Genomic DNA, 53,453 nt, shown 5'->3' with positions numbered 1-53,453 from the left:
GCGTGGATTATTGAGCAGAGGCAGGTGAAACCATGAACGCGCTGAAACATCTCTTCGGCATTGCCGAGCTTGACCGGGAGCAGATTGAATATCTGGTCAACCTCGGCGACTCTTTTATCGATATCAACCGGCGACCGCTGAAAAAAGCCCCGACGCTGCGCGGCAAAACGGTGATCAACCTCTTCTTCGAGAATTCGACACGTACACGTACCAGTTTTGAGTTGGCCGGCAAACGGCTCTCGGCTGATGTGATCAATATCTCCGCCTCGACCAGCGCCACCAAGAAGGGGGAGAGCCTGCTCGATACAGGTATGACCCTGGCAGCCATGCAGCCGCATGTGCTGGTGATTCGCCACTCGCTGGCAGGCACCTGTCAGTTTCTTGCCGACTACCTGCCGAACACTGCCCTGGTGAATGCCGGCGACGGGGCGCATGAGCATCCGACACAGATTCTCACCGACCTGCTGACGCTGAAACAGGTGTGGGGTTCACCCGCCGGCAAGGTGATCACCATCGTCGGCGATATCGCGCACTCGCGCGTTGCCCGTTCACACCTTCTGGCTGCCAGAAAGCTCGGCTACACCATGCGGGTGGTGGCGCCGAAGACGCTGCTGCCTGCCCAGATCGAGCGCTACGGATGCGAGGTCTACCACGATTTCGATGCGGCACTGCCGGGTAGTGATGCGGTCTACATGCTGCGTGTGCAGACTGAGCGGCTGACCGATAACTGTGCATTTCCGTCAGTGCGCGAGTATCACGAGGCTTACGGACTGAACGCCAGACGCCTGAAGGCTGCAGGTTCCGACTGCATTGTCATGCATCCCGGGCCGATGAACCGAGGCGTGGAGATCGCTACCGACGTGGCCGATTCGGTGAAGAGCCATGTGCTGCAGCAGGTTGAGCACGGGGTGGCCGTGCGCATGGCTGTGCTGACAGCACTGTGCGGCGGGCAGACAGAGGAGAAGAAGGGCCCGGCAAGCAGTAAAAAACAGCTGGCGGATGAAGCGATGCAGGCACAGAGGACACTGTTATGAGCAGCACACTGTTGATAAAGAACGGACATATCATCGATCCGGCCAACGGCATTGATGAGGTCGCCAATCTCTGGGTCAAAGATGGCAAAGTGGCCGTCATCGGCGCTTACGACGGCCAGGCAGATGAAGAGATCGATGCCGACGGGAAGATCGTCTGTCCCGGCCTGATCGATATGCATGTGCATCTGCGCGAACCGGGGCAGGAGTGGAAAGAGGATATCGAGTCCGGCTCCCGTGCGGCGGTGGCCGGCGGCGTGACTTCAATCTGCTGCATGCCCAATACCGGTCCGCACATTGATCATGCCGGCATTGCCCGCCAGATCATCGAGCGCGCCAGACAGGTCAACCTCTGTAACGTGCATCCGATCGGTGCGGTGACCAAAAACCTCGACGGCAAGGAGCTGACCGAGATGCGTGAGCTTACCCGCGCAGGCTGTGTCGCGTTCTCAGATGATGGCATGCCGATCTGGCATGCGGGTGTGATGCGCAAGGCGCTCGAATATGCTTCAAGCTTCGGGTTCATGGTGATCCAGCACGCCGAAGAGAAAGAGCTGACGGCGGGGGGCGCAATCAACGAGGGGTGGATCTCCACCCAGCTGGGTGTCTCTGGTATGCCGGCTGCAGGCGAGGATTCAATGATCGCCCGCGACATCATGCTTGCGCGCCTATCCGACGCCCGCTATCACGTTGCCCATATCTCCACCAAGGGCGGCGTAGCGCTGATCCGGCAGGCGCAGAAAGAGGGGCTGAAGGTCTCCACCGAGGCGGCGCCGCACCACTTCGCACTCACCGAGGAGGAGGTGCTGGGATACAACTCCGATGCCAAGATGAGCCCGCCGCTGCGCACCGAAGCAGATCGTCAGGCGGTGATCGAGGGGTTGCGCGACGGTACCATCGCGGTGATCGCCACCGACCATGCCCCGCACCATGAGGATGACAAACGCTGTGGTCTCTCCTGTGCCGCATTCGGTATTGTCGGACTCGAGACGATGCTGCCGGTATCACTTGACCTGGTACGTGGCGGTGTACTTACGATGAGTGAGATGATTGCCAAGATGACCTGCAATCCGGCCCGTCTGCTGAACCTCGATGCCGGCACCCTTTCGGTGGGGGCAGAAGCCGACATCACCATCTTTGATGCCGACGCGAAGTGGACCGTGGATCGCGAGAAGATGGTCTCCAAGGGCAAGAATACACCGTGGCACGGCAAAGAGATGACTGGTCGCGTCACCCATACAGTGAAAGCGGGACGGCTTGTGTTCGCGGAAGGGGAAGTACGTGGCTAACGAACATCACGGAACCATTTTTGAAGAACAGGCCGAAGTGCTGGCGCATGTCGGCCATCCGGGCGATCAGTTTGTGCTCAGGGTTCTGGCGCCGAAAACGGCTGCCAAAGCGAAGCCTGGGCAGTTTGTGCACCTGCGCGTATCCGATGAGAGGCCACTGCGCCGCCCGATCTCGATCATGCTCACCGATCCCGAGCGTGGCACCGTCGATCTGCTGTACAAGGCGATCGGTGAGGGAACGCAGCTGCTCTCCGGGCGCAAGGTGGGCGACACCATTCCGATGCTCGGACCGATCGGCCGGCCATTCGATCTCTCGGACAGCTCAAGGCGTTATGTGCTGGTCGGCGGCGGAGTTGGTATTCCGCCGATGATTTTTGCCGCCATGAGTATTTACGGTGAAAGCGATTGTGTGGTCTTTGCCGGTTCAGAAGTTGAATTCCCGTTTGCGCTGAAGCCGTCGACGATGCTGCTCCCGGGCGTGAGCGGCAACGCGATTCTGGCAATCCGTTCGCTTGAGGAGCGAGGTATTCCGTCGCGTCTTGCCTCCAATGCAGGGCTCTACGGATGCTACGAGGGGCATGTGCCGAACCTTGCACGCGACTACCTGGCAGCCCTTGATGAGGCGGAGCGCAGCCGTTGCGTGCTGCTCTCGTGCGGTCCGCACCCGATGCTGCATGCGGTGGCGCGGGTCGGTCGCGAGTTTGATCTGCCGACCTATTTGAGCCTTGAGGAGCACATGGCCTGCGGCATCGGCGGTTGCGCCGGCTGTGTGGTCAAAACCATTGAGGCGGGCGAAGAGAAGTATCGCCGTGTCTGCGTTGACGGGCCGGTGTTCGAGGCAGGGCTGCTTCCCGAATTTGCATGAGTAGTGCAGGTGCGATTGATGTTCTCCAGTTCTGGTTTGCGGAGTTAGAGCCGCGCCAGTGGTGGGTGAAAGACGAGGCGCTTGACCGGGGAATCGAAGCGCGTTTCGGCGAACTGCACCGTGATGCCGCCGCCGCCAAGCTCTACGACTGGCGCGAAACCGCAGTGGGTCGATTGGCCGAGATCATTGTGCTCGATCAGTTCTCAAGGAACATCCATCGCGACACCCCGAATGCTTTTGCCTTTGACGGGATGGCGCTTGTTCTGGCACAGGAGTCGGTACGTATCGGCGCCGACCAGGAGGTGGATATCCCGGAGCGCAACTTCTTCTACATGCCCTATATGCACAGCGAATCAATGGCGATTCATATGCAGGCAGTGAAGCTCTTTGATCAGCCGGGCCTTGAGTTCAACCTTGAGTTTGAGATCAAACACAAGATGATCATCGACCGCTTCGGTCGTTATCCTCACCGCAACGCCATTCTCGGCCGCGAATCCACCCCCGAAGAGATCGAATTCCTCACCCAGCCCGGTTCATCCTTCTAGGTTCGGGCCCTGCCCGGTTCCCCGAGCAGGATTCGAACCAAGGAGTATGACACTTCCTCCGAAGTTGGCCTGAATCTCAGGGTTTAGCTGTTATCGATGATGGATTCGAGTCGGGTGAGTGCCAGCAACAGCTGCATGCGGCGGGATTCGGCACGGCGCTGTTCGCCCTGTTTTTCCGGCTTGCCCTCGCGATCTTCCCCATTCATGTAAGGCGCAACCGTTTCCCACAGGTGGTGATTGTGCCAAAGCCCCCTGCCGGTTGCTTCGAACTCAGGCTCATGCACATCGAGCAGGCGGCGGATTGCCCGCTCTTTCAGAATCACAAGCCGGTGCAGCCATTCGCGGCGCAGTTTGTGTGCATCGGGTTCACCCCAATCCCTTGAGCGCAGTTGCGCCTCCATCTGTCGGATCGGCAACAGCTGCAGGCAGATGCGGTTCGCCGAGAGGCAGCGGGCCAGCGTCTTGTTCAGGGAGGATGAGAGGTGCAGGGCGCAGGCGGCATGGCTCAGTTCCGGCATGGCTGCAAGTTGCACTGCCTTTTCGGGCTCAAGCCCGGAGGCGCTTGCTTCCGCCTCATCGCCGGCCAGAAGGTCGCGGAAGTGGGAGAAGCCCTTGCTGTGTTTTTCGACCCACGCCTGGTTGAGATGCTCGACCGGACAGAGGCGAAGCAGCTCTTCGGTAAAGTGGAGAAGGTACTCCTGCAGCTCAAGCTGAAGGCTCAATGCCAGCTCGGGAGTGCTGACCTGCTGCCAGATTGCATCGCGCAGTGGCTCTATATCGAGCAGCGACTCACTGATTAACAGCGCCTCGACAATCTCGCTGACCGAGTGGTCGACCATGGTCTCGAGATGGTGCACGGCACCGAGCCCGAAATGGTTGACGACATGATTGGTCGCCACGGTGTGAATAATCTCCGAGGCGAGCGGATGCAGCTCGAAATTGATGGCAAAACGTCTGTGCAGCGGTTCGGGGAAATAGCGTTTGAGCAGCTTCTTGTTAAAAGCACAGCTCTGGTGAAACGACTCCTCGCTGAGCTTGGCATGGATGCGGTTTTTCTCCTGTCCGAGCAGGATCGAGAGTTGAGGCCTGAGCGCCAGCAGCTCATCCTCGTCAATCCTTGGTGCAACCGACTCATCGAGCCACCCCTGGCTGCTGAGGTTGTTGCGCAGGCGGCGCAGGCGCAGCGGATGTGCGGTGGCGGCGCGTTCCGCCAGCGTGAGGCAGCGCGACTGCAGAAGGTTATCCAGCAGGCACTGTTCGGTGACCGCATCGGTAAGCTCTTTCAGCAGTTCATTACGCTCGTCAAAAGAGAGGTTCCGGCCTGACTGTCGGGAGAGCAGAATCTTGAGATTCACCTCATGGTCGGACATGTCCACGCCGGCCGAATTATCCATCGCGTCGGTGTTGATGATGCCGCCGGCCTCGGCATATTCAATACGTGCCCGCTGTGTGAGCCCCAGATTTCCCCCTTCACTGACAACCTTGCAGCGAAGTGCGGCCGCATCGATACGAACAGCATTGTTAACCGGATCGCGGACGTCGGCATGGCTCTCACGGCTTGCCTTGATATAGGTGCCGATGCCGCCGTTGTAGAGCAGGTCGACGGGGGCAGCAAGAATGGACCGGATCAGCGCCTCGCCTGAAAGGGCACTCTCTTCAGTGGCAAGCAGCTTGCGGAGTTTGGGGCTCAGCGGAATATGTTTGGCACTGCGCTCAAAGACACCGCCGCCTTCGCTGATCAGTTTGCGGTCATAGCTTTCCCAGCCACCCATTCCCTCAAACAGCCGTTTACGCTCTGCGAATGAACGCTTCGGATCCGGTTCCGGATCAAGGAAGATATGACGGTGATTGAAGGCTGCAATAAGGCGCAGCTCCGGATTGAGCAGCATGCCGTTGCCGAACACATCGCCGCCCATATCGCCGATGCCGACACAGCTGATCGGATCGGTGTAAGCATCGACTCCCAGCTTGGCAAAGTGGTGCGCGACGCAAACCCAGGCACCGCGCGCGGTAATGCCGACCTTTTTGTGATCGTAACCGTGGCGGCCGCCACTGGCGAAGGCATCGCCGAGCCAGAAGCCGGCATGTATGGCCCGTTCGTTGGCATCATCGGAGAAGCGTGCGGTGCCCTTGTCGGCGGCAACGACGAGATAGGGGTCGTTCGCATCGTGTTGGGCGATTCTGATACCGGCGGGCGGTGTGACGTGCCCCTCATCAAGGTTGTCGGTCAGCGCCAGCAGGGTGTCAATAAAGGCGCGGTACTGATCCAGTACAAATGAGGCTCCACTGCCGCCACGCACCACGAAGCCACCCTTCGAACCGGTCGGGACTATCTGCCCGTTTTTGACCACCTGTGTGCGCATCAGCTCCAGCACCTCGGTCCTGAAATCGGCAGGGCGATCGGAGAAGCGCAGTCCGCCGCGGGCGATCGGGCCGCCGCGCAGGTGTACGCCCTCGACATTCACGCCGTGCACGAATATTTCACGGTAGGGCCTGGGTTCGGGACTGTAGCTCAGCTTGCCCGGTTCGATCTTGATGCCGATAGCCTCCCTCTCTTTGCGCACAAAGGCATTGGTGCGCAGGCTCGCCTCCACCAGCTCGGCCAGTGCACGGAACCAGCGATCATCCGAGAGGTTGTCGATGATGCTCATCGCCTCGCTGAAGCTCTTCTGTGCTTCTGCAAGCTGTCCCTCATCGCTGTCGGGATGGTGACGGGCGGCAAAGAGGCCGTGTAGTTGCGCGGTTGCGGCGGGATTGCGCAGCATCATGTCGGAAAGTGGCAGCTTGGCCGCATCGGCGAGCAGCTGGATCAGGTGACTGCGCAGCGTGATAACAATGGCGATCGCTTCGATCTCAAGTCGGGCGGAGATCAGCAGGGCATTGACCGGATCGTGGTCTGCCCGGCCATTGAGAACCTGGGCAAGTCCTCGCCTGAGTCGCAACGCATCATCCCTGTCCAGGTGGCGGGGGGCTTTGCAGACCAGCGAGCTGATATGGATGCAGCCGCATTTGCCCTCATCATCATGCAGATGTTCCGGATTCCTGCCGAACGGAACCACCGACTCCTGAACAGGATCGAGGCCGAAGGCGCGGATGGTGTCGACCAGTGTTCCCAGCGATGGCTGCCTGAGCGAATAGATATGAAGCTCCACCTCATCACCCGTCGCCTTGGCGCGCGGGGTGACATAAACACGGGTCTGCCCGTTGTGCAGTACGCGCTTGCGCATCTGCAGGTCGCGTGTGAACTGTTCGGGCGGGAAGAGCTCCTGATAAAGCGGGGGAATCTGCTCCAGCTCATTCAGTGTATCCGGGATATCGAAGATATCGGCATGGCGCATCACTTCGGTGCGGGCGACATCCTTCCAGAAGGTGATGCAGCCGAGGATAAGTTCATCGAGCTTCTGCTGCCGGATGGCCGGGCTGTCGCGGTCGATGCCGATCAGGATAATGCGGTGCGGACCGATACCAAAGTCATCGTAGCCGTAGGTGATCTGGCCGGCCTCGTTCAGTGATTTGAGCAGGTGCTGCATGACATGCGGGCCGAAACGCTTGGAGGTAATGGTGATCATCAGCGTATCCATGTTGCCTTCGATGACAGGGATCAGTCGGGCAACCAGCTGCATCGGTCCTGCAAGGTCAATAATCGCCTTCAGCGGTTCCAGCCAATCGCCGGCCTTGCTGGCCAGCAGGATGCGTTTGGGCATGCGGTCGAACAGGGTTCGGATCTCGCGGCGGTAGAAAGCAGAGTGCTGCAGCAGCGGGTCGGAAGCAAGTTCCCGCCAGTGGCCAGCCAGTTTCGGCAGATAGCTTGCGTTGGCGTAGCGGGCGCTGCGCGAGAAGTGGCCGACAACAGTGGCCTCTTCAATGCCCCCCTCTTTGCCTCTCCAGCTGATGCGAACTGTTTCCACGCTGGCCGCACTGTAGAGGTAGCGGCTGCTGGCACTCAGGCTCAGCCATTGAATGCCGATCTCTGTTGCGGGCGCCAGTGTGGTGAGTTGCTCGGCGAGTTCCGGCGCGATGCGTTCGAATACGCGGCTGTTTTTGGCCACCCCCAGATGGTGACCGGTATGGAAGATGCCGAAATAGAGGAAGTGGTTGTCATTGATCCAGTCGAGCAGTGATGCCGCATCGCTGTTGTCAGTCATCAAAGCGGCAACCGAACCTGCCACGAATTTCCGCATAGGCTCGAAATCGTTCACGGAGAGGTCGACCGCCTTGAGGATCGCCATGATATCCTTTTTCAGCGGCTTGATGTCCGGCGTGACCGTGGCCGAGATGTGCAGGGCAATGAACATGAAGTTCTCTTCGGCATGCGTGTCAGGCTTGTGCAGCTCGAGCATGCAGCCATCCGGTCCGCAATCCATTTTGGCGACCATGGTCTGTTGACCGATCGGCTGGATATCGCGCTTGAGCAGGTAGCCTTTGATGGCGTCGAGATAGAAGGCCTGATCGGGGCAGCGGATGGTGAAGATATGGCGATGCAGGTTACCGTGGGTGAGCGTGCGCGAGTGCATCTCCACCCGTTTGGTTTTTCCTCTTGGCAGCAGGGCATAAAAGTCCTGCACAAGTGCGGCCAGAAGACGCATCGGCACGTGATCCATTCGATGTTGCTGGCGTGCCTGATCGAGCAGGTCGATGAGCTGTCGGCGAAGATGACGCATGCCACTAGTTTAGACACGCATGGGGGGCAATGTCGAATGGAGAAAAGGATGCATTGACGGGTCGGTAATTATTGTCTTTGATAGGATACAATGGACGAGAGTGTAAAGGGCCACCGCGAGAGACTTCGCAAGCGATTTGCCGGGCATGGACTCGACGGCTTCCATGATTACGAGGTGCTGGAGTTGCTGCTCACCTACATCATCCCGCGTGTCGATGTGAAACCGGTCGCCAAAAGACTTCTCGAAATCTTCGGAACGCTGGCCGGCGTCTTCGATGCAACCATGCCGGAGCTTGCACAGGTCAGGGGGATCGGCGAGCAGGGGGCACTGTTTCTGGCCCTGATCCGGCAGGCAGAACTACGTTATCTCGCATCCGATCTGCCTGGAAGGTCGGTGTATGACAGGCCGGATAAGGTAAAGGCACACCTGCGGATGGTGGTGCAGGGGCGCGGCATGGAGTGTTTCGGCGCCGTATTTACCGATCAGCAGCACCGTCATCGTGCCACCCAGATCATGTTCGAGGGAACCGTGGATCGGACCGCGGTCTATCCGCGCAATCTTATCAAGCGGGCGCTGGAGCTGGATGCCAAGGGTCTGATTCTGTTCCACAACCATCCCGGCGGCACGCCGCATGCAAGCAGCGAGGATATTGAGCTGACCCGGCGAATGGCCGAGGCGTGCAGCACGCTCGATATCAAAATCCTTGACCACTTCCTGATTGCCGGCAAAGAGGTGCTCTCCTTCAAGGAGAACGGCTGGTATTAATGCGGCTCTGGATTATTTTCCGGAGCCGAGAAGACTCCTCAGTGTCTGGCTAAGCAGGGGGTATGAGATTGGTTTTTGAAGCAACTCGATATCGCCGAGGTCATCCTGGATATCCGCTACCTGCCGTTCATCATAGCCGGTTATGAGAATGACAGGGATATCGTGAACACGCTCTTTCGCTCTGCGGGAAAATTCGGTGCCGCCCATTTTCGGCATCACAACATCACTGATAATGAGGTCGATTTCATGTTGGTATGCATCAAAGGTATCCAGCCCCTGCTGCCCGTCTGATGCTATCAACACCCTGTAACCCATGCTCTCAAGCACTTCACAGGTTGTACTGCGCACATCATCGTCATCATCAACAAGAAGGATGGTTTCCCCTTCGCCCGCAACCGGGGGGGTCTCAGGCTTGTCGGTTTGCTTCCCATCTTTCTGGCATAGTGGCAGGTATATATGGAATGTTGTGCCCTTGCCTTCGCTGCTCTCAACGTCAACCGCGCCACCATGCGTCTGAATTGAGCCATAGACCATGGCCAGACCAAGCCCGGTACCTTCACCGACTGCCTTGGTTGTATAAAACGGTTCAAAAATGTGTTCAAGGGTGGCTGCGGGTATGCCGCTGCCATTATCTCTTATGATCAGATGGGCAACTCCGTCCCCCTGGATTTCAGGGTGTTTCTGCTGAAAGCCTGTGTTGATACTGAACGGTTCAAGCGTGAAGCTGATCTTGGGCTGCTCTGTATTGCGTACGGCATCCCGCGCATTATTAAGCAGATTGACCAGTGCCTGCTGCAGCTGGGTGGAGTCTCCCAGTACGTTCAGCTCCTCGTCGCACAGTTCAATGCTGTAATCGATGTTCTCAGGAATGATGCTTCTGAAGAGAGAAAGCTCGGTTCTCAATAACGAGGTGAGGGAAAACGGCTGGTGGGTCACAATATCCTTGCGGGCAAATGTGAGCAGTTGTCTGACGATCTCCGCAGCGTGCTCGCTTAGTGATACGATGTTGTTCAACTTGGAGGCAAGCAGCTCTTTGTCATCCAGCTGTTTTTTCGCCAGGTAGAGGTTGCCCTGAATGGCGGCCAGTGTGTTGTTGAAGTCATGGGCGATCCCGCCAGCCAGAGTGCCGATCGCCTCCATCTTTTGCGACTGAAGCAGCCTCTCTTCAAGCTCCTTGCGTTCGGTGATGTCCTGCACTGTGCCGGTTGATCGGGTTGGGTTTCCTTCGGCGTCATAGAATGTCTGGCAGTGCTCGTGCACATATTTAACCCTGCCATCGCTGAAAAGGAGCCGGTGCTCCACATCATAAGGGATCCTGCTTTTCACTGAAGCAGTATACTTTGCATTGACAAGCTCCCGGTCGTCCGGGTGGATCGCTTCAATAAATGCTTCGTAGGAGGCGCCAAACCGTTCCTTGTCGATTTCAAAAATCCGGAAGATTTCATCCGACCAAGTGAGTGTGTTTGTTGCGAGGTTGAGCTCCCAGTTGCCAACACAGGCGATTCGCTGGGCCTCATTCAATCTTGCTTCACTCTCAAGAAGGTTCCGGGTCTGTTTTCTGACCTGTCGTTCGATCTCCTCACTGCGTTGCTTAAGCTCCCTGTCTCTCAACTCGAAACTGCGGGCTGCAAACAGCAGCAACAGGGTCAGGATCAGTCCGGCAACCAGAGCTGCAAGCGGGTATTGGTATTCAATGTCCTGCCAATAGATCTCTTTCTCGAAAACAAGTGTGGAGCTGACCGCCTCAAAATCGAGTGTGGATTCACTCTGCAGGGTTTTGAACAAGAGGTGGCGGCCCTGCTCCGGGGCGTTGCCTGCCCATAGGGAATTTTCATCAGGCTTGTCTGGATGAAAAATATCGACAATGCTCCATGACAGACGGAAACCGCGCGGCAGCGACACTTCGCCCAACATGGCTTTTGCACTCACCTGAACGGCAATCATGCCGCTGGTGTTTTCTCTCTCCGCGCCGCTGCCGGACGGGGCTTTGTCAGCGAAGAGTGGCTTGAAGAGCGAGAAGACGACATCGCCGTTCGCCAGCTTTTCAAAACAGGATGCGGTAACGGCTCCGGCATGGATAGCCTTGCTGATGTGAGGCCCGAAGCGGTCAACAGTTGCCATGTCCAGCCCCAGCAGCGTTGCATTCTGAGGCGTCAGTGGTTCGATAAACTTTACGGGAAAGGCGCTGCCATCCGAGGCAGGCGTTCTGCTGCGCACAGCATATGTCACAAAGCCGGCTGCCTGCATCTCTTTCTCGAACACCTCGATATCCGTGTTTGATACCTGAGGGTGAAATGAAACGGAGTGAATATAGGGGTAATGCTGTAACTGTTCTTCAGCGATAACCTGGAATTCGTCCGGCTCCACATAGTCGGAGGCGTGAAACAGGGCGCTTATATTATCGGCCAGCTCGTTGGCATGCAGGTTCAGCAGCAGCAGCTGCTCCCTGATCTGCGCAGACTCTTCGAGGAAGCGGTTCTCCGTATCGGCTACCAGCTTGTTGTATGCAAGCATGAGCAGCAGGCCGGTGACCAGCACGCCGGCAGTCAGTGCAAAATAGAGTGCCCTGTTGGTGGTGAAAGCCCTCATCTACAGGCTGATCCGAATCGCTTTGGTGATAATGGCCTGCGGCAGCCTGATATTGCTCTTCTCCATCAATGATGTGTTGATGAGTAGCCTCCAGCGCCTGTTCACAATGATGGGGATGGTGCTTATCTCAGTGCCTTCAAGGACAGCGATGGCTGTCCTGGCAGCCCAATCGCCCTGCTCTTCAGCAAGTTTGGTAACAGAAAGAAGTGCATAGCGGCTCATCCAGTCATAGTTGGTTACCGAAAGAAGCCCTCCCTCTTCAACTACAAGCTTTGTGGCTCTCTCATCATCCCAATCCTCAATGCCGGCATTGTTGCCGATGATGACAAAATCGGCCTGATCCTGTGCATTGCGATAGGCTGCGATCCACTCCTCCATGTTCTTGGCGAACACAGGCGTGAGCCGAATGCCACTGCTTTCGTAAACCTCCCGGTTAAGTTCAAACTCCTTGTATTGGGAGATCACATCTGCTGCCAGGAAAGTACCCTTCCCTAATCGCGGCAGGCTGTTTTTTACATACTTCAGCAGCGGGCGAACCGGCGATATCTCAATCATGCCGGTCGCATTGGAGTAGGGGTATCCATAGGGCTCGACCGAGTAGTTGATGCCGCAAAATACAACAGGTATTTCTGCATCTCTGAAGTAGGGCTCTATCAGGTAGCGTGAGGCGTTGTCATCGGCTGCAATCAGGATATCCGGATTGCTCTCTTCAATGTATGTTTTGGCCTTCAGCGCCATCGCCTTACCAAAGGCTTCACTCTTGTTGCGCTTGGTGTCCAGATAGAACCTGTCCAGTTCGCATCGCTCCTTCAGTGCCGCTTCGATGCCGCGCTCAATGCCGTCATTCCACTCATAACCTTGGTGATACGAGGAGATATAGAGGCATTTCGCCGCCATAGCAGGTGAAGAGAAGAGAATGGCCAGTGAAAAGGCCAATGCCGTTCTGGTGATCAATGCGTTGCCGCTCTGTTCAACATATCTCGGGTCGCCTTGGTTTCTGTCATGGCCAAGATAAGCATGGCCTTAAGCTGGGACGGCATCGGCCGCTACATCCTCCTGCAGGGTTGCCCTCTTCCAGCAGGATTCAATGTTATTCTTCACCATGCCGATCACATTGCGATCCAGTTTGCCGGCATCCGAATCGGCTTCCAGAATTTCAATGATCTGGGATGGTGTCATAGCGGGTCGATAAGGGCGATCCTGTGCCAGCGCCTGAAAAACATCGGCTACGGCAACAATGCGCGCCTCCAGGGAGAGGCTGCTCTCTTTGGCGTGGTAGGGGTAGCCGCCGCCATCCACCCGTTCATGATGCTGGCCGGCCCACTGTGCGATTTCGCCGAAGCCGCGAATCTTTTTCAGGATATTGAATGTATCGAAGCTGTGGCGCTGGATGGTTCTGAATTCGGAGTTGGAAAGTTTGCCCGGTTTCTCCAGCACATTGTCGGGCACCCTGAGTTTGCCGATGTCATGCAGTAACCCTGCCAGATCGAGCATGTCGCAATTGTGTTCCGGAATTTCAAACAGCTCGCCCAGATGTCGCGAGAGGCTGGCTACTCCTTGCGAGTGTTCGAATGTGAACGGGCTTTTTGCATCGACAATATGGGAGAATATTTTCACCAGGCTTTTTACATCCTCGAATTTGATCGGGCGTGTGGTTTCGTGTGAGAACCACTCGTAGACGTAACCGTCGACATGCTCCCTCTCAAGTGAAAGCCAGAATGACTCTGAGCGGGCAACCTCCAGAAAGGCATCGACGATATTGGGGTTAAACCAGCTCCCCCGTTTCTCGACAATTCTGGCGATAACATCATCCATGCCGAGCAGGATATTGGCGTTTTTGACCTGCGCCTGCAGGGAGAGGACATCAACACGGTCAACGAGGAATATCAGGTTGGCCATCAGGGCAATATCGTCCGGAAGGTCCAGTGTTTTCAGGGTGGACCAGTGTGTATGGTGATGCAGAATGACATCAGAAAGGTGGGCCAGCGGCGGAGTGATGGCCAGCAGGCCGGCACCAATTTCACAGTGGCCATGCACCTGTTCCCACTCGAACTGGGCGAGGCGTGCGTGTACTGAGGTATTGGATACACCGCAGTCATGCAGGATTGCCGCCTGAAACAGGCTGTCCAGGGTGGTTGAATCCAGCCCCATCTGCTTGCCACACTCGGCTGCCATAAACCCGACACGTTTGCCGTGGTGGATTTGCACGACGCCCACCAGATCCAGTGCATCCGAGAGGCTGTAAACAAGTTCATGCAGGTTGATGTTGAAGGTGCCCAATTTGTACCTCCTGGCAGATGTTCAAATGAGTGGGTAGTTTCTATTATCGCCAGTTTCCGGGGCTACATTAATTCAGATCGTATGCCATGCCGGATGACAGCGGCATGGTGCTTTTGCTTGCAATTGGACGAGGAGTTCCGAAGGGTTTGCCGATGAACAGTTTTGACGTATTTAATGGTGATGCCGATGGCATCTGCGCGCTGCATCAGCTCAGGCTGGCAGAGCCGCGTGAGGCCGAGCTGGTTACCGGTGTGAAGCGCGATATCTCCCTGCTGAAAAGGGTTGAGGCCGGAGGAGGGGATCGGGTCACGGTGCTCGATATCTCGCTGGATAAGAATCGTAGCGACCTTGTCCGTATGCTTGAAGCAGGCGCTGCACTGTTTTATTGCGATCACCACTTTGCCGGCGATGTGCCTGTTTCAGCAAATCTTGAGGCCGTTATCGATACATCCGCAGAGACCTGCACCAGCCTGCTGATCAATGACTATTTGAACGGCGCATATCTGCCGTGGGCAGTGACGGCCGCATTCGGCGACAACCTGTTCGATGCGGCGCGTAAGGCCGCTGTGCCGCTGAATCTGTCAGATGCGCAGCTCTCGCAGCTGGAGCATCTCGGCACCCTGATCAACTACAACGGTTACGGCGTGACGCCGGAAGATCTCCACTTCCACCCCGCTGAACTCTATCGCGCGATTTCCCACTACTCCGATCCCTTCGCATTTATTGCCGAGTCGGCCGATTACCGGAAGTTGTCCGACGGCTATGCGGAAGATATTGCGCAGGCGCGAAACCTTCCGGTTGCAGTCGAGGAGCAGGGTATCGCTGTCATTATGCTCGCCGATGCGCCCTGGACGCGGCGTGTCTCAGGCGTTTACGGCAACGAGCTGGCGCGCGAAAATCCGGATCGTGCCCATGCCCTGATGACCGAACTGCCCGATGGCGGCTACCGCATCAGCGTGCGAGCACCGTTGAACAATAAGACAGGGGCGGACGAACTCTGCATGCAGTTCCCGACCGGCGGAGGCCGCAAGGCTGCCGCAGGCGTCAATGCGCTGCCTGCAGAGATGTACGGTGCATTCGTCGATGCGTTCAGGGAGATGTATGAGCAGTAATGTGATCGCCGGCATCCATGCCGTAAAACATACGCTGGATGCGGGAGAGCCGATCGAAGAGCTGATGGTCGAGAAGGGCAAATCGCACCCGCGCCTCAATGAACTGGTGCATCTGGCGAAGAAGGGGCGGCTGCGTGTCAGTTTTGTGCCGCGCGAGAAACTGGCGAAGCTGGCCGGCAATGTGCCGCATCAGGGTGTTGTGGCCCGGCTGGCTTCAAGAAGCGGCAGGCCGGCACTCTCCTTTGAGCAGTGGCTTGATGGGCTCGACATGGGCTCTAAGCCGCTGGTGCTGCTGCTCGACCAGGTGACCGATCCGCACAACCTCGGCGCCTGCATCCGCACGGCCGAAGCGGCTGGATGTGTTGGTGTGATTGTGCCCAAGGATAATGCGGCGGATCTGCACTCGCCGGTGGTGGCAAAGAGCGCTTGCGGTGCGCTGGCCAGGGTTCCGCTGTTGCAGGTGACTAATCTGAAGCGCTCGATGGAGAAGCTGCAGCAGGCCGGGTTCTGGGTTACCGGGCTTGCCGGTGAGGCGGAGAGCTCGATCTATGATGCGAACCTGAACGGGGCGACTGCGGTGGTGATGGGTTCCGAGGGGAAAGGGATGCGCAGGTTGGTGCGTGAAGGCTGTGATCAGCTGATCAGCATTCCAATGCCGGGGCAGGTGGAGTCTTTGAATGTTTCGGTGGCGACCGGCATTGCGCTGTTTGAGATCAACAGACAGCGCAATAAATGATTATGCGGCGATTTTGTCCTGATTGCTGGCTTCAGCTTTCGTGATGCGGACGAATTTCTGGCCGCAATACTGACACTGGCCGCTGCCATCCTTAAGGCTGATGTAGATGAGAGGGTGCTGCCCGTTGTCCGAACATGAAACGATCTCTTCGATAGACTTGATAACGACACTACTCATTGGAACCCCTCTTCCTGCAACCAAAAAAGCGCGGCGAATTGTGGTGGTGAACGGTGAAATGTCAAGCTGGAATCATTGAAAAACATATATGGAGACTGTTATGAGCGCGAAAGACCTTGTGTTAATTGAGGGTTTGGAGATCCGGACCGTCATCGGGATTTATGACTGGGAACGGGAAATCAGGCAGACTGTTCGCCTTGACCTGGAGATGGCCTGGGACACCTCCGGAGCGGCCGAGTCGGACGATATTCATGATGCACTGGACTATAAATCGGTCTCCAAGCGGCTGATCTCATTTGTTGAATCCTCCAGCTTCGGGCTGATCGAGAAGCTGGCCGAAGAGTGCGCACGGATAGTCATCGGCGAGTTTGGTGTTCCGTGGTTGCGGTTGAAGATGTCAAAGCCGGGAGCTGTGCGCGGTACCGAGAATGTTGCCGTGGTGATCGAGCGGGGAAGCCGCGACTGATGGCTGAGGTATTAATCGGCATGGGCTCCAATATCGAGCCGGAAAAGCACCTGCTGGCGGCGGCAACGGCACTGCGCATTCAATTCGGGAGTGTTGCCTTCTCATCGGTCTATCGTTCTGCGGCCGTCGGCATGCAGGGGTCCGATTTCCTCAATGCCTGCTGTCGTCTGCAGAGCGAAATGCCGGCAGGCGAGATTAAGCTCTGCCTGAAAGGGTTGGAAGATGCGCAGGGGAGGGACCGCTCCGAGGGTTCATGGCGGCCGCGGACCCTGGACCTTGATGTGCTGATGTATGGCGGCGAGGTTCTGGACGATGAGCTCTACCGTTATGCGCACGCTTTTGTGCCTGCAGCGGAACTGGTTGAGATCGACCTGCCCTGCGATGATGAAAAAACAGTAACCTTAGTCGAATTGCGCTTGTAAATCGGGCCTGTGCTTCTAAACTTCCACATCCATTGAGCCGCCGCCAAGCCGATCGAGATACTGGTAGCTCTGTTACAGGGGAAATGAACAGATGTTGATCGCGGTTCCAGCCGAAACCCAGACCCATGAAAAACGCGTTGCTGCAACGCCTGAGACTGTTGGCAAGCTTGTTGCCGCAGGCTGTACGGTGGTGGTCGAGCGTGAAGCAGGGCATGCCGCCCGTTTTCCCGATGCGGCCTATGAGAAGGCTGGCGCCCGCCTGGTCGACGGCTTCAGGGCCTGTTGCGCTGATGCCGACCTTGTACTCAAGGTGCGCGCACCATCCACGGTGGAGCTGAAAGATATCAAGAGCGGTACCGCCGTTGCCGCGCTGCTCTCGCCATTCACCAATCCGCTGTTAAAAGATTATGCCGATGCCGGGCTCGCCTGTTTCTGCATGGAGATGATCCCGCGTATTTCGCGCGCCCAGAGCATGGATGTGCTCTCGTCGCAGGCCAATATTGCAGGTTATAAAGCGGTGCTGTTGGCGATGGAGCATTACGGCCGTTTTATGCCGATGCTGATGACTGCAGCAGGCACAGTGCAGCCGGCCAAGGTGCTGATTCTCGGAGCCGGCGTCGCAGGGCTCCAGGCGATTGCCACGGCGCGCCGCATGGGGGCAACGGTTGAGGTGTTCGATGTGCGTGCAGCTGCCAAGGAGCAGGTGCAGAGTCTTGGCGCCCGCTTTGTTGAGGTGGCGTCCGACCAGGATGCCGAAGATTCCGGTGGTTATGCCAAAGAGATGGATGACGATTACAAGCGCCGCCAGTCGGAGCTGGTTGCCGAGCATGTCGCCAAGTCCGATATTATCATCACCACGGCGCTGATTCCCGGCAAGCCGGCGCCGGTGCTGATCAGCGAAGAGATGGTCAAATCGATGAAGCCCGGCTCGGTGATAGTTGATCTGGCGGTTGAGATGGGCGGCAACTGCCCGCTCTCGGAGATGGATCAGGTGGTCGAGAAGTATGGCGTAATGCTTGTCGGCGTGGGCAATATCCCATCCCTGATGGCAACCGATGCCAGTCAGCTCTATGCCCGTAATATGCTCAATTTTATCCAGCCGATGCTCGATGCCGAGTCCGGCAGGTTGAATATTGATATGGAAGATGAGGTGGTTGCGGCCGCCCTGATCTGCCGTGATGGCGAATTTCTCAAGCCGCAGCTGCTTGGCGCGGAGGTGAAGTGATGGATATGGTGCAGCAGGCAACTCAGGCGGCAGCCGAAACCTCGCATGACCCATTTGTGTTCTCGTTTACCGTTTTCGTGCTGGCGGTTATTGTTGGTTACCATGTGGTGTGGAATGTCACACCGGCTCTGCATACGCCGCTGATGAGCGTAACCAATGCCATCTCCAGTATTGTTATTGTCGGCGCGCTGCTGGCCGCAGGTCCCGTTGAGATGAATCTGGCAACCGTACTCGGGCTGATCGCTGTCGGCCTGGCCTCGGTGAATATCTTCGGTGGTTTTATGGTGACCCAGCGCATGCTGGCGATGTTCAAGAAGCGCAGGTAGGGGATCGATATGCTCTCAGTCAATATGGTGGCATTTGCCTATCTGATCGCCTCGGTGCTGATCATCTTTGCGCTGAAGGGGTTGGCCAGCCCTGAAACTGCCCGTCGTGGTAACACCTTCGGCATGCTCGGTATGGGTATTGCAGCACTGGTAACGCTGCAGCTTGAGTCTGTGCAGAACTACGCCTGGATCGTGGCGGCGATTGGCGTCGGCGGCCTGCTTGGAGGCATTACCGCACGCAAGGTGCCGATGACCCATATGCCGCAGACAGTTGCCTTCATGCATTCGCTGGTGGGTCTGGCAGCCGTGTTGATTGCGGTTTCCGCCCTTTATGATCCGGTTGCTTATGGCATTGCAGATGCCAGTGGCGGCTTGCATCTGGCCAGTCGCATCGAACTGTTTCTCGGTACCTTTATTGGTGCCATCACCTTTACCGCCTCGCTGATCGCTTTCGGCAAGTTGCAGGGTCTGCTCTCCGGCAGGCCGCTGGTGTTCGGCGGACAGCATGTTGTTAACCTGGTTCTCGGTATCGGCATGATCGGGGCTGGTATTCTCTTCTGTGTGAACGGCGCGTGGCTGCCGTTTCTGGTGATGCTGGCCATTGCGCTTGTGCTCGGTGTGCTGCTGATTGTGCCGATCGGCGGTGCCGACATGCCGGTGATCGTATCGATGCTGAACTCATACTCGGGCTGGGCTGCGGCCGGTATCGGCTTCACGCTCGGGAACAATATGCTGATTATTGCCGGCGCACTGGTCGGCTCATCCGGTGCCATTCTCTCCTATATCATGTGCAAGGCGATGAATCGTTCGCTGTTCAATGTGTTGCTCGGCGGTTTCGGTGGTGATGCTCCGGCAGCTGGTGGTGCTGCCGCTGCAGGCGAGCGTCCGGTGCACTCAGGGGCAGCGGAGGATGCGGCATTCATGATCGGCAATGCGCGTTCCGTGGTCATTATTCCGGGATATGGTCTGGCGGTAGCGCGTGCCCAGCATGCCCTGAAAGAGATGGTTGATCTGCTGCTGAAGCAGGGCGTTGAGGTGAAGTTTGCCATTCATCCGGTTGCAGGTCGCATGCCAGGCCACATGAACGTTCTGCTGGCTGAGGCTGATGTGCCTTACGATATCGTGTTTGAGATGGATGAGATCAACTCTGAGTTTGCAGAGACCGATGTGGCGCTGGTGATTGGTGCCAATGATGTGGTGAATCCGGCGGCCAAAACCGATCCGGCGAGCCCGATCTACGGTATGCCGATTCTTGAGGCGGCCAAGGCACATCATGTGATTGTGGTTAAGCGTTCGCTGGCTGCAGGCTATGCCGGACTCGATAATGATCTGTTCTATATGGATCGCACCATGATGCTTTTTGATGATGCCAAGAAGGCGTGCGAAAAGATTATCCAGGCGCTTGATTAGGCGCTTGATCAGGCGCTGACGGGTGGAATCGCTTCGTCTCCCGGGGTGGAAGTCAGCAGGGCGGCGTTGAAAAGCAAGCTATATAATATAGTAGATGATTTGACGGCAGGCGCCTGGATTCGAGGCAACTGCCGATGCTGGCAGTGGCGAATTGCGACAATTGTATCGCTCCTGTTTTTTCAGTGCTGAAAGCGGTTGACAGTCAAGTTGGCCGACACTATGGTTCGCGACCCTTCGCTAGGGCTGTGTTTTTCGCGGTCTGACTGGGGAAGTGAAAGTTTGGAGAAGAGGTAACAATGCCAACGATTAATCAGTTGATTCGCAGCGAGCGAAAAGACAAACGAAAGATCAACAAGGTTCCTGCTCTGCAGGCGTGCCCACAGCGTCGTGGCGTATGTACCCGTGTTTACACCACGACCCCGAAGAAGCCTAACTCGGCACTTCGTAAGGTTGCCCGTGTGCGTCTGACCAACGGTATGGAAGTGACTGCTTACATTCCGGGTGAGGGCCACAAGCTGCAGGAGCACTCGGTTGTGCTGATCCGCGGCGGCCGTGTAAAGGATTTGCCAGGTGTGCGTTACCACATTCTCCGTGGTGTTTTGGATACAACGGGTGTTGAGGGCCGTAAGCAGGCTCGCTCGAAGTACGGCGCGAAGCGTCCGAAGTAATTGTTGGAAAGATTGAGGAGTTTGAACGATGCCACGTAAAGGACCTGCCCCACGCCGCCCGGTTGTGCCGGATGCGAAGTTTGGTAACACCACTGTATCCAATGTGATTAACAAGGTGATGCTGGACGGCAAGAAGACCGTAGCTGAAGCGATTGTTTATGAGGCGATGGATATCGCTGCTGAGAAGACCGGTAATGATCCGCTGGCTTGCCTGCTGAATGCTATCGAGGCGATTAAGCCTGCGGTCGAGGTGAAATCCCGCCGTGTTGGTGGCGCCACCTATCAGGTGCCGATGGAAGTTTCCGACCGTCGTCAGCACTCGCTGGGTGTTCGCTGGCTGGTTGAGTTTTCGCGTAAGCGTTCCGAGTACACCATGGCTCAGCGTCTGGGTAATGAGATGGCTGATTCTGTTGCGGAGCGCGGCGGAGCATTCAAGAAGCGCGATGAGACCCATCGTATGGCGGAAGCCAACAAGGCGTTCTCGCACTTCCGCTGGTAACAGGATTGGCGGACATGGTGTCCGCCGTTTAAACCTGAATCTGCATGGCAGGTTCAACTGAAGAGAGGGTTGCCTCTCTGTTGGATTGACGGCGCAAGCCTGATTTCCGAGAACAGATTGTTCTTTTAATTTGATGGTAATAAAGGAGAAGCGACGTGGCTCGTAAGACCCCACTTCAACGTGTACGTAATATCGGCATCATGGCGCATATTGACGCTGGTAAAACCACTGCGACTGAACGTATTCTTTTCTACACCGGCGTAAGCCACAAGATCGGTGAGGTGCATGACGGCGCTGCGACCATGGACTGGATGGCGCAGGAGCAGGAGCGTGGCATCACCATTACCTCCGCGGCAACAACTTGTTCGTGGAAAGACCATCAGATTAATATCATCGACACCCCCGGACACGTGGACTTCACCATTGAGGTGGAGCGTTCTCTGCGTGTGCTTGACGGCGCTGTCGGCGTCTTCTGTGCAGTGGGTGGTGTTCAGCCACAGTCCGAGACCGTTTGGCGTCAGGCGGACAAGTATAAGGTTCCCCGTATCGCATTTGTAAACAAGATGGACCGCACCGGTGCGCGCTTCTTTGAGGTTGTTGATGAGATTCGCGAGCGTCTGGGTCACAACGCGGTTGCCTTGAATGTGCCGATCGGCGCTGAAGAGGATTTCCAGGGTGTGATCGACCTGGTGTCCATGAAGGCGATTGTCTGGCAGGACGAAGCCATGGGTGCGATGTACGACGTGATCGATATCCCTGAAGAGCTGGCTGAGGTTGCTGAAGAGCGCCGCGAGATGCTTCTCGATGCAGTTCTGGTGCACGACGAAGATCTGATGATGGCTTACCTTGAGGGTGAAGAGATTGACCAGGATGCGCTGAAGAAGTGCATCCGTCAGGCTGTGCTCGACATCGAAGTGATCCCTGTCATGTGCGGTACCGCATTCAAGAACAAGGGCATCCAGACCCTGCTTGACGCTGTTGTGGATTACATGCCTGCGCCAGTTGATGTTCCTGCAATTAAAGGTATCCATCCGGACACCGAGGCGGAAGATTCCCGTCCTTCATCCGATGAGAAGCCGTTTGCTGCCCTGGCATTCAAGGTGATGACCGACCCGTTTGTGGGAACCCTTACCTTCTTCCGCGTCTACTCCGGCGTGGTCGAGGCTGGCTCCTACGTGATCAACTCCACCAAGGATAAGAAAGAGCGTCTGGGCCGAATTCTGCAGATGCACGCCAACGAGCGTACGGAGATCAAAGAGGTTCGCGCCGGCGACATCGCTGCTGCCGTAGGCCTGAAGTTCACCACTACCGGTGATACGCTTTGCACTCCTGAGGCTCCGATCATTCTGGAGCGCATGGAGTTCCCTGAGCCGGTGATCTCCGTTGCTATTGAGCCGAAGACCAAGGCTGACCAGGAGAAGATGGGTATCGCACTCGGACGTCTGGCTGCAGAGGATCCATCTTTCCGCGTCCGCACCGATGAAGAGACCGGTCAGACCATCATTTCAGGCATGGGCGAGCTGCACCTCGAGATCATCGTCGACCGTATGAAGCGCGAGTTCAAGGTTGAGGCGAATGTTGGTAAGCCTCAGGTGGCCTACCGTGAAACCATTCGCACCAAGACCAAGGCTGAAGGTAAGTTTGTACGTCAGTCTGGTGGTCGCGGTCAGTATGGTCACTGCTGGCTTGAGATCGAACCGCTTGAGCCGGGTGAGGGCTTCCAGTTTGTTGATGCCGTCACCGGTGGCTCCATCCCCCGCGAGTATATCCCTGCAGTTGGCAAGGGTGCTGAAGAGGCGATGCAGAACGGTGTTCTGGCCGGTTATCCTATGGTGGATATCAAGGTTACCGTTGTTGACGGCTCCTACCACGATGTCGACTCCAACGAGATGGCGTTCAAGGTTGCAGGCTCCATGGGTTTCCGTGCCGGTTGTGCACAGGCCAAGCCGGTTATCCTCGAGCCGATCATGGAAGTTGAGGTGGTAACACCTGAAGATTACATGGGCGATATTGTTGGTGACCTGAACCGTCGTCGTGGCCGCGTACTGGGCATGGAAGATCGTTCCAATGCCAAGGTTGTTGATGCGGAAGTTCCGCTTTCCGAGATGTTCGGATATTCAACCAACCTGCGTTCGGCGTCTCAGGGGCGTGCGACCTACACCATGCAGTTTAAACATTATGAAGAAGTTCCAAACAACATTGCGCAAGAGATCATTGCGGCTGTTAAGGGTTAAGGAGTAGATCATGGCAAAGGAAAAGTTTGAGCGTACGAAACCGCATGTGAACATTGGTACGATTGGTCACGTTGACCATGGCAAGACCACGTTGACCGCTGCGATCACCAAGGTTCTGTCTTTGACAGGCGGCGCTACCTTCAAGGATTACGGCGATATTGACGGTGCTCCTGAAGAGCGCGAGCGCGGTATTACAATTGCTACAGCTCACGTTGAGTACGAGACAGAAGCGCGTCACTACGCACACGTTGACTGCCCGGGCCATGCTGACTACGTGAAGAACATGATCACCGGTGCTGCCCAGATGGACGGTGGTATTCTGGTTGTATCGGCTGCAGACGGCCCGATGCCACAGACCCGCGAGCACGTACTTCTGGCGCGTCAGGTAAACGTACCTCACCTGGTTGTATACCTGAACAAGGCTGACATGGTTGATGATGAAGAGCTTCTTGAGCTGGTAGAGATGGAAGTTCGTGAACTTCTGGACTCATACGACTTCCCTGGTGATGACACTCCGATCATTATCGGTTCTGCGCTGAAGGCGCTGGAAGGCGACCAGTCTGAAATTGGTGAGGCATCTATTCTTCGCCTGATGGAAGCGGTGGATTCATTCATTCCTACGCCTGAGCGTCCAATCGACAAGACCTTCCTGATGCCAATCGAGGACGTTTTCTCGATCTCAGGCCGCGGTACTGTTGTAACCGGTCGTATTGAGCAGGGTATTGTTAAGGTTGGTGACGAGATCGAGATCGTTGGTATCAAGGCTACCACCAAGACAACCTGTACCGGTGTTGAGATGTTCCGCAAGCTGCTGGATTCCGGCGAAGCTGGCGACAACGTTGGTGTACTGCTGCGTGGTACCAAGCGTGAAGATGTTGAGCGTGGTCAGGTACTGGCGAAGCCGGGTTCTATTACTCCTCACACCACTTTCAAGGCAGAGGCATATATTCTGACCAAGGAAGAGGGTGGTCGTCATACGCCATTCTTCAACGGTTACCGTCCACAGTTCTACTTCCGTACAACTGACGTGACTGGTTCCGTACAGCTGCCAGAGGGCACCGAGATGGTGATGCCTGGCGATAACATCTCTATGGATGTTGAACTGATCACTCCGATCGCGATGGACAAAGAGCTCCGTTTCGCAATTCGTGAGGGTGGTCGTACGGTCGGCGCTGGCGTCGTAACCGACATTAGTAAATAAGGGGGCCGTACGTGGCAACTCAAAGTATTCGTATTCGCCTTAAGGCTTTTGATCACCGCATTCTTGATAAGAGCGCGGCTGACATTGTGGCGACAGCAAAACGTACCGGTGCGGAGGTTCGTGGTCCGATTCCGATTCCGACCAAGATTCGCAAATTCTGCGTAATCAAGTCACCGCACAAGTACAAGGATTCTCGTGAACAGTTCGAGATTCGTACTCACAAGCGCATGCTTGATATTGATAAGCCGACTCCACAGACCGTGGATGCGCTAATGAAGCTTGATCTGCCATCCGGTGTGGATGTCGAGATCAAACTTTAATTCGGGAGGATAATCATGAGTGTTGGATTGATCGCCCGGAAAGCGGGCATGACACAGGTCTTCGCAGAAGATGGTTCTGCGGTCCCTGTGACTGTATTGAATGTTGAGCCATGCAAGGTGATTGCGCGTCGCACTGCAGACCGCGATGGCTACGATGCCGTTCAGGTGGGTTTTGGCGCTGCCAAGCGCAATAACACCCGTGCTGTTCAGGGTCATTTCGCCAAGCAGGGTCAGGAAGTTACCGGTGGTCTGAAAGAGTTCCGTGTTGCTGCTGATGCTGAATTCGAACTGGGCCAGGAGTTGAATGCCGGTCTGTTTGAAGTTGGCCAGAAGATTGATATCTCAGGCACCTCTAAGGGTCGTGGTTTTGCCGGCGTCATGAAGCGTTACAATTTCGCCGGTGGCCGTGCCACCCACGGTGCTGAAAAAGTACATCGCCAGATGGGTTCTACCGGTCAGTGTCAGTGGCCGGGCCGTGTATTTCCGGGCAAGAAGATGCCTGGTCACTACGGTAACGAGCGTGTTACGACTCAGAACCTTGAAGTGATTCGCGTGGACGCTGAGTCCAATCGTATTCTGGTAAGGGGTGCTGTTCCCGGTTCGCGTGGCGGGCTGGTTGAACTGCGTCCTGCCGTGAAGGGAGCGTAAGATGGCGAAGATCACCATCGTAGATCAGAACAATAAGGAAGTGAGCAAGCGTGAGTTGAATCCGGCTGTATTCGGTCTCGAGTCTGACGCCGGCTTCGTTCACCGCGTCTATGCATCACTGGCATCTGCACAGCGTGCAGGCACCAGTGCAACCAAGACCGTGGCAAACGTTTCAGGTGGCGGCAAGAAGCCTTTCAAGCAGAAGGGTACAGGCCGGGCTCGTCAGGGTACAACCCGTGCTCACCACATGCGTCATGGTGGTACTGCTCATGGCCCGAATGCTGATACCACATTTGTATCACGAATTAACAAGAAAGAGCGTCGTCGTGCACTCTGCCTGGTTCTTTCCGATGCAGTTCGTGCCGGTAAGCTTACTGTCGTCAACAAGCTGGAGCTGGATGCGCCTAAGACCAAGTCATTTGCCGATGTTCTTGGTGCACTTGAAGCGAAGTCAGGTCTCATCGTTCTGGCAGAAGCCAACAGCAATGTTGAGCTTTCCGGACGCAACATTCCGAACACCAAAGTGGTTCTCGACGGCCAGATGAATCTGCATGACCTGCTTAAGTGCGAGCGTGTGATCCTGACCGAGGCTGCTGTAGATAAACTTGAGGAGCGTCTGTCATGAGTGCGAACATCAATCATTTCGACATCCTGCGTCAGCCAGTAATCACTGAAAAAAGCTACTCGGCTACCGGCGCAGCTAACCAGTACACATTCCGTGTTGCCCGCAATGCGACCAAATCACAGGTCAAGGCTGCTGTTCAGGCCGTCTTCGAAGTGAAGGTTGACAGTGTTCAGGTGATCAACATGCCTGCCAAGCCTAAGCGTCGCGGAATGCAGTCCGGTACCCGTTCGGGTTACCGTAAGGCTGTGGTCCGCCTGGCTGAGGGCGAGACTCTTGAAGTGTCTGAAGAGGTATAAGCAATGGCATTGAAGGCATTGAAACCAACAACAAACGGTAACCGCGGTCGTATCGGCGTGGTTAACGAGGATCTGCACAAGGGCGCTCCTGAGAAGAGCCTTGTTTCAGGTCTGACAAAATCAGGCGGACGTAACAACAATGGCCGTGTAACCAGCGCCCATCGTGGTGGCGGACACAAGCGTCTCTACCGCATGGTCGATTTCAAGCGTGACAATTTCGGTATTGGCGGTAAGGTTGCGCGCGTCGAATATGACCCTAACCGTACAGCGCATATCGCACTGGTTGTTTTCAGCAACGGCGACAAGCGTTACATCCTTGCACCACAGGGCCTGCGCCCGGGTGATGAAGTGATGAGCGGTCCGGAAGCGGAAGTTCGTCCGGGCAATGCAATGCCACTGGCGAAGATTCGTGTAGGTACCCTGCTGCACAACGTTGAGCTGAAGCCTGGCAAGGGCGGTCAGATCGCACGCAGTGCAGGCGCATCCATTCAGCTTATGGGTAAAGAGGGCGGCCGTGCTGTCCTGAAGATGCCATCCGGCGAATTCCGTCGTGTTGACTCCCGCTGTCTGGCAAGCATTGGCGTCATGGGTAATGCAGACCACTCCAACCGTAAGGTAGGCAAGGCCGGTCGCACACGCTGGCTGGGTGTTCGCCCGAACGTTCGTGGTGTTGCCATGAACCCGGTTGACCATCCGCATGGTGGTGGTGAGGGCCGTACATCCGGTGGTCGTCATCCGGTTACCCCGTGGGGTGTACCGACCAAGGGTCACAAGACCCGTGCAAAGAACAAGGCGTCGAACCGTGATATTATTCGCCGCCGCAACCAGAAGTGAGGTAAGACATGGCACGCTCATTAAAGAAAGGCCCTTACATTGAGGCCTCCCTTCAGAAGAAGGTTGATGCTGCTCAGGCTTCAGAGAAGAAGTCTGTGATTAAAACCTGGTCCCGTCGTTCTACGATCGCACCGGATTTCGTCGGTCTGAACTTCGCTGTGCATAACGGTAACAAGTTCGTTCCTGTGTTCGTGACTGAAAACATGGTTGGCCACAAGCTGGGCGAGTTTTCGCCTACTCGTACCTACTATGGTCACGGCGCGGACAAAAAGGCTAGGAAGAGGTAATAGGCATGTCTGAGCAAGTACGTGCATTGCACAAAAACAGCAAAATCAGCCCCCAGAAGGCCCGACTGATGGCCGATGCCATCCGTGGTCTGGATGTTGATCGTGCGCTGGCCGTTCTGGCCCTGTCACCGAAGAAGTCTGCTCGTCTCTACGAGAAGGTTCTTAATTCCGCAGTTGCCAACGCCGAGCAGAATCATGGTCTGGATGTCGATCAGTTGTTCGTCTCCGAGGCCAAGGCCGATGCAGGCATGACGCTGAAGCGTTTCCGTCCGAAAGGTATGGGCCGCATGCGTAAACGTTTCCACCGCCACAGCCACCTGACCGTGTCTGTCAGCGAACGCGGTTAAAGGGAGTAGTCATGGGACAGAAAGTAAATCCGATTGGATTCCGTCTTGGAACGATTCGTAACTGGGAATCGATCTGGTACGCCAATGACAAGAACTTTGGCAACAACCTGCGTGAAGACATCAAGCTGCGTCGCTATGTAAAAGAGCGTCTGAAGCATGCCGGTGTTTCCCGTATTATCATCGAGCGCCCTGCCGACAAGATCAAGGTGACCGTTCATACCTCCCGCCCAGGTGTGGTGATTGGTAAAAAGGGTTCCGAGATCGATGCGGTACGTTCTGATCTGGTAAAGAAATTTGGCCAGGAAGTGCAGGTATTTATCGTTGAAGTGCGTCGTCCTGAGGCTGAAGCTCAGCTCGTTGCCGAGAACGTTGCCTTCCAGCTGGAGCGTCGTGTTGCCTTCCGTCGTGCGATGAAGCGTGCGGTTCAGAGCGCCATGCGCATGGGAGCAAAGGGTGTACGTATCAACTGTGCCGGCCGTCTGGGTGGTGCTGAGATTGCACGTACCGAGTGGTATCGTGAAGGTCGTGTGCCGCTGCATACCCTGCGTGCCGATGTTGATTACGGCTTTGCTGAAGCCAGCACCACCTATGGCGTGATTGGTATCAAGGTTTGGGTTTTCCATGGTATAAAGCTTGGCGAAACCGAAGCTGACAACGCATAAAGATTGAGTTGAAGAGGATTAGTAACGATGTTGCAACCTAAGAAAATTCGCTGGCGCAAGCACCACAAGGAGCTGCAGCGCATCCGCGGTAAGAGCCCACGTGGCGCAAGCCTGAATTTCGGCCAGTTTGGCCTGAAAGCTGCTGAGCCTGGTCGTATCACTGCACGTCAGATTGAGGCGGCTCGTATTACCATTAACCGTCACGTTAAACGTCAGGGTCGCGTCTGGATTCGTATCTTCCCTGATCTGCCTGTTTCCAAGAAGCCTGCAGAAGTTCGAATGGGTAAAGGTAAGGGCTCTCCGGAGTACTGGGTTGCAGCTGTCAAGGCTGGTCGCATCCTTTATGAGATGGATGGCGTGGATGAAACACTGGCTCGTGGCGCCCTTGAGCGTGCTGCTGCGAAGCTGCCGATCCGCACCAAGATTGTCGTGCGTGGAGTAGGACGATGAGTGATAACAAGAAAGCAAAAGATCTGCGCGGCATGAAAGATGCCGAGTTGAAAGAGCGCATGGATGAACTGGCCGCTGAGAACATGAAGCTGCGTTTCCAGAAGGCGACTATGCAGCTGAATAATACCGCTCGTGTAGGTCAGGTACGTCGCGAAATCGCACGCATCAAGACCATTCTTGCTGAGCGCGGCTAAGGGGTTAGAGAGATGTCCGAGGCAACTACAAACAAGCGCACCCTGGAAGGGGTTGTCGTAAGTAACAAAGGCGAGAAGACCGTGGTCGTTCAGGTTGAGCGTAAGTTCATCCATCCGCGTTACCGTAAGACGGTTCGTTCGCACAAGAAATATATGGCTCATGATGCTGAGAACACCTGCAACATTGGTGACACTGTACGTATTATTGAATCCGCACCAATCTCCCGCCGCAAGCGCTGGGTGATGGAAACGGTTCTGACACGTGCTGAGCAGCTGTAATCCGGAGGTTTTGCAATGATTCAGAATGAAACCGTACTGCAGGTTGCAGATAACTCAGGTGCAAAGAGCGTCAAGTGCATCAAGGTTCTTGGTGGCTCCAAGCGTCGTTACGCCAGTGTTGGCGATGTGATCGTTGTGGCCGTTCGCGAAGCAATGCCCGGCGGCAAAGTGAAAAAGGGTGAGGTGCAGCGCGCTGTTGTTGTACGTACAGCCAAAGAGTTCCGTCGTGTTGATGGCAGCTCCATCCGCTTCGATGAGAATGCGGCTGTGCTGCTCTCCAAGCAGAATGAACCACTCGGCACCCGTATTTTTGGCCCGGTAACACGTGAACTGCGTGCCAAGGGTTACATGAAGATTGTTTCCCTTGCGCCAGAAGTGCTGTAAGCGGAAAGAGAGGCGAAAGAATAATGACAACGTTGGTTAAAACCCGAATCCGCAGAAATGACGAAGTGGTTGTAATCGCCGGTCGCGACAAAGGTACGCGCGGTAAGGTGATTCGTGTGCTGCCACAGGATGGCAGTGTGCTGGTTGCTAAGGTCAACATGATCAAGCGCCACACCCGCCAGAGCCAGGCCAGTGCCGGTGGTATCATCGAGAAAGAGGCACCCCTGTCTATTTCGAATGTGCAGTACTACTGCGCCAAATGTAAATCTGGTGTCCGTCTTGGTGCCAAGACACTTGAAGACGGTCGTAAAGTCCGCACCTGCCGCAAATGCGGTGAAGTGCTGGATAACTAGGAGTTTCGACAATGGCTCGTTTGAAGGAATTTTATAAAGAGAAAGTTGTGGCTGCTCTGCAGGAAGAGTTTGGCTACAGCAATCCGATGCAGATCCCCGGTATTACCAAGATCGTTGTAAACATGGGTGTGGGTGAGGCTTCTCAGAACTCCAAAGAGATGGAGGGTGCTCTGAGCGATATGGCTACCATTACCGGCCAGAAGCCAGTAACCACGCGTGCCCGCAAATCGATTGCAAACTTCAAGCTGCGCGACGGTATGCCTGTCGGTTGCCGTGTTACACTTCGCGGCGAGCAGATGTGGGAGTTCCTGGATCGCCTGGTTAATATTGCTCTGCCGCGTATTCGTGACTTCAAGGGTGTTTCTCCGAAGTCATTTGACGGACGTGGCAACTACACGCTGGGTCTGAAAGAGCAGATCATTTTCCCTGAAATCGAATATGATAAGGTGGATAAGATTCGCGGTATGGATATTACCATCTGCACATCTGCGAATACGAACGATGAGGGACGTGCCCTGTTGAAGCTGTTCAGCATGCCGTTCCGCACATAAGAGGGTTAGTTCATGGCTTCAAAGAGAATGATTGTTAAATGCAATCGCAAACCAAAATTCAAAGTTCGCGCTTATACACGCTGCCAGCTGTGCGGTCGTCCGCACTCGGTTTACCGTAAGCTGGGTATGTGCCGTATCTGCCTGCGCAAGCATGCACTTGCCGGTGAGATCCCCGGCATGGTTAAGTCGAGCTGGTAAGGGGTATATAACGATGATGATGGACCGTATTGCCGACATGCTGACGCGTATTCGTAACGCACAGACGGCTGGAATTGAAAAGATCGAAATGCCCGCAAGTAACGCTCTTCTGGCGCTCGCAGAGCTGCTCAAGGAAGAGGGTTATATCGCTGCCGTGAAAGCTTATAATCACAAGGGCCACCGTTATCTGCGCCTGACCCTGCGCTATGATGACGAAGGTCAGCCGATTATTCGCGAGATCAACCGCATCTCCAAATCTGGTCGCCGTGTTTACGTCGGCGCTGATGAGATTCCGCGTGTTAAGTCCGGTTACGGTGTTGCCATTGTCAGCACCTCCCAGGGCATTATGACCGACAAGAGCGCCCGCGCAGCACATATCGGCGGCGAAGTTCTCTGTACGGTATTTTGAGGTAAGTTATGTCACGTGTTGGTAAAGAACCTATTACTATCCCGGCCGGTGTTGAGGTTCGTCTGAGCGACGACACCGTCACCGTCAAGGGAGCCAAGGGCGAGCTCAGCTCTCCGCTGTTTGCTGGCATTACTGCTGAGCAGGATGGCAACACCCTGACCATCAGCTGTGCTGATCTTGAGACCAAGAAGACCAAGTCATTCTATGGCCTGGCTCGCATGCTGATCGCCAATAACATCACCGGCGTCAGTCAGGGCTTTGAGAAGAAACTCGAACTCAAGGGCGTTGGATACCGCGCTCAGTCACAGGGCAAGAGTCTGAACCTTTCACTGGGATTTTCGCATCCTGTTATCTACGCGCTGCCTGATGGCGTGGATGCAACAGTCGAGCAGAGCATTATTACTGTAACCGGTATCGACAAACAGAAGGTCGGCCAGGTTGCTGCAGAGATTCGTGCTTTCCGTCCGCCTGAGCCTTACAAGGGCAAGGGTGTTCGCTATGTCGGCGAACATGTGGCAATGAAAGAAGGCAAGAAGGCTTAAGGGCGTCAGGTAGGAGATAAGAGATGACTGCAAAACGTTATGAATCCAATGGCGCAGTGCGCCGCGCTCGCAAGGTCCGTGCCCGTGTTAAGGCATCCGGCAAACTGCGTCTGAGCATTTTCCGTTCCGCTCGCCATGTCTATGCGCAGGTGATCGATGATGCCAGCGGTAAGACTCTGGCTACCGCGTCCAGCCTGGATGCCGGTGTGAAGTCCGGTGGCAACAAGAGTGGCGCTGAAGCGGTTGGCAAGCTGATTGCCGAGCGCGCAATTAAAGCAGGTATTACAGAGGTTGCTTTTGATCGTGGCCGCTTCTCATACCATGGACGCGTACAGGCGCTGGCAGAAGGTGCTCGTGCCGGCGGACTGAAGTTCTAGGAGACCATAGAAGATGATCAATGTAGACGAATTGGAACTGAACGAGAAACTGATTACCATCAACCGTATCGCCAAGACAACATCAGGCGGCCGTCGCATGAGCTTCTCTGCGCTGATGGTAGTAGGTGATGGCAATGGCCATGTTGGTTTCGGCCACGCTAAGGCAAAAGAGGTTCCTGAAGCGATCCGTAAGGCAACTGAGATTGCCAAGAAGTCGATCATTTACGTTCCTCGCAAGGAAGGCACCATCCATTATCAGGTTATCGGTGTTCAGGATGCGAGCCGTGTGATGCTCAAGCCAGCTGCAGAAGGTACCGGTGTTATCGCGGCCTCTGCTGTTCGTGCCGTGTTGGACGCTGTTGGTATCAAGGATATTCTGACCAAATCACTGGGTTCCCGTAATGCGATGAATACAGTACGCGCTACCTTTAACGGCTTGAAAGAGCTGGAAAGCCCAGAGCAGGTTGCCGCACGTCGTGGCAAGACCGCTTAATCGGATTAGGAGTTTCAAATGGCTAAGAAAGAGACGATTCGCATCCGTCAGGTAAAAAGCGGCATCGGTTATTCCAAGGATCAGAGAGCGACTCTGGTTGGTCTGGGTTTCCGTCGCATGAATCAGGTAGTAGAGCTGGAAGATACCCCTTCTGTTCGCGGCATGGTGAACAAGGTTTGTCATCTCGTTCGTATTGAGTCCGGAGAGTAAGGCATGAAACTGAATGAACTGAAAGCAACTGAAGGTTCTCGCAAGGACCGCAAGCGTAAAGGTCAGGGCATCGCTTCAGGCAATGGCAAGACCGGTGGCCGCGGCCATAAGGGTCAGAAGTCCCGTTCAGGCGGTAAGGTTGCACGCGGCTTCGAGGGTGGCCAGATGCCACTGATTCGTCGTGTACCCAAACGCGGTTTTACACCACGCAAAGATAACAGCTTCCAGGTGGTTAACCTGGATCAGCTGAACGCTTTTGATGACGGCGCAGCGGTTGATGCAGCGGCGCTGTTCGAAGCAGGTCTGGTTCGCAACGCTGTGGATCCGATCAAGCTGCTGGCAAGCGGCGAGCTTTCCAAGAAAGTCACAGTTTCTGTTACTGCTGCTTCTGCGCAGGCTGCTGCCAAGGTTAAAGCTGCAGGCGGCAAACTGAACCTGGCATCGGCTGAGGCCTAACAGTGGCGCAGCCTGGAGCAATGGGCGGATTCGGGAATATCGGTAAGATTCCCGAGCTGAAATCCCGCATCCTGTTTACCCTGGGAATGTTGATCGTCTATCGAATCGGCGCGCATATTCCTGTTCCGGGTATCGACGCGGCCGTTCTCGCCCAGTTTTTCAATCAGGCACAGGGCTCGCTGCTGGGCATGTTCGACATGTTTTCCGGTGGTGCGCTTTCACGTTTGACGATCTTTGCTCTGGGTATTATGCCCTACATCTCTGCTGCCATTATCATCCAGCTGATGACCGTGGTTTCACCCAAGCTTGAACAGCTCAAGAAAGAGGGTGAGGCAGGCCGTCGCAAGATCACCGAATACACGCGTTACTTCACGCTGGTGCTTGCCACTTTCCAGGCGATCGGAATCTCGATCGGCCTTGAGCAGTTCTCTGTTGGCGGTCAGGGCGTGGTCATCGATCCCGGTCTGGCGTTCCGTGGCATGACGGTGGTCACACTGGTGACCGGCACCATGTTCCTGATGTGGCTGGGTGAGCAGATTACCGAGCGAGGCATCGGAAACGGCATTTCGCTGATCATCTTTGCCGGTATTGCTGCAGGTCTTCCGTCTGCAATCGGCGGCACACTTGAACTGGCTAGAACCGGCGAATATACCGCCTTTACCGTGCTGCTGCTGTTTGCCATGGCGCTTGCCGTAACCGGTCTGGTGGTCTGGTTCGAGCGTGCGCAGCGCCGTATTCCGATTCAGTATGCCAAGCGTCAGGTGGGCAACCGCATGTATGGTGGCAAGGCATCATTCCTGCCGCTTAAAGTGAATACTGCTGGCGTGATCCCGCCGATCTTCGCATCTTCATTGATCCTGCTGCCTGCTACTTTTGCGCAGTTTACCAAGGGTGCTGAAGGGTTCGAATGGCTGGGGGATATCTCCGCGATTCTTTCTCCTGGTGCGTGGCTCTATATGGCTATGTTTACCGGATTGATTGTGTTTTTCTGCTTCTTCTACACTGCGATTGTCTTTAACCCTAAGGATACCGCTGACAACCTGAAGAAGAATGGCGGTTTCATTCCCGGTATTCGTCCGGGTCAGAAAACTGCCGAGTATGTGGATTCTGTTCTGACTCGTATTACTGTCGTCGGAGCTGCTTATGTCGCTCTGGTCTGTCTGCTTCCTGAGTGGCTGATTGCAAACCTCTCAGTGCCATTCTACTTCGGTGGTACAAGCCTTCTGATTGTCGTGGTCGTGACCATGGACACCATGGGCCAGATTCAGTCCCATCTGATGAGTCATCAGTATGAGGGGCTGATGAAAAAAGCTCGTCTGAAAACCGGCAAGTAATGAACCTGATTCTTTTTGGCCCCCCGGGTGTTGGTAAAGGCACGCAGGGTGAAAAGCTCGCCTCGGAAGAGGGGATCCAGCATCTGGCTATGGGCGACATTCTTCGTGCAGCTGTACGTGATGGCACCGATGCCGGCTTGAAAGCGAAGGCTTTCATGGATGCCGGAAAACTGGTTCCGGATGATGTTGTCGTTGCGATGATCGAAGAGAAGATCATGCGTGATGCGGCAGACGGCTTCCTGCTCGACGGATTTCCGCGCAATGTGCCACAGGCCAAGGCGCTGGACGAGATGCTGGCCAGACATGGCATCACCGTCGACAATGTTGTATTCATGGATGCGCCTGAAGAAAACCTGCTGGAACGGCTGTGCGGGAGATTGATCTGCAGGGCTTGCGGTTTTGGATTTCATAGGCAGTATTCACCGCCCCAAAAATCGGGCCAGTGCGACCGCTGCGGTGGTGAGCTGTACCAGAGGGATGATGATCGGGAAGATGTGATTGCTCACCGTTTGGAAGTGTATCGTGAGCAGACCTCGCCTCTACTGAGTTTCTATCAGGAGAGAGCGGGCTTCAGTAAGATCGATGCGTCCGGGGAGATGGGTGCGGTGTATGCCGTGCTGAAACAGGTGGTAGAGAACTAAAATATGGCGAAAGAAGATATTATTGAAATGTCAGGGGAAGTGGTTGAGAAACTTCCTAACGCCATGTTCAAAGTAAAGCTTGAGAACGGACACGAACTGTTGTGCACCATCTCCGGCAAAATGAGGAAGTACTACATCCGTATTCTTCCTGGCGACAAGGTAACGGTGGAGATCTCTCCATACGACCTGTCACGTGGTCGTATCAGCTACCGCGAAAAATAACCGGTAACGGTAAAAATAACCGGGTTACCGGTTAATGCAGAATTTGAGGAGGTGCAGGCGTGAAAGTCCGTGCATCAGTCAAGAAAATGTGTAACAAGTGTCGTGTGATTCGTCGTAAAGGCGTAGTCCGCATTATTTGCGAGAACGCACGTCATAAACAGCGTCAGGGTTAAGGCAGTTGCGCGAGGCAAGCCGAATGGCTATGGTTCGCGCCCTTTTTCTTAAGGCCTAAGGAGGCAAGAAGTGGCTCGTATTTCGGGTGTAAATATTCCGACTCAGAAGCGTATTGAAGTAGCGCTCACCTATATCTTTGGTATTGGGTCGACCAGCTCAAGGGAGATCCTCGCCAAGGCAGGGATCGACGCTGACACGCGAGTGAAAGATTTGAGTGATGATGACGTCGCCAAGATCCGTACTGTAATTGATGCAGAGTTCACGGTTGAGGGCGACCTGCGTCGTGAAGTGACCATGAACATCAAGCGTCTTACAGACCTTGGATGCTATCGTGGCCTTCGTCACCGCAAGGGGCTGCCCGTTCGTGGTCAGCGAAGCAAAACCAATGCCCGTACGCGCAAAGGTCCGCGCCGTACAGTAGCCGGCAAGAAGAAGTAAGGGGATAAACGATGGCTGCACCTAAAAAAGGAAAAGCTGCTAAGGCTCCCGTTGGCAAGAAACGCGTTCGCAAGAACGTTGCCAACGCTGTGGCTCATATCAAGGCTAGCTTTAACAACACAATCATTACCTTTACCGATGAAGCGGGTAACTCCATCTGCTGGGCAACCAGTGGTGGCGCTGGCTTCAAGGGTTCACGTAAGAGCACACCGTTCGCCGCTCAGGTTGCTGCAGAAGATGCTGCACGTAAGGCGATGGATCATGGCGTAAAGAACTGTTCAGTTCTGGTTCGTGGACCAGGCAACGGCCGCGAGTCTGCACTGCGTGCAATCTCTGCCGTTGGTATCAATGTTACATCGATTCGCGATGTTACCCCAATTCCACATAATGGATGCCGCCCGCCTAAGCGGCGCCGCGTTTAGGAGTATTATTCATGGCACGTTATCTGGAAGCCAAATGCCGCCTGTGCAGGCGTGAAGGCGAGAAGCTGTATCTTAAGGGTGGTAAATGCTACTCGGACAAGTGTCCGATCGAGCGTCGTCCATATGCACCTGGTATGCACGGTCAGAACCGTCGCTCCAAGGTCTCCGACTATGGTCTGCAGCTTCGCGAAAAACAGAAAGTTAAGCGTATCTACGGCCTGCAGGAAAAGCAGTTCCGCAGCTACTTCAAGGATGCTGACCGCATGCCTGGTGTAACAGGTCTGAACCTGCTGCAGCTGATCGAGTCCCGTCTGGACAATGTCGTCTATCGCATGGGGCTGGCTTCATCACGTACTGAGGCGCGTCAGATTGTTCGTCATAATCTGGTCAAGCTCAACGGACACGTTGCAAACATTCCTTCTATTCGTGTGCCTTTGGGTGCCCGCTTGGAGCTGGCTGACGCTGCCAAGGAGCACCTGCGTGTAAACGCTGCTGCTGAAGCTGCTGGTAGCCGTGGCACTGCTGAGTGGATGGACGTTGATCTTCCTAGCCGTCAGGGAACATTCCGTGAACTGCCAGCTCGCGATCAGCTTGATGCGGGTATCCGTGAGCAGCTGATTGTCGAACTTTATTCCAAGTAATCACTGAGGGCCGTCAGATGCAGTTGATCAATCCACGTAATATCACTATTGAAGAGAAAGTAGCCGGCCGTTCTGCCAAGATCGAGTTTGAGCCACTCGAGCGTGGTTATGGTACCACAATCGGTAACAGCCTGCGTCGCATGCTGCTCTCATCTCTTCCTGGAGCTGCCGTTACGTCCGTCATTTTTGATGGTGTGACTCACGAGTACGACACCATTAAGGGTGTTCGTGAAGATGTAATGGATATCATCCTGACTCTGAAAGAGCTCGATATCCGTATGGAAAGTGACGATACCGTTAACATTTCCCTCGACATCAAGGGTCCTGCCATTGTGACTGCTGCGGATATCCAGTGCCCTGCAGGTGTTATGGTTCTGAATCCTGAACTGGTGATTGCTCACCTGAATGACGATGGTCGACTGAAGTGCGAAGGAAAGGTGGAAAAGGGTCGTGGTTATGATCCGGCATCAGAGCGTGAAGTTGATGAACGTGCTGTCGGCTCACTGCTGATTGACGCCTCCTACTCTCCGATCCGCCGTGTTGCAACCCGTGTTGAGGGTGCCCGAGTTGGTCAGCGTACCGACTATGATAAGCTGATCATGGAGATTGAAACCAACGGATCATTGACGCCGGAAGAGGCGATCAATGCAGCAGCAGCTATTCTTGAGCAGCAGCTGGCTGTATTCGTTGACTTCTCTGCAATCGACAAGGCTGCACCTGCAGAAGCTGCAGACGACGGCCTTGATGATCTGCTTGCACAACCGATTGAGCACCTTGACCTTTCAGTACGTTCCATGAACTGCCTGAAGTCGGATGACGTGTTCCGCGTAGGTGACCTGGTTCAGCGCAGCGAGCAGGAGATGCTGCGCACACCGAACTTCGGCCGCAAATCGCTGAACGAGATCAAAGAAGTACTTGAAAACATGGGCCTTGAACTGGGAATGAAGCTGGAAAACTGGCCACCCCAGGATGCCAACGATTCGCTCGACAGCTGAATCGATCGATAGATTTAATAGAGGATACGAGAGATGAGACATCGTAAACATCATGGTTCTTTGGGCCTGCCTACCGGACATCGCCGTGCGCTGATGGCTAATCTGGCAACTGCACTGCTGACCCATGGCCGCATTGAAACAACTGAAGCCAAGGCGCGTGCCCTGCGTCCATATGCAGAGAAACTGATCACTCTGGCCAAGCGTGGCGATCTGCATGCCCGCCGTCAGGCGCTTTCAAAGCTGCGTTACCGTCCGATCGTTGATCGTCTTTTCGGTGATGTTGCGGCTGCCTGCTCCGACCGTGCCGGTGGTTATACCCGTATCGTGAAGACCGGCTTCCGCGCTGGTGATGCTTCCCCGATGGCTATCATCGAGCTGGTCGACACCATCGAAACTTCTACCGGTGAGGCTGCAGAAGCGTAAGCTTTCCCAGCCAAGCACTATCATAAAGGCTCCGCATTGCGGGGCCTTTTTATTTTATCCCCTGGATATCGGCTCGAATGTCTCATTCCGGTTGGTAACAGGTATCCGTTACAGTCCTTCTTGATTCTCCGCTACGAATATATCTGCCGCCACCGGCTGATACTCTCGCCGTTGCACTCTGACTATCTTTGAATGGCTATAACGGGTTGCTTGTCGACAAGGTGCAATACGATTGCTACAAGACTTAAACCTAACCCCGAACTGGTATGCTATAATACAGACATAGGGGTAGCGATGTCTTATCCGAGCAAACCTGAAGTACCTGATTTTCTGCGCAGCAAGTGGCAGAAGCTTACCGATATTCTGGCGAAATCTTCCGGTTTTCCTGCAGCATTGATTATGCGTGTCATTCCGCCTGAAATTGAGGTGTTTGTTTCAAGTAACTCAGCAGGCAATCCTTATGAATCTGGTGAGAGAGCCAGTCTGGATACAGGGCTCTACTGTGAAACGGTGATGGCCACCCATGAACAGCTGCATGTACCTGATGCCATGAAATCCCCTGAGTGGGATCATAATCCGGATATCAAGCTGGGAATGGTGTGTTATCTTGGATTGCCGATCGAATGGCCTGACGGGGAACCGTTTGGAACAGTGTGTATACTGGACAGGAAGGATAATCCCAAGGCCAGAGATAATGTGGAACTTATGGAGTTGCTTAAGGAGATCATCGAACTTGATCTGAGGCATCTGGCTGAGACTGAACGAGCCAGAAGAGAGGATTCACTTGGTCATATATTGGATAAACTAAAATATTTGGCTTATTTTAACGCTTCACCCTACGCAATTCTCGTGTACGACATGTCCGGTTATGTTGACTGTAATCCGGCCGCACTGAAATTACTGCAACTTAGTAATAAGAGTGAACTGATCGGTACGAATCCATCTGACTTTATGCCGGAACTGCAGCCAGATGGGAATCGTTCCGTTGATGTGATAGAGACAGCAAAAAAGCAAGCTATCGCCGAGGGAAGGTTCAGCGAAGAAATGAGCTTCCTAACCCGCCGTCACGTTGAGTTCGTTGCCCGTTTAGACCTTCTCTGGGTAAGCGTTATGAATTTCAACCTGCTGCTTTTCATTATTCACAGAGTCGACCGATAATGAATCAACAGGTTCCCACTAAAGCGTGTCTTTGTCGGTGGCAGCTGTTCAGTTAGCTGGTTGTTGAGTCATTATCCTCTGTTTGCGAATCCTTAAGGTGGGGAACGAGGAAAAGGCTCTGGGCGATAATGAACAGGAAGGTAAGTCCCATGAGGCCGAAGAGTTTGAAGTTTACCCATGTGTCAGTATCAAACGAGAAGGCAACATAGATATTCAGGGCTCCGAGAATGATAAAGAAGATCGCCCATGCTACATTCAGCTTCATCCAAACCATGCGCGGAAGGGATAAATTTCCGCCCATCATGCGCTCGATGATGGTTTTCTCCCCGATAAATTGCGAACCGATAAACACAACGGCGAATAGCCAGTTAATTGCAGTCGGTTTCCACTTGATGAAGAGATCGTCCTGAAGGGCGATGGTCAGGCCGCCGAAAAGCGCCACGAGTGCGAGCGTAATTACGTGAGCCTTTTCAAAGTGTCCCCTGATCACGCGGTGGCCAACGGTCTGGACGAAAGAGGCGGCAATCAGAACGCCGGTTGCGAGATAGATATCGTACATCTTGTAAGCGATGAAGAAGAGCAATACGGGTAAAAAATCGAAGAACATTTTCATATCGTTAATCCGACCACAGCCGGGCGCAGTTGCCAAGCCTGAGGTTGGCACTGAAGCTATTATCGGGAATAATTATGAACATGCTTTGTAACGGCCGTTTATTTAACAGGTTTATCATCGTGATGCTGTCACTGCTGCTTTCAGCATGTGCCACGAAGTCTGACCGACAGGTCGTAGAAGATTTGTGGAGCGTATGGGAAAAGAGCGAGGTGCTTTTCCAGACCTCATACCCAGATGCACCTCCGCTGGTGCTGGTACATGGCTGGAATGGCGGAGAGTTTACCTGGCCTGTTCCCGAGAAATTGCTTGAGCTGGAACAGAGGTTGGGCCGTGACATCATCCTGTTTACCTACCGCACGGGCTTTTTTGCCAACCGCTATCCTCCGCTTGAAGTGCTTGAGGAGCAGCTCGACCGCTATCTTGCCCCGTACCCAGAAGTCGATATCGTGGCCCATAGCATGGGCGGATTGCTGGTTCGACAATACCTGTCGCACCATGCCAGCCATCCGGTAAGGCGGGTGCTATTCCTTGCAACGCCGCACTTCGGCACAAACCTGGCTCAGGTGCTGGTCAGCGTCGGAGGCATGGCTCCCGAAGGGAATATTCAGGCGACTGAGATCAAGCCGGGAAGTGACTTTCTCTGGCAGCTGAACAGCCTGATGGGCAGTGAGCTCGATGGCGTTGAAGTGCTGAATCTCTATGCCGCCAAAGAGTCGCTGCTACAGGCCGACCTGGTGGTCTCCACCTCTTCGGCCTATCTCCCATGGGCGAGTAACCTTGAGATGAAGGGAGATCATCATACTCTGGCGAAGCAGTTTGATGAGAACCCCGTTGCTATCAGGTTTCTCTCTACGGGAGAGATTCCCCAGGCTCAGCCCATGCCTGACAGAAGAGATGTGTGGATGCGCTTCAAGGTCGGTGGCGAGGAGTCAAAGCTCACCGAGGCTAACTTCAAGTCCTATAATGCCCGCGGAATTCCCAACGAGAACTTTAGACTCTGCTGCAAACTGCGTTCAGGTCTCTACAGCAAGCCGGGGGAGAAAACCGCCATTATTGAAGAGCTTGAGTCAGGAAACTATTACGCATTTATGCGATATGGGGGGCTTGAACCGGTGCTGCTTTCAGCGGATGAGCTGATGAAAGGTTCTCTGCCGGTCACCCTGAAGCTGGTTGACCTTGACCCGAAACCGGCATCAATCGAAGACGAGCCTGCTAAAGACGAGACTCAGCCGACAGGAATGCCCTGACGCGCCAGCTCATCAGCACGTTCGTTTTCCGGGTGTCCTGAATGTCCCTTGACCCACTGCCAGGTTACTTCATGTTTGGCGGCCAGCGTATCCAGCTCCTGCCAGCGCTCAAGGTTTGAAACCGGCTTTTTACCGGCAGTTTTCCACCCCTTCTTTTTCCAGTTGTGGATCCACTCATTCATTCCCTGCACGACATACTTGGAGTCGGAGTGGATGGTGATGCGGCATGGCTTGGTAAGTGCTTTCAGCGCTTCTACTGCCGCCTGGAGCTCCATCTGCTGATTGGTGGTTGCCGCTTCGCCGCCCTTTAACTCTTTCTCATGCTTGCCCATGCGTAGCAAAACACCCCAGCCACCGGGTCCCGGATTGCCAGAACAGGCGCCATCAGTGTATGCCTCTACTACAGGTTTTCTCATGCGGCAATTATGGAGCTACAGGCTGCCGATACAATCATTTGCGCACCACTCGGAACATCGGGTCAAAGTGTTTGCAGGTCAGTAGAGCCTGGGGCCAGGCTACAACCTGCAGGTTACGCAACAGGCCCTTCCTGATGCAGGTAAACGGTACGGCTCGGGAAGGCAAACTCCAGTTCCATGCTTTCAAGCAGCTCCATGATCTGCATGTTCACCTCTTGGCGGACCTGCAGGTACTCCTCCCATACTTTGCTGGCGGAGAAGTAGTAGAGGAATATGGAGAGGGAGGAGTCGGCAAATTCGTCGAATTTCACCAGCATATACTCCTGATCAACACCCGGGTGATTCTTCAAAATCGTTTCGATGCCTTTGATAGCCTGATCCATCTGCTTAGGGGTGGTGCTGTAGGTCAGGCCAATGCGCATCTTGATGCGACGCACATGGCGGGCATCGATGTTATCGATCACCATATTGGCAAGCGATGAATTGGGGACATTGACCAGCGTCTTTTCAAACGTACGGATTTTGGTGGAGCGGAACCCCACCTCCTCAACCACACCCTCGAACTCTGATGCCTTGATCCAGTCGCCGACCGTAAAAGGGCGATCAACCAGAATCATGATTGAACCGAATACGTTGGCGATCGTATCCTTGGCGGCCATTGCGACAGCTATGCCACCGATACCGAGCGATGCGAGAAGGCCGGAGATCGAGTAACCCATGTTCTGAGCCACCATCAGCACGGCAGTCAGGACGAGGAAAATCTTCATCGTCTTTCCGATAAACGGCACCAGCTGATCGTCCAGTGAAGAGGCGGTCTCCTTGGCCCGCTCCGTGAAGTAGGCAGATAACCCGTCAACCAGACGCCAGACAAACCAGGAGCCAATGACAATGGAGACAACCCGGCCGACGTTATTGGCAAGTTCGACAAGCGGGAAGATTTCGGCCGGAGGGCTGAGCAGGTGAACGGCGACAAGAATGCCGATTACGAGAACCAGAAGGCTGACAGGGCGTTCAGCGGCATTTAAAAGGACATCATCCAGTTTGGTGGTGGTTTTCAGCGCAAGGCGCTGTGCCAGAACACGGAATGCCGAAAGTACAAGTCGTTGGCCGACAACAGTGATAAACAGAGCAACGGCAGTCAGCATCCAGCGAGACAATGGAATTTCCAGGAATGTGGTGGTGGTCAGCTCGATCCAGATATCTTGCATGCGCATCTCCTTCTAATCAGCAAGTGTAACTGAAAAAATGGCAGGCTCCACCGCAGGGAGGCAGAAGGATTGGTATGATTCATGAATGGTTCATAAACCTGATTTATCTTTGCGGGCATATTTTCCAGATCTGAAACCGTAACAGGAGTTAATATGAGATATATAATGCTGCTGGCTTTGATGATGTTGCCGGCGACGCTGTGGGCGGGCTCCATGAAACTGGATGGAACCGCTTCCGACATCAATTTTGTATCGGTTAAGAAGGAGAGTGTTGCCGAAGTGCACCATTTCACGGCTTTATCCGGCTCTATAGAAGGCAAGGCTGGCTTTCTTCTGATCGATCTCGCATCGATTGAATCCGGCATTGATATCCGCAATGAGCGAATGCGATCAATGCTGTTTGAGGTGGCCCGTTTCAGTTCGGCATCCATCAAAGCCGATCTGTCAGCCATTGCATACGACAATTTGAAGGCGGGTGAGCGTATCTCCGCTACGCTTCCATTGGCCCTGAACCTGCATGGTGTCAGGCAGACACTTGCTGCCGAAGTGGATGTGGTAAAGCTGGGGGATGAGCGGCTGCTGGTGGCCAGTCGTCAGCCGGTGATTGTGAAAGCGGGCGATTTTGAAATGGAGGGAGGCATTGAGGCGTTGCGTCAGGTGGCAAACCTTCCAGGCATTGCCCGTGTCGTGCCGGTCAACTTTCACCTGATTTTCACCCGATAGCGCTATGATGCCCGAGATTGACTCGGCAGGAGCGCTTTTCTATCCTGTAGATGTCCTTGGAACAGGAGAATGGTCATGAATATTCACCTTTTGCAGATGATGATCGATGATCACAAAGAGATGGTTGGTCTGATCGGGCGGCCGGTACGTTATCTTGATGAACAGTACGAAGTGACCGACCTGCTGCACGAAGAGGGGCTGCTAATTATCTCCGCTGATATTGCCTGCGATGTGCAGGAGGATAGTTTCGGTCGCGCGCGCCGTCTGGTACCGAGGCGACAGAATCTCAAGTTCCGGGATGCGGAAGGGCGTCCATCTGCGGTATGGGATGACCTTGCATTCCTTGACGGCCCGCTGATTCCCTGAATATCAATCACATTCTGATTACTATCATATAGGCCTTCTTCAGGCAGGCAGGGTATCGTCAACTCTGCTGATGGATTATGACAGCAAGCCCCGTTATCTTCTGGTAATCTGAACAGAACACGGCAGAGGGGCACCTGATTACTCAATGAGCGTTTTTCAACAGCTGTTCACCCGTAACATGCTCATCTGCATATTTACCGGTTTTGCCTCAGGCCTGCCGCTCTACCTGTTGATCAATCTGGTTCCCGCATGGCTGCGGAGTGAGCAGGTGGATTTGACCACCATCGGCCTGTTTGCACTGATCCAGTTCCCTTACACATGGAAGTTTATCTGGTCACCGCTGCTGGACCGCTATGTCGTGCCTGTGCTGGGGCGCCGCCGGGGCTGGATGCTGATCACCCAGACTCTTCTTCTGTTCGTGATTGCAGCCATGGGGGGATTCTCGCCACAGACAGATCTTTCGATGATCGCCCTCTTCTGTACCTTGTTGGCACTGCTTTCCGCCACACAGGATATCGCGCTCGATGCCTATAGGCGCGAGATCCTTGCCGATATCGAACTTGGACTCGGCAACTCGGTACACATCAATGCCTATCGGGTGGCGGGACTGGTGCCGGGGTCACTCTCCCTGATTCTTGCCGATCATCTGGCCTGGAGTACGGTGTTCATCATTACAGCACTGTTCATGTTGCCGGGCATGGTGATGAGCCTGCTGGTCAAGGAGCCGGATATTGCGGTGGTTCCTAAAACGCTGAAAGAGGCGGTCACCGAACCATTTTATGAGTTCATAGGTCGTGCCGGCTGGCAGAGTGCTGTGACAGTTCTTCTCTTTATCTTTTTATACAAACTCGGTGACAGCATGTGTACTGCACTTGCCACACCGTTTTATCTTGATATGGGATATTCGAAAACCGATATCGGCCTGATTGCCAAGAATGCAGGCCTCTGGCCCTCTGTTATCGGTGGGCTGTTGGGTGGCCTCTGGATGGTGAAAATCGGCATAAACCGGGCTCTCTGGGTTTTCGGCTTTGTACAGCTTGGCACGATCTTCGGCTTTGCCTGGCTCGCATCTCTGGGGGCTCAGGCCACAATCGGAGCGGTAGAGCTTACCAGTCTCGCTATAGTAATCGGTATGGAGGCGTTCGGTGTTGGCGTTGGCACAGCCGCGTTTGTGGCATTTATTGCCCGCTCCACCCATCCCGCTTACACGGCAACGCAGTTTGCCCTCTTCACGAGCCTCGCTGCCGTGCCACGCACTTTTATCAATGCCGGTGTAGGCTGGCTGGTAGAAACATTCGGCTGGACTGACTTCTTCCTGCTCTGCGCAGCTCTGGCAGTGCCCGGCATGTTGCTGCTGTTCAAGGTCGCCCCCTGGCATGGTGAAGGGAGGGTGCTGGCCAATGATTGAGCAGATATGGTCATCTGTGTCAGATTTGGCCGCAAGATGACAATGAAGATATCTTCTTTCTGGCTGATGCCGGTGCTTGCCCTGCTGTTGACGGCCTGTCCCTCCAAGAGGGTGGAGAAAGCACCTGAAAAAGTTGAACAGCAGCCTGCTTATATCAAAAGCGACTGGCGAACACTTCCTGAGTGGGGTCAGGTTGCACTGGTGTCTTCACTTGAGGCACTCAGGGCTGGGTGTGTATCACTGAAGCGCAGGGAACAGTGGCAGCAGATCTGCGCTGAGGCTGGGCTACTCGATATCGACAATAATGATGCAGTTCGCACCTTTTTCGAGAGTCATTTTACACCGTGGCAGCTGAAGAATGGCGATGGAAGCGATCATGGGTTGATCACCGGGTACTATGAGCCGCTGCTCTATGGCAGCCGCGAGAAAACCGGGCGTTTCCGGTTCCCTATTTATGGCGAGCCGGACGATCTGTTGATCATCGACCTTGCCGAACTCTATCCCGAGCTGAAGGGAAAGCGGCTTCGCGGCCGCGTAGAAGGTAAGCGCGTGGTGCCGTACCATGATCGCGCAGCCATCGACAGCGAGCATCCTCCGGCCGGTAAGGAGATTCTCTGGGTTGATGATGAGATAGGTCTTTTCTTTCTTCAGGTGCAGGGTTCCGGCCGCGTACAGATGCCGGATGGCTCTATCGTTAAGCTCGGTTATGCCAATCAGAACGGCCACCCCTACAACTCTATCGGCAAGCGACTGGTAGAGATGGGGGAGATGACTGTCCATCAGGCCTCGATGCAGCGCATTCGCCAGTGGGGTGTCGACAACCCTGCTCGATTGAAAGAGTTGCTCTATCACAATCCCAGTTATGTCTTTTTTCGCGAAATGCCGGAATCACTCAGTTCGGCAGTTGGCGCCATGGGTGTTCCGCTAACGGCCGGCTATAGCATGGCTGTCGATCGCCGCACCATTCCACTGGGCATGCCTGTATACCTTTCCACCACATGGCCTGGTTCGGATAAGCCGCTAAACCGGTTGATGCTGGCGCAGGATGTGGGTGGTGCGATCAAAGGCACAATCCGCGGCGACTTCTTCTGGGGCTTTGGCGAGGAGGCCGGTAAATATGCCGGCAGCATGAAGCAGCAGGGGCGCATGTGGGTCTTCTTTCCGAACGGCATCACCCCGACAATCAATACCGCTTCACGTTGAGTCCTTAACAGAAATGCTGGATATCCTCTACCGGGATGAGTGGCTTATTGCGATCAACAAGCCGGCCGGCCTTCTCGTACATCGCTCAATGATCGACAAACACGAAACCCGTTTTGCGATGCAGATGGTGCGCGATCAGATCGGCCAGCATGTCTGGCCGCTGCACCGGCTGGATAAACCCACCTCGGGTGTTCTTCTTTTTGCCCTGAATTCTGAAACAGCTCGCAAAGTGGGCGACTTGTTCTGTGCCGGAATGGTAAGTAAGGAGTATCTGGCGGTGGTCCGTGGCTATACGGAAGAGCAGGGCATCATCGACTATCCTCTGAAAGAGGAACTCGATAAAAAGAGTGATCAAAAAGCGGACTCCAATAAACCAGCGCAGGATGCAGTCACGCAATACTGCCGGCTGGCGACAGTGGAGCTGCCTAATGCCGTCGGGCGATACGATACAGCTCGCTATTCTCTGTTATCCATAACCCCCAAAACCGGCCGCAAGCACCAGATTCGCCGACACATGAAGCACATTTTCCATCCCATTGTCGGCGATACGACCCACGGCGACGGCAGGCAGAACACCTTTTTTCGCAACCACTTTAACTGCCGCCGCCTTCTTCTTGCTGCAACAAGTCTCAATTTCCCCCATCCCGAAACCGGTGAACAGATCACGATTCATGCTCCGCTGGAAGACAGCTTCTCAAATGTTGTCGATCTGTTGGGGTGGGGCAGGGCTTGTATTGCTCATCCCTATTGAGACCTGCGGAAGTATGTGGGAAGATAAGACGCGAAACATCCAGGTGCGCGAATCGCCAGCTTACAGCAGATTGAGGGAGTCATGAACGTAGAAGCAATCATGAGCAAAAATGTTGTCGTAGTCGATGCGTATGATTCGCTGAGAAAAGTCAAAATGATTTTTGACACTTCAAAATTCCATCACCTGCTCGTGGTTGAAAAAGAACGGTTGTTTGGCGTGATCTCTGACAGGGATCTGCTGAAGATCTTAAGTCCCGGGGTTGGAACTGCATTTGAATCGGCCGGAGATGCAGCCATACTCAATAAACGAGCGCACCTGATCATGAGCAGAAAGCCTGTTACTTTAGGGCCAGATGCGACGATTTATGATGCCATTGAAATTTTCAACAAGCACAACATCTCCTGTATACCTGTTGTTGATGGTGAGCGCAGGCCTGTTGGAATCATTAGCTGGCGAGATGTTTTAAGGACGCTTTAGGTAGCGACGCTGGCAGCCATATACGTTCTTGTCTTTGAATATTCGGTTTTGGGCTAAACGTTGTTTAACTAGTGACTCAAGAGGGCCTGTTTCAGGTTTTTGTCGGCGGGTTTTGAACCGAGCCAGACGGATATGAGGGCTTTCTGGAAATCGAATCCGGGAATCGTTCCTTTTGTTTCACCCTTGATCTGCGTGACGGTTGAGCCGTCCGAAAGAAAGTCGTAAGTGATCAGATCGCCCTTATGGGCGTCGGCAAAGAAGCTGTTGAACCGGTTCAGACGGTCGCGCAGAGCGGCCATCTCTTTCTCTGAGTGATGTTTCTCAAAGCCCCGGTTCCAGCCGTCAGTCATCTTTTCGGCCTCCACCTCGCCATAAATGAACTGCATTGAGATGCGTTTCGTGCTCTTGCTATCCAGGATTGCTTCGGCGCTCTTGCTCTTCTCTTCGAGGTAGAGCGCTGCAACATAGATATCGAAAAAGAATTTGGTGCGGATGCCGGCCCCGTTCAGCTGCAGGGTATTATTTTCTACCTGCACCGATTCAGGCACATTAACGCCGCCAATTTCGACAGCGGTAACGTGAAAGGGGATGGGGAGCAGGACGACAAACAGCAGCGGTATTGTTTTTTTCATGGCGACCTCCAAAAGTCACGACAGCTATTTAATCAGTACCAAACTCATGCAGCCAGCTGAAAGGGACGGATGCGTGCGTCAGTTCTGTGCGTCGGTTGTTGCGCCAGATCAGCCATGCGCGTGGTTTCGTTCTTTCCGCTGCATGGGCGGCCATGGCTGAGCCGTTACCGTCAGATGATCCGGACATATCGATATGCAGCTGGAAGGCGGGACGAACTCCCGGAGCTCCGCTGCCGAAGGCCAGATCGCCGAAGTCGATATGATCTTCGCCTCTATCAAGCAGTACCGGATAGCTGGAAAACCAGGCATAAAATTCCGTGCCGGGCAGCGCATCCCATCCTGCGACCGACTGCATCGCCGGTAACTCCTGCCACTCAATATGGTCCGGGCTGCTCATTGATGTTGAAATCATGCCATTGGCGAATGATTCGTCGACAAGAGTGCGGCTGCCGGAAAATCCGGGTTTCAGATTGACGGAGGCACGGGCGTAGCGATCCGGATAGATGGCGATCAGCTGCCAGTGGTACGGAGAGAATGCGAGTGGCATGGCGTTATAACTTGCCGCATCCGGATGCGCGTTGCGTGTCAGGTTGATCGCCTGTTGCTGGTTACTGTAGGTAAGTGCCAGATAGCCGCACATCAGCAGAAGACTGAGAATCCCCATTTTTCGCTTCTGCCCTTTCCAGATCAGCCCCAGCAGCAGCGGTATCAGTATCAGTGCGCTGAAGAAGGGGTCGATGATAAACACAAGGTCGAGGCTGGCGCGCCAGTCACTAAGGGGTGCCATGATCATCGTGCCGAAGGTGGTGATCAGGTCGAGGAAGATGTGCATTGATAGGGCCGCTCCTATCAACCAGGGCATAGAAGGGTTCTCCCTGATGCGCCGGGATGAGAGGGTGAAGATCAGCCAGGCCCAGAGTGGTATCAGCAGAATGGAGTGGGTCAGGCCTCTGTGGTGCAGCAGGTAGGTTGTCTCAGAGAAGAGGCGAAGCACGATGTCGGCATCCGGTGCCATGGTGAGAAGGATGAGGAAGATAAGCTGCAGTGGCGGCAGGTGATGTTTGGGGATGGCACGGGCAAGTGCTGCCCCGGAAATGGCGTGGGTTACCGGATCCATGCAGGGATGGCTTGCAAAAGTTCCTGCCAGTTCTTGCCTGGTGTAATCTGGCCGCCGCATACGGCATGGGCGGCACCGGTTACCTCGCAGAGCGTATTGGGTTCCCCCATCAGGGTCTGGCGTGCAAGGATGGCAAAACAGAGTGCTTCGACCGCCTGGGGTGGAATATCCTCCACGTCGGTTGTGGTCACCCGGGCAGGGGCAAGCTGCCTTTTCAGAAGGCTCATCAGATGCCCGTTTCTAACCCCGCCGCCGCAGACAAGCCATCTGGCCGGCTCTACCGGCATGTAGTTAAGGCTGTTCTCGATCGAATCTGCTGTGAATTGGCAGGCCGTTGCCATGCGATCGGCATCGGAGATGTCCGGCCAGCCAAGAATCAGGTTAACAATATCCTCACCAAACTCTTCACGGCCGGTGGATTTGGGAGGTTTACGCTGCAGGAATGGGTGTTGCATCAGCTTTTCAAGCAGTGGATCGCAGACTGTGCCGCTGGCGGCAAGCTCGCCGTTATGATCAAAGGCGCTGCGCCCCTCGCTGATCGTCAGCATCAGGCCGTCCATAATCATGTTTCCCGGCCCGGTGTCAAAACCGATCATGGTACCGTCCAGCCCCAGCCAGGTGACATTGGCGATGCCTCCAATATTGACCACGGCGATGTTTTTACGTTCATGGGCAAAGAGGTGGTGGTGAGAGAAAGGAACCAGCGGTGCACCTTCACCGCCTGCAGCAATATCACGGCTGCGGAAATCGGAGACGGTGGTGATGCCCGTTCGCTCGGCTACTGTGGCGGCACAACCGATCTGAACGGTATACGGGTATTCAGCACGCGGGTGGTGGCGGATGGTCTGCCCATGCAGGCCGATGACTGCGATATCCGCAGGTTTCAGCCCGACACCGTGTAGCGCGGCCAGCACCGTGTCGGCATAAGCGTGGCCGAGTGCGCGATCAAGTTCGCCCATGCGTTCGATCTCGTTCAGGCCGGGAGCCGCGAGCCGGAGAATCGGCTCGCGCAGTTTCTCCGGCATGGGGTACTCTGAGAACTGGATCAGTTCCATGCGACTACCCGGCAAATGATCCATGCGGGCAATTGCAATATCAATGCCGTCGGCAGAGGTGCCGGACATGATACCGATAAAGAGCTGATGGTCTGTTCTCATGGTTGCTGCTTTCAGGCTGCCGCAGATTCCCTCTTAAAATGCCTGAGCTTCAGGCGTGGCCGGGGCAGTCGTCTCAGGATCGGCGGCTGGAGCTTCGGCAGAAGGTGTTGCTGACTCAGCGGGGATTGCTTCTGTAGAGGCAGGTTCCTCTGCGGGAGTTTCGACTGCAGTTTCAGGGGCAGCTTCGGCAGCAGGCTCTTCAGCAGGGGCAGCTTCAGGTTCAGGGGCCGGAGTGGCTGCGGCCGATGTCAGGCCAGATAGAATCTTCTCAGCTTCAGCGATTGCCGCCTTCGCCTCATCCTTGGCCAGGCCACTGACCTCCTGGATGTTGAGCAGTGCCTTTTTCAGCTGGTTCTGGATCAGATTGTCGCGATTGCTTTCAACATCCTTGCCGAGCGCAGCGATCTGGTCACTTAACCCTTGCACGCTGCTTTCCAGACCGCTGATGCGAGTCTCGGCGTCGGGTACAGCCGGATTCTTACCAGCGACAATGGCGGCGTAAGCGGCGAGCAGGATGGCAACCACAGAGAGGTAGAGGGAGGTGTGTGGCCGGCAGGCGCCACTTGATTTGCAGGAGTCTTCGCTGGGTTTTTCCAGTTTTACTTCTGCTTCAGCGGTTTCAGTGATTTGTTCTTCGGTGCTTTTGGTGCTCATCTCAATCTCCTTTGGCATCTGCATATTATATATAATATGGGTTTCGTCTCAGTTTGGCGAAAACCCTCTTGCGCGATGATGTTAGAATAGCACGCACTCGGTCAGTTGCCAGCCCGATATCCACGAAGTGAAAAGATACGGCCTCTGCGGTAGCGGTGGCGTCTGGAATTTGCCATGATTCGCATCCGAATCATCAGAGGTGGGTATGAAAGTTCAGGAACAGATGGAATTGCTCAGTCGCGGTACGCTGGAGATTTTACCGGCCGGTGGTCTGGAGGAGAAGCTTAAGGCGGCCGCCAAAGAGGGGCGTCCGCTGCGCGTAAAAGCGGGCTTTGATCCGACTGCGCCAGACCTGCATCTGGGTCATACCGTTCTGATCGAGAAGCTGCGCCAGTTCCAGCATTGCGGCCATACCGTTGTGTTCCTGATCGGCGACTTTACCGGCACGATTGGTGATCCAACCGGCAAGAATGAAACCCGTCCGCCGTTGACCCATGATGAGGTGCTGCTTAATGCAGAAACCTACAAAGAACAGGTGTTCAAGATTCTCGACCCGAAACATACCGAGGTGCGCTTCAACTCCGAGTGGCTGGGAAATCTGACTGCCGCCGACCTGATCCGTATTGCAGGCAAGGCCACTGTCGCACGCATGCTGGAGCGTGATGATTTTGAGAAGCGTTATAAGGGCGGTCAGTCGATCGCTATCCATGAATTCCTCTATCCGCTTGTGCAGGGCTATGACTCGGTGGCACTTGATGCCGACGTCGAGCTGGGTGGCAACGACCAGAAATTCAACCTGTTGATGGGGCGGCAGTTGCAGGATGCTTACGGCAAGCCGCAGCAGGTAATATTGACCATGCCGCTGCTGGAAGGGCTGGATGGCGTCAACAAGATGTCTAAATCGCTGGACAACTATGTTGGTGTGGCGGAACCGGCCAAAGAGCAGTTCGGTAAGTTGATGAGTATCTCCGACGATCTGATGTATAAGTACTATGAGCTACTGACCGATATAGATCTTGATGAGGTTAAAGCAATGCATCCGATGGAGGCCAAGAAGCGGCTGGCTGCCACCATCGTGGAGCGGTTTCACGGTGAGGGAGCGGGGGAGACGGCTCGCAACGGTTTCGAGGCACAGTTCGCCCGCAATGAGATTCCGGACGATGTGCCGGATGTAACACTGGAATCCGAGAACGGGCTACTCTGGATTATCCGGGCATTGACGCAGTCAGGCATGACCTCCTCAAACGGCGAGGCGATCCGCATGGTCAAACAGAATGCCCTATCCATTGATGGCGAAAAGGTGGTTGATAAAGATTATCAGCTGAAGCCTGGCGGGCCCTACCTGCTCAAGCTCGGCAAGCGCAAATTCATCAACCTTACCGTCAGCTAATATCAGGCGGCTATAAGGTTGCCCTGCACCTGTTTATGTAACCATTGCGGTATTGGGTTCTGTTTTCCCGGGAAATGGTCTAATAGTAATGCGTGTCTATCCATGACTGAAGGGGAGGGGAGATGACTGTCTATGATGTCGCCGTGGTCGGAACCGGGCCTGCAGGCGCGACTGCAGCACGGGAACTTGCCCTGCAAGGTATTTCGGTCGCCCTGATAGAAAAGGAT

Annotated in this window: 69 protein-coding genes (2 of these 69 only partly in view); 57 read left to right on the top strand and 12 right to left on the bottom strand. The window is 54.8% G+C overall.

Annotated elements, in window-relative coordinates:
* The 5 genes in view from pyrR to Ga0123462_RS09660 are tightly spaced (each overlapping or abutting the next) and all read left to right on the top strand, a layout consistent with a single transcriptional unit that may run on beyond the window.
* Nucleotides 1-36: the 3' end of a bifunctional pyr operon transcriptional regulator/uracil phosphoribosyltransferase PyrR gene (gene pyrR, locus Ga0123462_RS09680; protein WP_100266107.1), read on the top strand. It extends 477 nt beyond the left edge of the window; the window shows 36 of its 513 coding nt (coding positions 478-513); its start codon lies beyond the left edge, outside the window; the stop codon is at nt 34-36.
* Nucleotides 33-1,034: an aspartate carbamoyltransferase catalytic subunit gene (locus Ga0123462_RS09675; RefSeq protein ID WP_232726437.1), complete on the top strand. Its 1,002-nt coding sequence runs from the start codon at nt 33-35 to the stop codon at nt 1,032-1,034. The genes pyrR and Ga0123462_RS09675 overlap by 4 nt, the downstream gene beginning before the upstream one ends.
* Nucleotides 1,031-2,320 carry a dihydroorotase gene (locus tag Ga0123462_RS09670; RefSeq protein WP_100266106.1) on the top strand — a complete coding sequence of 430 codons (1,290 nt, stop codon included), beginning with the start codon at nt 1,031-1,033 and terminating at the stop codon, nt 2,318-2,320. The genes Ga0123462_RS09675 and Ga0123462_RS09670 overlap by 4 nt, the downstream gene beginning before the upstream one ends.
* Complete coding sequence (locus Ga0123462_RS09665; protein WP_100266105.1) at nt 2,313-3,185, top strand: dihydroorotate dehydrogenase electron transfer subunit; 873 nt, start codon at nt 2,313-2,315, stop codon at nt 3,183-3,185. The genes Ga0123462_RS09670 and Ga0123462_RS09665 overlap by 8 nt, the downstream gene beginning before the upstream one ends.
* Complete coding sequence (locus tag Ga0123462_RS09660) at nt 3,182-3,730, top strand: DUF924 family protein (protein WP_100266104.1); 549 nt, start codon at nt 3,182-3,184, stop codon at nt 3,728-3,730. The genes Ga0123462_RS09665 and Ga0123462_RS09660 overlap by 4 nt, the downstream gene beginning before the upstream one ends.
* 83 nt (nt 3,731-3,813) lie before the next feature.
* Here the strand turns inward: Ga0123462_RS09660 and Ga0123462_RS09655 are convergent, their stop codons facing one another.
* Entirely contained in the window at nt 3,814-8,391 is a 4,578-nt protein-coding gene (locus Ga0123462_RS09655) for an NAD-glutamate dehydrogenase domain-containing protein (protein WP_100266103.1), read from the bottom strand.
* Between the two features lie 90 nt (nt 8,392-8,481).
* Here Ga0123462_RS09655 and radC point away from each other — a divergent pair, with 90 nt between their 5' ends.
* Entirely contained in the window at nt 8,482-9,156 is a 675-nt protein-coding gene (gene radC, locus Ga0123462_RS09650; protein ID WP_100266102.1) for a RadC family protein, read from the top strand.
* Nucleotides 9,157-9,168: 12 nt separating this feature from the next.
* Here radC and Ga0123462_RS09645 read toward each other — a convergent pair whose 3' ends face one another.
* The 3 genes from Ga0123462_RS09645 to Ga0123462_RS09635 all read right to left on the bottom strand — a co-directional run bounded on the left by Ga0123462_RS09645 (nt 9,169) and on the right by Ga0123462_RS09635 (nt 14,025).
* The gene (locus tag Ga0123462_RS09645; protein WP_100266101.1) at nt 9,169-11,745 is read right to left on the bottom strand and encodes an ATP-binding protein; all 2,577 of its coding nucleotides are present in this window, start codon (nt 11,743-11,745) and stop codon (nt 9,169-9,171) included.
* Nucleotides 11,746-12,699, bottom strand: coding sequence for an ABC transporter substrate-binding protein (locus Ga0123462_RS09640; RefSeq protein ID WP_100266100.1), 954 nt, complete (start codon nt 12,697-12,699; stop codon nt 11,746-11,748).
* 69 nt (nt 12,700-12,768) lie between these two features.
* Nucleotides 12,769-14,025, bottom strand: a complete 1,257-nt coding sequence (locus Ga0123462_RS09635) for an HD domain-containing phosphohydrolase (protein WP_100266099.1) — start codon at nt 14,023-14,025, stop codon at nt 12,769-12,771.
* A gap of 152 nt (nt 14,026-14,177) precedes the next feature.
* On the opposite strand from Ga0123462_RS09635, the gene Ga0123462_RS09630 reads away from it, so the two are divergent.
* Entirely contained in the window at nt 14,178-15,137 is a 960-nt protein-coding gene (locus Ga0123462_RS09630) for an acetyltransferase (RefSeq protein ID WP_100266579.1), read from the top strand.
* A complete protein-coding gene (gene rlmB, locus Ga0123462_RS09625; protein WP_100266098.1) occupies nt 15,127-15,873 on the top strand; it encodes a 23S rRNA (guanosine(2251)-2'-O)-methyltransferase RlmB in 747 nt (248 codons plus the stop codon). Before Ga0123462_RS09630 ends, rlmB begins: the two co-directional genes overlap by 11 nt.
* On the opposite strand, the gene Ga0123462_RS09620 is transcribed toward rlmB, so the two are convergent.
* Nucleotides 15,874-16,050 carry a zinc-finger domain-containing protein gene (locus Ga0123462_RS09620; protein ID WP_100266097.1) on the bottom strand — a complete coding sequence of 59 codons (177 nt, stop codon included), beginning with the start codon at nt 16,048-16,050 and terminating at the stop codon, nt 15,874-15,876. It lies immediately after the preceding gene.
* A gap of 100 nt (nt 16,051-16,150) precedes the next feature.
* Between Ga0123462_RS09620 and folB the strand changes: the two genes are divergently transcribed.
* The 40 genes from folB (at nt 16,151) to Ga0123462_RS09420 (ending at nt 39,864) form a co-directional block, all read left to right on the top strand.
* Nucleotides 16,151-16,516, top strand: a complete 366-nt coding sequence (gene folB / locus Ga0123462_RS09615; protein ID WP_100266096.1) for a dihydroneopterin aldolase — start codon at nt 16,151-16,153, stop codon at nt 16,514-16,516.
* Nucleotides 16,516-16,938, top strand: a complete 423-nt coding sequence (folK, locus tag Ga0123462_RS09610) for a 2-amino-4-hydroxy-6-hydroxymethyldihydropteridine diphosphokinase (protein ID WP_100266095.1) — start codon at nt 16,516-16,518, stop codon at nt 16,936-16,938. Before folB ends, folK begins: the two co-directional genes overlap by 1 nt.
* A 91-nt stretch (nt 16,939-17,029) precedes the next feature.
* Nucleotides 17,030-18,163 (top strand): Re/Si-specific NAD(P)(+) transhydrogenase subunit alpha, encoded by a 1,134-nt coding sequence (locus tag Ga0123462_RS09605; RefSeq protein ID WP_100266094.1) that lies wholly within the window; start codon nt 17,030-17,032, stop codon nt 18,161-18,163.
* Nucleotides 18,163-18,489 (top strand): NAD(P) transhydrogenase subunit alpha part 2, encoded by a 327-nt coding sequence (locus Ga0123462_RS09600; RefSeq protein ID WP_100266093.1) that lies wholly within the window; start codon nt 18,163-18,165, stop codon nt 18,487-18,489. The genes Ga0123462_RS09605 and Ga0123462_RS09600 overlap by 1 nt, the downstream gene beginning before the upstream one ends.
* A gap of 9 nt (nt 18,490-18,498) precedes the next feature.
* On the top strand, nt 18,499-19,899 hold the full coding sequence (locus Ga0123462_RS09595; RefSeq protein WP_100266092.1) for an NAD(P)(+) transhydrogenase (Re/Si-specific) subunit beta: 1,401 nt from the start codon (nt 18,499-18,501) through the stop codon (nt 19,897-19,899).
* Between the two features lie 296 nt (nt 19,900-20,195).
* Nucleotides 20,196-20,567 (top strand): 30S ribosomal protein S12, encoded by a 372-nt coding sequence (gene rpsL, locus Ga0123462_RS09590; RefSeq protein WP_100266091.1) that lies wholly within the window; start codon nt 20,196-20,198, stop codon nt 20,565-20,567.
* 28 nt (nt 20,568-20,595) lie between these two features.
* Nucleotides 20,596-21,066, top strand: coding sequence for a 30S ribosomal protein S7 (gene rpsG, locus Ga0123462_RS09585; protein WP_100266090.1), 471 nt, complete (start codon nt 20,596-20,598; stop codon nt 21,064-21,066).
* A gap of 155 nt (nt 21,067-21,221) precedes the next feature.
* Entirely contained in the window at nt 21,222-23,300 is a 2,079-nt protein-coding gene (fusA, locus tag Ga0123462_RS09580; RefSeq protein ID WP_100266089.1) for an elongation factor G, read from the top strand.
* A 10-nt stretch (nt 23,301-23,310) separates the two neighbouring features.
* Nucleotides 23,311-24,501, top strand: a complete 1,191-nt coding sequence (gene tuf / locus Ga0123462_RS09575) for an elongation factor Tu (protein ID WP_100266088.1) — start codon at nt 23,311-23,313, stop codon at nt 24,499-24,501.
* 11 nt (nt 24,502-24,512) lie between these two features.
* Complete coding sequence (gene rpsJ, locus Ga0123462_RS09570; RefSeq protein ID WP_100266087.1) at nt 24,513-24,821, top strand: 30S ribosomal protein S10; 309 nt, start codon at nt 24,513-24,515, stop codon at nt 24,819-24,821.
* A gap of 15 nt (nt 24,822-24,836) precedes the next feature.
* Nucleotides 24,837-25,469 carry a 50S ribosomal protein L3 gene (gene rplC / locus Ga0123462_RS09565; protein ID WP_100266086.1) on the top strand — a complete coding sequence of 211 codons (633 nt, stop codon included), beginning with the start codon at nt 24,837-24,839 and terminating at the stop codon, nt 25,467-25,469.
* Between the two features lies 1 nt (nt 25,470).
* Nucleotides 25,471-26,094: a 50S ribosomal protein L4 gene (gene rplD, locus Ga0123462_RS09560; RefSeq protein WP_100266085.1), complete on the top strand. Its 624-nt coding sequence runs from the start codon at nt 25,471-25,473 to the stop codon at nt 26,092-26,094.
* The gene (gene rplW / locus Ga0123462_RS09555; protein ID WP_100266084.1) at nt 26,091-26,390 is read left to right on the top strand and encodes a 50S ribosomal protein L23; all 300 of its coding nucleotides are present in this window, start codon (nt 26,091-26,093) and stop codon (nt 26,388-26,390) included. The genes rplD and rplW overlap by 4 nt, the downstream gene beginning before the upstream one ends.
* A 3-nt stretch (nt 26,391-26,393) precedes the next feature.
* Nucleotides 26,394-27,224 (top strand): 50S ribosomal protein L2, encoded by an 831-nt coding sequence (gene rplB, locus Ga0123462_RS09550; RefSeq protein ID WP_100266083.1) that lies wholly within the window; start codon nt 26,394-26,396, stop codon nt 27,222-27,224.
* 8 nt (nt 27,225-27,232) lie between these two features.
* A complete protein-coding gene (gene rpsS / locus Ga0123462_RS09545) occupies nt 27,233-27,511 on the top strand; it encodes a 30S ribosomal protein S19 (protein ID WP_100266082.1) in 279 nt (92 codons plus the stop codon).
* A 5-nt stretch (nt 27,512-27,516) separates the two neighbouring features.
* Nucleotides 27,517-27,858, top strand: a complete 342-nt coding sequence (gene rplV / locus Ga0123462_RS09540; RefSeq protein ID WP_100266081.1) for a 50S ribosomal protein L22 — start codon at nt 27,517-27,519, stop codon at nt 27,856-27,858.
* 11 nt (nt 27,859-27,869) lie between these two features.
* Nucleotides 27,870-28,520, top strand: a complete 651-nt coding sequence (rpsC, locus tag Ga0123462_RS09535) for a 30S ribosomal protein S3 (RefSeq protein WP_100266080.1) — start codon at nt 27,870-27,872, stop codon at nt 28,518-28,520.
* 27 nt (nt 28,521-28,547) lie between these two features.
* Entirely contained in the window at nt 28,548-28,970 is a 423-nt protein-coding gene (gene rplP / locus Ga0123462_RS09530; protein ID WP_100266079.1) for a 50S ribosomal protein L16, read from the top strand.
* On the top strand, nt 28,967-29,164 hold the full coding sequence (gene rpmC, locus Ga0123462_RS09525) for a 50S ribosomal protein L29 (protein ID WP_100266078.1): 198 nt from the start codon (nt 28,967-28,969) through the stop codon (nt 29,162-29,164). The genes rplP and rpmC overlap by 4 nt, the downstream gene beginning before the upstream one ends.
* 12 nt (nt 29,165-29,176) lie before the next feature.
* Entirely contained in the window at nt 29,177-29,443 is a 267-nt protein-coding gene (rpsQ, locus tag Ga0123462_RS09520; RefSeq protein ID WP_100266077.1) for a 30S ribosomal protein S17, read from the top strand.
* Between the two features lie 15 nt (nt 29,444-29,458).
* A complete protein-coding gene (gene rplN, locus Ga0123462_RS09515; protein ID WP_100266076.1) occupies nt 29,459-29,827 on the top strand; it encodes a 50S ribosomal protein L14 in 369 nt (122 codons plus the stop codon).
* A 23-nt stretch (nt 29,828-29,850) separates the two neighbouring features.
* Complete coding sequence (rplX, locus tag Ga0123462_RS09510; protein WP_100266075.1) at nt 29,851-30,180, top strand: 50S ribosomal protein L24; 330 nt, start codon at nt 29,851-29,853, stop codon at nt 30,178-30,180.
* 11 nt (nt 30,181-30,191) lie between these two features.
* Nucleotides 30,192-30,731, top strand: a complete 540-nt coding sequence (rplE, locus tag Ga0123462_RS09505; protein WP_100266074.1) for a 50S ribosomal protein L5 — start codon at nt 30,192-30,194, stop codon at nt 30,729-30,731.
* Nucleotides 30,732-30,743: 12 nt separating this feature from the next.
* Nucleotides 30,744-30,929: a type Z 30S ribosomal protein S14 gene (locus tag Ga0123462_RS09500; RefSeq protein WP_100266073.1), complete on the top strand. Its 186-nt coding sequence runs from the start codon at nt 30,744-30,746 to the stop codon at nt 30,927-30,929.
* Nucleotides 30,930-30,942: 13 nt separating this feature from the next.
* Nucleotides 30,943-31,338, top strand: a complete 396-nt coding sequence (gene rpsH, locus Ga0123462_RS09495; RefSeq protein ID WP_100266072.1) for a 30S ribosomal protein S8 — start codon at nt 30,943-30,945, stop codon at nt 31,336-31,338.
* An 8-nt stretch (nt 31,339-31,346) separates the two neighbouring features.
* Complete coding sequence (gene rplF, locus Ga0123462_RS09490; protein WP_100266071.1) at nt 31,347-31,880, top strand: 50S ribosomal protein L6; 534 nt, start codon at nt 31,347-31,349, stop codon at nt 31,878-31,880.
* Between the two features lie 23 nt (nt 31,881-31,903).
* Nucleotides 31,904-32,257: a 50S ribosomal protein L18 gene (gene rplR, locus Ga0123462_RS09485; protein WP_100266070.1), complete on the top strand. Its 354-nt coding sequence runs from the start codon at nt 31,904-31,906 to the stop codon at nt 32,255-32,257.
* Nucleotides 32,258-32,270: 13 nt separating this feature from the next.
* Nucleotides 32,271-32,750 carry a 30S ribosomal protein S5 gene (rpsE, locus tag Ga0123462_RS09480; RefSeq protein ID WP_100266069.1) on the top strand — a complete coding sequence of 160 codons (480 nt, stop codon included), beginning with the start codon at nt 32,271-32,273 and terminating at the stop codon, nt 32,748-32,750.
* A gap of 18 nt (nt 32,751-32,768) precedes the next feature.
* A complete protein-coding gene (rpmD, locus tag Ga0123462_RS09475; protein WP_100266068.1) occupies nt 32,769-32,960 on the top strand; it encodes a 50S ribosomal protein L30 in 192 nt (63 codons plus the stop codon).
* A gap of 3 nt (nt 32,961-32,963) precedes the next feature.
* Nucleotides 32,964-33,416, top strand: a complete 453-nt coding sequence (gene rplO / locus Ga0123462_RS09470; RefSeq protein ID WP_100266067.1) for a 50S ribosomal protein L15 — start codon at nt 32,964-32,966, stop codon at nt 33,414-33,416.
* Nucleotides 33,417-33,436: 20 nt separating this feature from the next.
* The gene (gene secY / locus Ga0123462_RS09465; protein WP_100266066.1) at nt 33,437-34,750 is read left to right on the top strand and encodes a preprotein translocase subunit SecY; all 1,314 of its coding nucleotides are present in this window, start codon (nt 33,437-33,439) and stop codon (nt 34,748-34,750) included.
* Nucleotides 34,750-35,391, top strand: a complete 642-nt coding sequence (locus Ga0123462_RS09460) for an adenylate kinase (RefSeq protein WP_100266065.1) — start codon at nt 34,750-34,752, stop codon at nt 35,389-35,391. Before secY ends, Ga0123462_RS09460 begins: the two co-directional genes overlap by 1 nt.
* Nucleotides 35,392-35,394: 3 nt before the next feature.
* Nucleotides 35,395-35,613 (top strand): translation initiation factor IF-1, encoded by a 219-nt coding sequence (gene infA, locus Ga0123462_RS09455; protein ID WP_018288171.1) that lies wholly within the window; start codon nt 35,395-35,397, stop codon nt 35,611-35,613.
* Nucleotides 35,614-35,672: 59 nt separating this feature from the next.
* Nucleotides 35,673-35,786: a 50S ribosomal protein L36 gene (gene rpmJ, locus Ga0123462_RS09450; RefSeq protein WP_100266064.1), complete on the top strand. Its 114-nt coding sequence runs from the start codon at nt 35,673-35,675 to the stop codon at nt 35,784-35,786.
* A gap of 70 nt (nt 35,787-35,856) precedes the next feature.
* On the top strand, nt 35,857-36,225 hold the full coding sequence (gene rpsM / locus Ga0123462_RS09445; RefSeq protein WP_100266063.1) for a 30S ribosomal protein S13: 369 nt from the start codon (nt 35,857-35,859) through the stop codon (nt 36,223-36,225).
* A gap of 11 nt (nt 36,226-36,236) precedes the next feature.
* Nucleotides 36,237-36,647 (top strand): 30S ribosomal protein S11, encoded by a 411-nt coding sequence (rpsK, locus tag Ga0123462_RS09440; protein WP_100266062.1) that lies wholly within the window; start codon nt 36,237-36,239, stop codon nt 36,645-36,647.
* 11 nt (nt 36,648-36,658) lie between these two features.
* Nucleotides 36,659-37,288, top strand: coding sequence for a 30S ribosomal protein S4 (gene rpsD / locus Ga0123462_RS09435; protein ID WP_100266061.1), 630 nt, complete (start codon nt 36,659-36,661; stop codon nt 37,286-37,288).
* Between the two features lie 17 nt (nt 37,289-37,305).
* Entirely contained in the window at nt 37,306-38,283 is a 978-nt protein-coding gene (locus tag Ga0123462_RS09430; RefSeq protein ID WP_100266060.1) for a DNA-directed RNA polymerase subunit alpha, read from the top strand.
* Nucleotides 38,284-38,316: 33 nt separating this feature from the next.
* Nucleotides 38,317-38,706, top strand: coding sequence for a 50S ribosomal protein L17 (rplQ, locus tag Ga0123462_RS09425; protein ID WP_100266059.1), 390 nt, complete (start codon nt 38,317-38,319; stop codon nt 38,704-38,706).
* Nucleotides 38,707-39,000: 294 nt separating this feature from the next.
* Entirely contained in the window at nt 39,001-39,864 is an 864-nt protein-coding gene (locus tag Ga0123462_RS09420) for a GAF domain-containing protein (protein WP_100266058.1), read from the top strand.
* Nucleotides 39,865-39,916: 52 nt separating this feature from the next.
* Here Ga0123462_RS09420 and Ga0123462_RS09415 read toward each other — a convergent pair whose 3' ends face one another.
* On the bottom strand, nt 39,917-40,477 hold the full coding sequence (locus Ga0123462_RS09415; RefSeq protein WP_100266057.1) for a septation protein A: 561 nt from the start codon (nt 40,475-40,477) through the stop codon (nt 39,917-39,919).
* Nucleotides 40,478-40,551: 74 nt separating this feature from the next.
* Here Ga0123462_RS09415 and Ga0123462_RS09410 point away from each other — a divergent pair, with 74 nt between their 5' ends.
* Complete coding sequence (locus tag Ga0123462_RS09410; protein WP_100266056.1) at nt 40,552-41,724, top strand: lipase family alpha/beta hydrolase; 1,173 nt, start codon at nt 40,552-40,554, stop codon at nt 41,722-41,724.
* Here the strand turns inward: Ga0123462_RS09410 and rnhA are convergent.
* Complete coding sequence (gene rnhA, locus Ga0123462_RS09405; RefSeq protein ID WP_100266055.1) at nt 41,703-42,140, bottom strand: ribonuclease HI; 438 nt, start codon at nt 42,138-42,140, stop codon at nt 41,703-41,705. The genes Ga0123462_RS09410 and rnhA overlap by 22 nt on opposite strands.
* A 113-nt stretch (nt 42,141-42,253) precedes the next feature.
* Nucleotides 42,254-43,348, bottom strand: a complete 1,095-nt coding sequence (locus Ga0123462_RS09400) for a mechanosensitive ion channel family protein (RefSeq protein ID WP_100266054.1) — start codon at nt 43,346-43,348, stop codon at nt 42,254-42,256.
* Nucleotides 43,349-43,501: 153 nt separating this feature from the next.
* On the opposite strand from Ga0123462_RS09400, the gene Ga0123462_RS09395 reads away from it, so the two are divergent.
* The 6 genes from Ga0123462_RS09395 to Ga0123462_RS09370 all read left to right on the top strand — a co-directional run bounded on the left by Ga0123462_RS09395 (nt 43,502) and on the right by Ga0123462_RS09370 (nt 48,276).
* Nucleotides 43,502-44,071: a YceI family protein gene (locus Ga0123462_RS09395; RefSeq protein ID WP_100266053.1), complete on the top strand. Its 570-nt coding sequence runs from the start codon at nt 43,502-43,504 to the stop codon at nt 44,069-44,071.
* A 75-nt stretch (nt 44,072-44,146) separates the two neighbouring features.
* Complete coding sequence (locus Ga0123462_RS09390; protein WP_100266052.1) at nt 44,147-44,437, top strand: hypothetical protein; 291 nt, start codon at nt 44,147-44,149, stop codon at nt 44,435-44,437.
* 145 nt (nt 44,438-44,582) lie between these two features.
* Nucleotides 44,583-45,845: an AmpG family muropeptide MFS transporter gene (locus Ga0123462_RS09385; protein ID WP_100266051.1), complete on the top strand. Its 1,263-nt coding sequence runs from the start codon at nt 44,583-44,585 to the stop codon at nt 45,843-45,845.
* 36 nt (nt 45,846-45,881) lie between these two features.
* A complete protein-coding gene (mltA, locus tag Ga0123462_RS09380) occupies nt 45,882-47,048 on the top strand; it encodes a murein transglycosylase A (RefSeq protein WP_232726436.1) in 1,167 nt (388 codons plus the stop codon).
* Between the two features lie 13 nt (nt 47,049-47,061).
* Nucleotides 47,062-47,799: a tRNA pseudouridine(65) synthase TruC gene (gene truC, locus Ga0123462_RS09375; RefSeq protein ID WP_100266050.1), complete on the top strand. Its 738-nt coding sequence runs from the start codon at nt 47,062-47,064 to the stop codon at nt 47,797-47,799.
* Nucleotides 47,800-47,880: 81 nt separating this feature from the next.
* Nucleotides 47,881-48,276: a CBS domain-containing protein gene (locus tag Ga0123462_RS09370; RefSeq protein WP_100266049.1), complete on the top strand. Its 396-nt coding sequence runs from the start codon at nt 47,881-47,883 to the stop codon at nt 48,274-48,276.
* Between the two features lie 68 nt (nt 48,277-48,344).
* On the opposite strand, the gene Ga0123462_RS09365 is transcribed toward Ga0123462_RS09370, so the two are convergent.
* Genes Ga0123462_RS09365 through Ga0123462_RS11390 form a run of 4 tightly spaced genes read right to left on the bottom strand, consistent with a single transcriptional unit; the run spans nt 48,345 to nt 51,854 of the window.
* Complete coding sequence (locus Ga0123462_RS09365; protein WP_100266048.1) at nt 48,345-48,908, bottom strand: chalcone isomerase family protein; 564 nt, start codon at nt 48,906-48,908, stop codon at nt 48,345-48,347.
* Between the two features lie 28 nt (nt 48,909-48,936).
* Entirely contained in the window at nt 48,937-50,025 is a 1,089-nt protein-coding gene (locus Ga0123462_RS09360) for a metal-dependent hydrolase (protein WP_100266047.1), read from the bottom strand.
* Entirely contained in the window at nt 50,013-51,182 is a 1,170-nt protein-coding gene (locus Ga0123462_RS09355) for an anhydro-N-acetylmuramic acid kinase (RefSeq protein ID WP_100266046.1), read from the bottom strand. The genes Ga0123462_RS09360 and Ga0123462_RS09355 overlap by 13 nt, the downstream gene beginning before the upstream one ends.
* Before the next feature lie 33 nt (nt 51,183-51,215).
* A complete protein-coding gene (locus tag Ga0123462_RS11390) occupies nt 51,216-51,854 on the bottom strand; it encodes a hypothetical protein (RefSeq protein ID WP_157821327.1) in 639 nt (212 codons plus the stop codon).
* Between the two features lie 187 nt (nt 51,855-52,041).
* On the opposite strand from Ga0123462_RS11390, the gene tyrS reads away from it, so the two are divergent.
* Nucleotides 52,042-53,226, top strand: coding sequence for a tyrosine--tRNA ligase (gene tyrS, locus Ga0123462_RS09345; RefSeq protein ID WP_100266045.1), 1,185 nt, complete (start codon nt 52,042-52,044; stop codon nt 53,224-53,226).
* A gap of 122 nt (nt 53,227-53,348) precedes the next feature.
* A protein-coding gene (locus Ga0123462_RS09340; RefSeq protein WP_100266044.1) for a geranylgeranyl reductase family protein crosses the window boundary here: on the top strand, nt 53,349-53,453 show its start. 1,032 nt of this gene lie beyond the right edge of the window; 105 of the gene's 1,137 nt are visible here — the first part of the coding sequence; it begins with the start codon at nt 53,349-53,351; its stop codon lies beyond the right edge, outside the window.

It is taken from the genome of Mariprofundus ferrinatatus, from assembly GCF_002795825.1.
In the GTDB taxonomy this organism is placed as follows: Bacteria; Pseudomonadota; Zetaproteobacteria; order Mariprofundales; family Mariprofundaceae; genus Mariprofundus; species Mariprofundus ferrinatatus.
This window is presented reverse-complemented; position numbering and strand designations above follow the sequence as displayed.

Bases quoted from the DNA above. Each gene is read 5' to 3' on its own strand.
- Ga0123462_RS09675 (WP_232726437.1), top strand. From the start codon at position 33: ATGAACGCGCTGAAACATCTCTTCGGCATTGCCGAGCTTGACCGGGAG.
- Ga0123462_RS09670 (WP_100266106.1), top strand. From the start codon at position 1,031: ATGAGCAGCACACTGTTGATAAAGAACGGACATATCATCGATCCGGCC.
- Ga0123462_RS09660 (WP_100266104.1), top strand. From the start codon at position 3,182: ATGAGTAGTGCAGGTGCGATTGATGTTCTCCAGTTCTGGTTTGCGGAG.
- Ga0123462_RS09655 (WP_100266103.1), bottom strand. From the start codon at position 8,391: ATGCGTCATCTTCGCCGACAGCTCATCGACCTGCTCGATCAGGCACGC.
- radC (WP_100266102.1), top strand. From the start codon at position 8,482: ATGGACGAGAGTGTAAAGGGCCACCGCGAGAGACTTCGCAAGCGATTT.
- Ga0123462_RS09645 (WP_100266101.1), bottom strand. From the start codon at position 11,745: ATGAGGGCTTTCACCACCAACAGGGCACTCTATTTTGCACTGACTGCC.
- Ga0123462_RS09630 (WP_100266579.1), top strand. From the start codon at position 14,178: ATGAACAGTTTTGACGTATTTAATGGTGATGCCGATGGCATCTGCGCG.
- rlmB (WP_100266098.1), top strand. From the start codon at position 15,127: ATGAGCAGTAATGTGATCGCCGGCATCCATGCCGTAAAACATACGCTG.
- Ga0123462_RS09620 (WP_100266097.1), bottom strand. From the start codon at position 16,050: ATGAGTAGTGTCGTTATCAAGTCTATCGAAGAGATCGTTTCATGTTCG.
- folB (WP_100266096.1), top strand. From the start codon at position 16,151: ATGAGCGCGAAAGACCTTGTGTTAATTGAGGGTTTGGAGATCCGGACC.
- folK (WP_100266095.1), top strand. From the start codon at position 16,516: ATGGCTGAGGTATTAATCGGCATGGGCTCCAATATCGAGCCGGAAAAG.
- Ga0123462_RS09605 (WP_100266094.1), top strand. From the start codon at position 17,030: ATGTTGATCGCGGTTCCAGCCGAAACCCAGACCCATGAAAAACGCGTT.
- Ga0123462_RS09600 (WP_100266093.1), top strand. From the start codon at position 18,163: ATGGATATGGTGCAGCAGGCAACTCAGGCGGCAGCCGAAACCTCGCAT.
- Ga0123462_RS09595 (WP_100266092.1), top strand. From the start codon at position 18,499: ATGCTCTCAGTCAATATGGTGGCATTTGCCTATCTGATCGCCTCGGTG.
- rpsL (WP_100266091.1), top strand. From the start codon at position 20,196: ATGCCAACGATTAATCAGTTGATTCGCAGCGAGCGAAAAGACAAACGA.
- rpsG (WP_100266090.1), top strand. From the start codon at position 20,596: ATGCCACGTAAAGGACCTGCCCCACGCCGCCCGGTTGTGCCGGATGCG.
- tuf (WP_100266088.1), top strand. From the start codon at position 23,311: ATGGCAAAGGAAAAGTTTGAGCGTACGAAACCGCATGTGAACATTGGT.
- rplC (WP_100266086.1), top strand. From the start codon at position 24,837: ATGAGTGTTGGATTGATCGCCCGGAAAGCGGGCATGACACAGGTCTTC.
- rplD (WP_100266085.1), top strand. From the start codon at position 25,471: ATGGCGAAGATCACCATCGTAGATCAGAACAATAAGGAAGTGAGCAAG.
- rplW (WP_100266084.1), top strand. From the start codon at position 26,091: ATGAGTGCGAACATCAATCATTTCGACATCCTGCGTCAGCCAGTAATC.
- rplB (WP_100266083.1), top strand. From the start codon at position 26,394: ATGGCATTGAAGGCATTGAAACCAACAACAAACGGTAACCGCGGTCGT.
- rpsS (WP_100266082.1), top strand. From the start codon at position 27,233: ATGGCACGCTCATTAAAGAAAGGCCCTTACATTGAGGCCTCCCTTCAG.
- rplV (WP_100266081.1), top strand. From the start codon at position 27,517: ATGTCTGAGCAAGTACGTGCATTGCACAAAAACAGCAAAATCAGCCCC.
- rpsC (WP_100266080.1), top strand. From the start codon at position 27,870: ATGGGACAGAAAGTAAATCCGATTGGATTCCGTCTTGGAACGATTCGT.
- rplP (WP_100266079.1), top strand. From the start codon at position 28,548: ATGTTGCAACCTAAGAAAATTCGCTGGCGCAAGCACCACAAGGAGCTG.
- rpmC (WP_100266078.1), top strand. From the start codon at position 28,967: ATGAGTGATAACAAGAAAGCAAAAGATCTGCGCGGCATGAAAGATGCC.
- rpsQ (WP_100266077.1), top strand. From the start codon at position 29,177: ATGTCCGAGGCAACTACAAACAAGCGCACCCTGGAAGGGGTTGTCGTA.
- rplN (WP_100266076.1), top strand. From the start codon at position 29,459: ATGATTCAGAATGAAACCGTACTGCAGGTTGCAGATAACTCAGGTGCA.
- rplX (WP_100266075.1), top strand. From the start codon at position 29,851: ATGACAACGTTGGTTAAAACCCGAATCCGCAGAAATGACGAAGTGGTT.
- rplE (WP_100266074.1), top strand. From the start codon at position 30,192: ATGGCTCGTTTGAAGGAATTTTATAAAGAGAAAGTTGTGGCTGCTCTG.
- Ga0123462_RS09500 (WP_100266073.1), top strand. From the start codon at position 30,744: ATGGCTTCAAAGAGAATGATTGTTAAATGCAATCGCAAACCAAAATTC.
- rpsH (WP_100266072.1), top strand. From the start codon at position 30,943: ATGATGATGGACCGTATTGCCGACATGCTGACGCGTATTCGTAACGCA.
- rplF (WP_100266071.1), top strand. From the start codon at position 31,347: ATGTCACGTGTTGGTAAAGAACCTATTACTATCCCGGCCGGTGTTGAG.
- rplR (WP_100266070.1), top strand. From the start codon at position 31,904: ATGACTGCAAAACGTTATGAATCCAATGGCGCAGTGCGCCGCGCTCGC.
- rpsE (WP_100266069.1), top strand. From the start codon at position 32,271: ATGATCAATGTAGACGAATTGGAACTGAACGAGAAACTGATTACCATC.
- rpmD (WP_100266068.1), top strand. From the start codon at position 32,769: ATGGCTAAGAAAGAGACGATTCGCATCCGTCAGGTAAAAAGCGGCATC.
- rplO (WP_100266067.1), top strand. From the start codon at position 32,964: ATGAAACTGAATGAACTGAAAGCAACTGAAGGTTCTCGCAAGGACCGC.
- secY (WP_100266066.1), top strand. From the start codon at position 33,437: ATGGGCGGATTCGGGAATATCGGTAAGATTCCCGAGCTGAAATCCCGC.
- Ga0123462_RS09460 (WP_100266065.1), top strand. From the start codon at position 34,750: ATGAACCTGATTCTTTTTGGCCCCCCGGGTGTTGGTAAAGGCACGCAG.
- infA (WP_018288171.1), top strand. From the start codon at position 35,395: ATGGCGAAAGAAGATATTATTGAAATGTCAGGGGAAGTGGTTGAGAAA.
- rpsK (WP_100266062.1), top strand. From the start codon at position 36,237: ATGGCTGCACCTAAAAAAGGAAAAGCTGCTAAGGCTCCCGTTGGCAAG.
- rpsD (WP_100266061.1), top strand. From the start codon at position 36,659: ATGGCACGTTATCTGGAAGCCAAATGCCGCCTGTGCAGGCGTGAAGGC.
- Ga0123462_RS09430 (WP_100266060.1), top strand. From the start codon at position 37,306: ATGCAGTTGATCAATCCACGTAATATCACTATTGAAGAGAAAGTAGCC.
- rplQ (WP_100266059.1), top strand. From the start codon at position 38,317: ATGAGACATCGTAAACATCATGGTTCTTTGGGCCTGCCTACCGGACAT.
- Ga0123462_RS09420 (WP_100266058.1), top strand. From the start codon at position 39,001: ATGTCTTATCCGAGCAAACCTGAAGTACCTGATTTTCTGCGCAGCAAG.
- Ga0123462_RS09415 (WP_100266057.1), bottom strand. From the start codon at position 40,477: ATGAAAATGTTCTTCGATTTTTTACCCGTATTGCTCTTCTTCATCGCT.
- Ga0123462_RS09410 (WP_100266056.1), top strand. From the start codon at position 40,552: ATGAACATGCTTTGTAACGGCCGTTTATTTAACAGGTTTATCATCGTG.
- rnhA (WP_100266055.1), bottom strand. From the start codon at position 42,140: ATGAGAAAACCTGTAGTAGAGGCATACACTGATGGCGCCTGTTCTGGC.
- Ga0123462_RS09400 (WP_100266054.1), bottom strand. From the start codon at position 43,348: ATGCAAGATATCTGGATCGAGCTGACCACCACCACATTCCTGGAAATT.
- Ga0123462_RS09395 (WP_100266053.1), top strand. From the start codon at position 43,502: ATGAGATATATAATGCTGCTGGCTTTGATGATGTTGCCGGCGACGCTG.
- Ga0123462_RS09390 (WP_100266052.1), top strand. From the start codon at position 44,147: ATGAATATTCACCTTTTGCAGATGATGATCGATGATCACAAAGAGATG.
- Ga0123462_RS09385 (WP_100266051.1), top strand. From the start codon at position 44,583: ATGAGCGTTTTTCAACAGCTGTTCACCCGTAACATGCTCATCTGCATA.
- mltA (WP_232726436.1), top strand. From the start codon at position 45,882: ATGACAATGAAGATATCTTCTTTCTGGCTGATGCCGGTGCTTGCCCTG.
- truC (WP_100266050.1), top strand. From the start codon at position 47,062: ATGCTGGATATCCTCTACCGGGATGAGTGGCTTATTGCGATCAACAAG.
- Ga0123462_RS09370 (WP_100266049.1), top strand. From the start codon at position 47,881: ATGAACGTAGAAGCAATCATGAGCAAAAATGTTGTCGTAGTCGATGCG.
- Ga0123462_RS09365 (WP_100266048.1), bottom strand. From the start codon at position 48,908: ATGAAAAAAACAATACCGCTGCTGTTTGTCGTCCTGCTCCCCATCCCC.
- Ga0123462_RS09360 (WP_100266047.1), bottom strand. From the start codon at position 50,025: ATGGATCCGGTAACCCACGCCATTTCCGGGGCAGCACTTGCCCGTGCC.
- Ga0123462_RS09355 (WP_100266046.1), bottom strand. From the start codon at position 51,182: ATGAGAACAGACCATCAGCTCTTTATCGGTATCATGTCCGGCACCTCT.
- Ga0123462_RS11390 (WP_157821327.1), bottom strand. From the start codon at position 51,854: ATGCCAAAGGAGATTGAGATGAGCACCAAAAGCACCGAAGAACAAATC.
- tyrS (WP_100266045.1), top strand. From the start codon at position 52,042: ATGAAAGTTCAGGAACAGATGGAATTGCTCAGTCGCGGTACGCTGGAG.